The 54,779-nt window shown below is 55.8% G+C and carries 61 protein-coding genes, 4 tRNA genes and 1 rRNA gene (1 of these 66 running past the window's edge); 56 read left to right on the plus strand and 10 right to left on the minus strand.

The annotated features are described in order from the left end of the window. Positions 1 to 105 precede the first annotated feature (105 nt). The 50 genes from rrf (at position 106) to bfr (ending at position 35,690) form a co-directional block, all read left to right on the plus strand. Positions 106 to 221, plus strand: a 5S ribosomal RNA gene (gene rrf, locus BLR20_RS19010). A 147-nt stretch (positions 222 to 368) separates the two neighbouring features. After that, positions 369 to 1,328 (plus strand): bifunctional biotin--[acetyl-CoA-carboxylase] ligase/biotin operon repressor BirA, encoded by a 960-nt coding sequence (gene birA / locus BLR20_RS19015; RefSeq protein WP_167375482.1) that lies wholly within the window; start codon positions 369 to 371, stop codon positions 1,326 to 1,328. Continuing rightward, on the plus strand, positions 1,318 to 2,067 hold the full coding sequence (locus BLR20_RS19020; protein ID WP_010438179.1) for a pantothenate kinase: 750 nt from the start codon (positions 1,318 to 1,320) through the stop codon (positions 2,065 to 2,067). Before birA ends, BLR20_RS19020 begins: the two co-directional genes overlap by 11 nt. A gap of 7 nt (positions 2,068 to 2,074) precedes the next feature. Further along, positions 2,075 to 2,503 (plus strand): hypothetical protein, encoded by a 429-nt coding sequence (locus BLR20_RS19025; RefSeq protein ID WP_010438181.1) that lies wholly within the window; start codon positions 2,075 to 2,077, stop codon positions 2,501 to 2,503. A gap of 142 nt (positions 2,504 to 2,645) precedes the next feature. Continuing rightward, positions 2,646 to 2,730: transfer RNA gene (locus BLR20_RS19030), tRNA-Tyr, on the plus strand. A 24-nt stretch (positions 2,731 to 2,754) separates the two neighbouring features. Next, positions 2,755 to 2,828, plus strand: a tRNA-Gly gene (locus tag BLR20_RS19035). Between the two features lie 26 nt (positions 2,829 to 2,854). Further along, a tRNA-Thr gene (locus BLR20_RS19040) sits at positions 2,855 to 2,930 on the plus strand. A gap of 165 nt (positions 2,931 to 3,095) precedes the next feature. Continuing rightward, positions 3,096 to 3,171 (plus strand) — tRNA-Trp (locus BLR20_RS19045). A gap of 46 nt (positions 3,172 to 3,217) precedes the next feature. Then, positions 3,218 to 3,586, plus strand: a complete 369-nt coding sequence (gene secE / locus BLR20_RS19050) for a preprotein translocase subunit SecE (protein WP_002555502.1) — start codon at positions 3,218 to 3,220, stop codon at positions 3,584 to 3,586. 9 nt (positions 3,587 to 3,595) lie between these two features. Continuing rightward, positions 3,596 to 4,129, plus strand: a complete 534-nt coding sequence (gene nusG / locus BLR20_RS19055) for a transcription termination/antitermination protein NusG (protein WP_003317113.1) — start codon at positions 3,596 to 3,598, stop codon at positions 4,127 to 4,129. 118 nt (positions 4,130 to 4,247) lie between these two features. Further along, positions 4,248 to 4,679 (plus strand): 50S ribosomal protein L11, encoded by a 432-nt coding sequence (gene rplK / locus BLR20_RS19060; protein ID WP_002555500.1) that lies wholly within the window; start codon positions 4,248 to 4,250, stop codon positions 4,677 to 4,679. Beyond that, the gene (gene rplA / locus BLR20_RS19065) at positions 4,679 to 5,374 is read left to right on the plus strand and encodes a 50S ribosomal protein L1 (protein WP_010438184.1); all 696 of its coding nucleotides are present in this window, start codon (positions 4,679 to 4,681) and stop codon (positions 5,372 to 5,374) included. The genes rplK and rplA overlap by 1 nt, the downstream gene beginning before the upstream one ends. Positions 5,375 to 5,576: 202 nt before the next feature. Next, the gene (gene rplJ / locus BLR20_RS19070) at positions 5,577 to 6,077 is read left to right on the plus strand and encodes a 50S ribosomal protein L10 (protein WP_002555498.1); all 501 of its coding nucleotides are present in this window, start codon (positions 5,577 to 5,579) and stop codon (positions 6,075 to 6,077) included. A gap of 79 nt (positions 6,078 to 6,156) precedes the next feature. Beyond that, positions 6,157 to 6,522 carry a 50S ribosomal protein L7/L12 gene (gene rplL / locus BLR20_RS19075; protein WP_002555497.1) on the plus strand — a complete coding sequence of 122 codons (366 nt, stop codon included), beginning with the start codon at positions 6,157 to 6,159 and terminating at the stop codon, positions 6,520 to 6,522. Positions 6,523 to 6,743: 221 nt separating this feature from the next. Beyond that, a complete protein-coding gene (rpoB, locus tag BLR20_RS19080; RefSeq protein WP_003317110.1) occupies positions 6,744 to 10,817 on the plus strand; it encodes a DNA-directed RNA polymerase subunit beta in 4,074 nt (1,357 codons plus the stop codon). Positions 10,818 to 10,881: 64 nt separating this feature from the next. After that, a complete protein-coding gene (rpoC, locus tag BLR20_RS19085) occupies positions 10,882 to 15,081 on the plus strand; it encodes a DNA-directed RNA polymerase subunit beta' (RefSeq protein ID WP_003431814.1) in 4,200 nt (1,399 codons plus the stop codon). A 199-nt stretch (positions 15,082 to 15,280) separates the two neighbouring features. Further along, entirely contained in the window at positions 15,281 to 15,652 is a 372-nt protein-coding gene (rpsL, locus tag BLR20_RS19090; protein ID WP_002555494.1) for a 30S ribosomal protein S12, read from the plus strand. A 122-nt stretch (positions 15,653 to 15,774) separates the two neighbouring features. After that, on the plus strand, positions 15,775 to 16,245 hold the full coding sequence (gene rpsG / locus BLR20_RS19095; RefSeq protein WP_002555493.1) for a 30S ribosomal protein S7: 471 nt from the start codon (positions 15,775 to 15,777) through the stop codon (positions 16,243 to 16,245). 30 nt (positions 16,246 to 16,275) lie between these two features. Then, positions 16,276 to 18,381 (plus strand): elongation factor G, encoded by a 2,106-nt coding sequence (gene fusA, locus BLR20_RS19100; RefSeq protein WP_003317109.1) that lies wholly within the window; start codon positions 16,276 to 16,278, stop codon positions 18,379 to 18,381. 31 nt (positions 18,382 to 18,412) lie between these two features. After that, entirely contained in the window at positions 18,413 to 19,606 is a 1,194-nt protein-coding gene (gene tuf / locus BLR20_RS19105; protein WP_010438189.1) for an elongation factor Tu, read from the plus strand. A 141-nt stretch (positions 19,607 to 19,747) separates the two neighbouring features. Next, the gene (gene rpsJ / locus BLR20_RS19110) at positions 19,748 to 20,059 is read left to right on the plus strand and encodes a 30S ribosomal protein S10 (protein ID WP_002555491.1); all 312 of its coding nucleotides are present in this window, start codon (positions 19,748 to 19,750) and stop codon (positions 20,057 to 20,059) included. A gap of 81 nt (positions 20,060 to 20,140) precedes the next feature. Further along, on the plus strand, positions 20,141 to 20,776 hold the full coding sequence (gene rplC / locus BLR20_RS19115) for a 50S ribosomal protein L3 (protein ID WP_005887084.1): 636 nt from the start codon (positions 20,141 to 20,143) through the stop codon (positions 20,774 to 20,776). Positions 20,777 to 20,788: 12 nt separating this feature from the next. Next, positions 20,789 to 21,391: a 50S ribosomal protein L4 gene (gene rplD / locus BLR20_RS19120; RefSeq protein WP_002555489.1), complete on the plus strand. Its 603-nt coding sequence runs from the start codon at positions 20,789 to 20,791 to the stop codon at positions 21,389 to 21,391. Then, positions 21,388 to 21,687, plus strand: a complete 300-nt coding sequence (rplW, locus tag BLR20_RS19125) for a 50S ribosomal protein L23 (RefSeq protein ID WP_002555488.1) — start codon at positions 21,388 to 21,390, stop codon at positions 21,685 to 21,687. The genes rplD and rplW overlap by 4 nt, the downstream gene beginning before the upstream one ends. Before the next feature lie 14 nt (positions 21,688 to 21,701). After that, positions 21,702 to 22,526 (plus strand): 50S ribosomal protein L2, encoded by an 825-nt coding sequence (gene rplB / locus BLR20_RS19130; RefSeq protein ID WP_003317104.1) that lies wholly within the window; start codon positions 21,702 to 21,704, stop codon positions 22,524 to 22,526. Between the two features lie 16 nt (positions 22,527 to 22,542). After that, a complete protein-coding gene (gene rpsS, locus BLR20_RS19135; protein WP_002555486.1) occupies positions 22,543 to 22,818 on the plus strand; it encodes a 30S ribosomal protein S19 in 276 nt (91 codons plus the stop codon). A 13-nt stretch (positions 22,819 to 22,831) separates the two neighbouring features. Then, on the plus strand, positions 22,832 to 23,164 hold the full coding sequence (rplV, locus tag BLR20_RS19140; RefSeq protein ID WP_002555485.1) for a 50S ribosomal protein L22: 333 nt from the start codon (positions 22,832 to 22,834) through the stop codon (positions 23,162 to 23,164). 13 nt (positions 23,165 to 23,177) lie between these two features. Next, positions 23,178 to 23,864, plus strand: coding sequence for a 30S ribosomal protein S3 (rpsC, locus tag BLR20_RS19145; protein ID WP_003176422.1), 687 nt, complete (start codon positions 23,178 to 23,180; stop codon positions 23,862 to 23,864). Between the two features lie 12 nt (positions 23,865 to 23,876). Then, positions 23,877 to 24,290: a 50S ribosomal protein L16 gene (gene rplP / locus BLR20_RS19150; protein ID WP_002555482.1), complete on the plus strand. Its 414-nt coding sequence runs from the start codon at positions 23,877 to 23,879 to the stop codon at positions 24,288 to 24,290. Further along, positions 24,290 to 24,481: a 50S ribosomal protein L29 gene (rpmC, locus tag BLR20_RS19155; protein ID WP_002555481.1), complete on the plus strand. Its 192-nt coding sequence runs from the start codon at positions 24,290 to 24,292 to the stop codon at positions 24,479 to 24,481. The genes rplP and rpmC overlap by 1 nt, the downstream gene beginning before the upstream one ends. A gap of 2 nt (positions 24,482 to 24,483) precedes the next feature. After that, the gene (gene rpsQ, locus BLR20_RS19160; RefSeq protein WP_002555480.1) at positions 24,484 to 24,750 is read left to right on the plus strand and encodes a 30S ribosomal protein S17; all 267 of its coding nucleotides are present in this window, start codon (positions 24,484 to 24,486) and stop codon (positions 24,748 to 24,750) included. A gap of 23 nt (positions 24,751 to 24,773) precedes the next feature. Continuing rightward, positions 24,774 to 25,142 carry a 50S ribosomal protein L14 gene (rplN, locus tag BLR20_RS19165; RefSeq protein ID WP_002555479.1) on the plus strand — a complete coding sequence of 123 codons (369 nt, stop codon included), beginning with the start codon at positions 24,774 to 24,776 and terminating at the stop codon, positions 25,140 to 25,142. Positions 25,143 to 25,153: 11 nt separating this feature from the next. Further along, a complete protein-coding gene (rplX, locus tag BLR20_RS19170) occupies positions 25,154 to 25,468 on the plus strand; it encodes a 50S ribosomal protein L24 (protein WP_003317102.1) in 315 nt (104 codons plus the stop codon). Positions 25,469 to 25,488: 20 nt separating this feature from the next. Next, positions 25,489 to 26,028, plus strand: coding sequence for a 50S ribosomal protein L5 (gene rplE / locus BLR20_RS19175; protein WP_002555477.1), 540 nt, complete (start codon positions 25,489 to 25,491; stop codon positions 26,026 to 26,028). A 13-nt stretch (positions 26,029 to 26,041) separates the two neighbouring features. Further along, positions 26,042 to 26,347, plus strand: coding sequence for a 30S ribosomal protein S14 (gene rpsN, locus BLR20_RS19180; RefSeq protein ID WP_002555476.1), 306 nt, complete (start codon positions 26,042 to 26,044; stop codon positions 26,345 to 26,347). Positions 26,348 to 26,559: 212 nt separating this feature from the next. Continuing rightward, on the plus strand, positions 26,560 to 26,952 hold the full coding sequence (gene rpsH, locus BLR20_RS19185) for a 30S ribosomal protein S8 (protein ID WP_002555475.1): 393 nt from the start codon (positions 26,560 to 26,562) through the stop codon (positions 26,950 to 26,952). A 12-nt stretch (positions 26,953 to 26,964) separates the two neighbouring features. Next, positions 26,965 to 27,498, plus strand: a complete 534-nt coding sequence (gene rplF, locus BLR20_RS19190; RefSeq protein WP_003369019.1) for a 50S ribosomal protein L6 — start codon at positions 26,965 to 26,967, stop codon at positions 27,496 to 27,498. A 10-nt stretch (positions 27,499 to 27,508) separates the two neighbouring features. Then, on the plus strand, positions 27,509 to 27,859 hold the full coding sequence (gene rplR, locus BLR20_RS19195) for a 50S ribosomal protein L18 (RefSeq protein ID WP_002555473.1): 351 nt from the start codon (positions 27,509 to 27,511) through the stop codon (positions 27,857 to 27,859). A 3-nt stretch (positions 27,860 to 27,862) separates the two neighbouring features. After that, positions 27,863 to 28,363 carry a 30S ribosomal protein S5 gene (gene rpsE / locus BLR20_RS19200; protein WP_003317099.1) on the plus strand — a complete coding sequence of 167 codons (501 nt, stop codon included), beginning with the start codon at positions 27,863 to 27,865 and terminating at the stop codon, positions 28,361 to 28,363. Between the two features lie 2 nt (positions 28,364 to 28,365). Continuing rightward, positions 28,366 to 28,542 carry a 50S ribosomal protein L30 gene (gene rpmD / locus BLR20_RS19205; RefSeq protein WP_010438202.1) on the plus strand — a complete coding sequence of 59 codons (177 nt, stop codon included), beginning with the start codon at positions 28,366 to 28,368 and terminating at the stop codon, positions 28,540 to 28,542. A 3-nt stretch (positions 28,543 to 28,545) separates the two neighbouring features. Beyond that, the gene (rplO, locus tag BLR20_RS19210; protein WP_002555470.1) at positions 28,546 to 28,980 is read left to right on the plus strand and encodes a 50S ribosomal protein L15; all 435 of its coding nucleotides are present in this window, start codon (positions 28,546 to 28,548) and stop codon (positions 28,978 to 28,980) included. Further along, a complete protein-coding gene (gene secY / locus BLR20_RS19215) occupies positions 28,981 to 30,315 on the plus strand; it encodes a preprotein translocase subunit SecY (RefSeq protein WP_002555469.1) in 1,335 nt (444 codons plus the stop codon). It abuts the gene before it with no gap. A 28-nt stretch (positions 30,316 to 30,343) separates the two neighbouring features. Further along, complete coding sequence (rpmJ, locus tag BLR20_RS19220) at positions 30,344 to 30,460, plus strand: 50S ribosomal protein L36 (protein ID WP_002555468.1); 117 nt, start codon at positions 30,344 to 30,346, stop codon at positions 30,458 to 30,460. A gap of 130 nt (positions 30,461 to 30,590) precedes the next feature. Beyond that, the gene (gene rpsM / locus BLR20_RS19225; RefSeq protein ID WP_002555467.1) at positions 30,591 to 30,947 is read left to right on the plus strand and encodes a 30S ribosomal protein S13; all 357 of its coding nucleotides are present in this window, start codon (positions 30,591 to 30,593) and stop codon (positions 30,945 to 30,947) included. Positions 30,948 to 30,977: 30 nt separating this feature from the next. After that, entirely contained in the window at positions 30,978 to 31,367 is a 390-nt protein-coding gene (gene rpsK / locus BLR20_RS19230) for a 30S ribosomal protein S11 (protein ID WP_002555466.1), read from the plus strand. An 18-nt stretch (positions 31,368 to 31,385) separates the two neighbouring features. Continuing rightward, positions 31,386 to 32,006: a 30S ribosomal protein S4 gene (rpsD, locus tag BLR20_RS19235; protein WP_002555465.1), complete on the plus strand. Its 621-nt coding sequence runs from the start codon at positions 31,386 to 31,388 to the stop codon at positions 32,004 to 32,006. A gap of 22 nt (positions 32,007 to 32,028) precedes the next feature. Continuing rightward, positions 32,029 to 33,030, plus strand: coding sequence for a DNA-directed RNA polymerase subunit alpha (locus BLR20_RS19240; RefSeq protein WP_002555464.1), 1,002 nt, complete (start codon positions 32,029 to 32,031; stop codon positions 33,028 to 33,030). Positions 33,031 to 33,071: 41 nt separating this feature from the next. Next, positions 33,072 to 33,458, plus strand: coding sequence for a 50S ribosomal protein L17 (gene rplQ / locus BLR20_RS19245; protein ID WP_002555463.1), 387 nt, complete (start codon positions 33,072 to 33,074; stop codon positions 33,456 to 33,458). Between the two features lie 167 nt (positions 33,459 to 33,625). Further along, a complete protein-coding gene (locus BLR20_RS19250; protein ID WP_074594962.1) occupies positions 33,626 to 35,071 on the plus strand; it encodes a catalase in 1,446 nt (481 codons plus the stop codon). A gap of 154 nt (positions 35,072 to 35,225) precedes the next feature. Then, positions 35,226 to 35,690 (plus strand): bacterioferritin, encoded by a 465-nt coding sequence (gene bfr / locus BLR20_RS19255; RefSeq protein ID WP_003317095.1) that lies wholly within the window; start codon positions 35,226 to 35,228, stop codon positions 35,688 to 35,690. Positions 35,691 to 35,784: 94 nt separating this feature from the next. On the opposite strand, the gene uvrA is transcribed toward bfr, so the two are convergent. Beyond that, positions 35,785 to 38,619, minus strand: coding sequence for an excinuclease ABC subunit UvrA (uvrA, locus tag BLR20_RS19260; protein ID WP_010438214.1), 2,835 nt, complete (start codon positions 38,617 to 38,619; stop codon positions 35,785 to 35,787). Between the two features lie 129 nt (positions 38,620 to 38,748). Between uvrA and BLR20_RS19265 the strand changes: the two genes are divergently transcribed. Both BLR20_RS19265 and BLR20_RS19270 read left to right on the plus strand, forming a co-directional pair. Next, complete coding sequence (locus tag BLR20_RS19265; RefSeq protein WP_003419605.1) at positions 38,749 to 40,143, plus strand: MFS transporter; 1,395 nt, start codon at positions 38,749 to 38,751, stop codon at positions 40,141 to 40,143. Positions 40,144 to 40,152: 9 nt separating this feature from the next. Next, complete coding sequence (locus BLR20_RS19270; protein WP_003426596.1) at positions 40,153 to 40,722, plus strand: single-stranded DNA-binding protein; 570 nt, start codon at positions 40,153 to 40,155, stop codon at positions 40,720 to 40,722. A 129-nt stretch (positions 40,723 to 40,851) separates the two neighbouring features. On the opposite strand, the gene BLR20_RS19275 is transcribed toward BLR20_RS19270, so the two are convergent. Genes BLR20_RS19275 through BLR20_RS19305 form a run of 7 tightly spaced genes read right to left on the minus strand, consistent with a single transcriptional unit; the run spans position 40,852 to position 47,668 of the window. Continuing rightward, complete coding sequence (locus BLR20_RS19275) at positions 40,852 to 41,964, minus strand: endo-1,4-beta-xylanase (protein ID WP_032615697.1); 1,113 nt, start codon at positions 41,962 to 41,964, stop codon at positions 40,852 to 40,854. Beyond that, complete coding sequence (locus BLR20_RS19280) at positions 41,964 to 42,707, minus strand: inositol monophosphatase family protein (protein ID WP_003317091.1); 744 nt, start codon at positions 42,705 to 42,707, stop codon at positions 41,964 to 41,966. The genes BLR20_RS19275 and BLR20_RS19280 overlap by 1 nt, the downstream gene beginning before the upstream one ends. Continuing rightward, positions 42,704 to 43,465, minus strand: coding sequence for a glycerophosphoryl diester phosphodiesterase (locus BLR20_RS19285; RefSeq protein ID WP_010438227.1), 762 nt, complete (start codon positions 43,463 to 43,465; stop codon positions 42,704 to 42,706). The genes BLR20_RS19280 and BLR20_RS19285 overlap by 4 nt, the downstream gene beginning before the upstream one ends. Before the next feature lie 6 nt (positions 43,466 to 43,471). Next, a complete protein-coding gene (locus BLR20_RS19290) occupies positions 43,472 to 44,575 on the minus strand; it encodes an ABC transporter ATP-binding protein (protein ID WP_074594964.1) in 1,104 nt (367 codons plus the stop codon). Next, positions 44,572 to 45,465, minus strand: coding sequence for an ABC transporter permease subunit (locus BLR20_RS19295; RefSeq protein ID WP_074594967.1), 894 nt, complete (start codon positions 45,463 to 45,465; stop codon positions 44,572 to 44,574). Before BLR20_RS19295 ends, BLR20_RS19290 begins: the two co-directional genes overlap by 4 nt. After that, the gene (locus tag BLR20_RS19300; protein ID WP_010438236.1) at positions 45,462 to 46,355 is read right to left on the minus strand and encodes a carbohydrate ABC transporter permease; all 894 of its coding nucleotides are present in this window, start codon (positions 46,353 to 46,355) and stop codon (positions 45,462 to 45,464) included. The genes BLR20_RS19295 and BLR20_RS19300 overlap by 4 nt, the downstream gene beginning before the upstream one ends. Next, complete coding sequence (locus BLR20_RS19305) at positions 46,352 to 47,668, minus strand: extracellular solute-binding protein (protein WP_032615689.1); 1,317 nt, start codon at positions 47,666 to 47,668, stop codon at positions 46,352 to 46,354. The genes BLR20_RS19300 and BLR20_RS19305 overlap by 4 nt, the downstream gene beginning before the upstream one ends. Before the next feature lie 165 nt (positions 47,669 to 47,833). Here BLR20_RS19305 and BLR20_RS19310 point away from each other — a divergent pair, with 165 nt between their 5' ends. Next, positions 47,834 to 48,964 (plus strand): ROK family transcriptional regulator, encoded by a 1,131-nt coding sequence (locus BLR20_RS19310; RefSeq protein ID WP_010438243.1) that lies wholly within the window; start codon positions 47,834 to 47,836, stop codon positions 48,962 to 48,964. A gap of 73 nt (positions 48,965 to 49,037) precedes the next feature. Here BLR20_RS19310 and BLR20_RS19315 read toward each other — a convergent pair whose 3' ends face one another. Beyond that, positions 49,038 to 49,925 (minus strand): serine hydrolase domain-containing protein, encoded by an 888-nt coding sequence (locus BLR20_RS19315; protein WP_074594970.1) that lies wholly within the window; start codon positions 49,923 to 49,925, stop codon positions 49,038 to 49,040. A gap of 317 nt (positions 49,926 to 50,242) precedes the next feature. Between BLR20_RS19315 and BLR20_RS19320 the strand changes: the two genes are divergently transcribed. The 3 genes from BLR20_RS19320 to BLR20_RS19330 all read left to right on the plus strand — a co-directional run bounded on the left by BLR20_RS19320 (position 50,243) and on the right by BLR20_RS19330 (position 54,686). Next, positions 50,243 to 51,064: a phosphate/phosphite/phosphonate ABC transporter substrate-binding protein gene (locus tag BLR20_RS19320; protein WP_167375483.1), complete on the plus strand. Its 822-nt coding sequence runs from the start codon at positions 50,243 to 50,245 to the stop codon at positions 51,062 to 51,064. 31 nt (positions 51,065 to 51,095) lie between these two features. Beyond that, positions 51,096 to 54,014, plus strand: coding sequence for a putative bifunctional diguanylate cyclase/phosphodiesterase (locus BLR20_RS19325; protein ID WP_074594974.1), 2,919 nt, complete (start codon positions 51,096 to 51,098; stop codon positions 54,012 to 54,014). Positions 54,015 to 54,119: 105 nt separating this feature from the next. Beyond that, on the plus strand, positions 54,120 to 54,686 hold the full coding sequence (locus BLR20_RS19330; RefSeq protein ID WP_074594977.1) for a nucleotidyltransferase family protein: 567 nt from the start codon (positions 54,120 to 54,122) through the stop codon (positions 54,684 to 54,686). A 13-nt stretch (positions 54,687 to 54,699) separates the two neighbouring features. Here the strand turns inward: BLR20_RS19330 and BLR20_RS19335 are convergent, their stop codons facing one another. Further along, positions 54,700 to 54,779, minus strand: the final stretch of a protein-coding gene (locus BLR20_RS19335) for a hypothetical protein (RefSeq protein ID WP_074594979.1). 763 nt of this gene lie beyond the right edge of the window; 80 of the gene's 843 nt are visible here — the last part of the coding sequence; its start codon lies beyond the right edge, outside the window; the stop codon is at positions 54,700 to 54,702.

The raw sequence follows: 54,779 nt of genomic DNA on the forward strand, positions 1-54,779 counted from the left end.
AGATGACACGAACCGAAAGTTTGCGTCACGAACGACACCTGAACCGACTATCACATACCCGATTTGCTGAAGCGCGCCGCACGGCACGATTCGGTACCCGAATTTCTTGACGACCATAGAACATTGGAACCACCTGATCCCATCCCGAACTCAGTAGTGAAACGATGTATCGCCGATGGTAGTGTGGGGTTTCCCCATGTGAGAGTAGGTCATCGTCAAGATTGAATTCCAGAAACCCTCTTCGCTTACGCGTCGAGGGTTTTTGTTTGTCTGGTGCCTGCAAAAACCAGCGTGAAAACACGTTTTCGTTTCTATGCATCATGCTTCTGCGTGGCTATGATGCGTGCCTTATTGCCAGGCGATTCCAAATGCTGACCTTGTTAAAGCTTCTTGCCGATGGTGCGTTTCATTCTGGCCAGGTATTGGGTGACGCCCTCGGCATAAGTCGCAGTGCTGTCTGGAAGCAGCTTCAGCAGCTTGAGGCGGACCTGGGCATAGATGTCCACAAGGTGCGTGGTCGTGGCTATAGACTCGCAACGCCCATTTCTCTTCTAAGTCCTGCCGGTATCGAGCAGTCAGGCTTTCCTGCCAACTGGTCTGTACGTACTTACGACTCCATAGACTCAACCAACGCTGAGGCCGCACGTTTGATCACTCAAGGCGTTCCCATGCCTGTGCTGGTAGTGGCTGAGCAGCAGACCTCCGGAAGAGGGCGGCGTGGTCGAAAGTGGGTAAGTCCATTTGCTGAAAACCTGTATTACAGCCTGGTCCTGCGTATTGATGGCGGGATGCGTCAGTTGGAGGGCCTCAGCTTGTTGGTAGGGCTCGCGGTGATGAATGTCCTGCGTGATATGGGCGTCCAAGGCGCAGGCCTTAAATGGCCGAATGATGTGCTCGTTGGCAGGCAGAAGATTGCCGGGATTTTGCTCGAGCTGATTGGCGATCCGGCAGACGTATGCCATGTGATCATCGGAATAGGAGTGAACGCAAACATGCGCTCCTCCAGTGAGGTAGATCAGCTATGGACGTCGGTGAGGCTTGAAACGGGTGGCCTTGTCGACCGCAATCAGATCGCTGCTCGTATAAGCACACAGCTCGAGGCTTTCATGGCGGTTCATCGCAAGGAAGGTTTTGCAGCATTTCAAAAGGAATGGGAGCGCGGGCATTTGTGGCAGGGCGCTGCAGTCAAGTTGCTCTCTGGGGTAGAGGTCGTGGAGGGAGTAGTGTTAGGGGTCGACTCACTTGGAGCGCTGCGGTTGGAAGTTAATGGTGCGGAAAAAAGCTTCAGTGGTGGTGAGCTGAGCCTGAGGTTGCGAGATGATTCTTGAGCTCGATTGTGGCAACAGCTTCATCAAGTGGCGTATTACCGCTAAAAGCGATGCAGCAGTGGTCAGCGTTGGTGTAGTTGACTCTGACGCAGCCTTGTTGGAGCACCTGCGTAATCTCCCGGACGCAACGTTCAGCGACTGTCGTCTGGTAAGTGTCCGCAGCGCCGAAGAAACGGCGCGTCTGGTTTCCGTACTGGCTGACGCGTTTTCCGTTGCTCCCGTCTGCGCAGTGCCAGCCCGTGAGCTTGGAGGGGTGGTAAACGGCTACGACGATTTCGAGCGTCTGGGCCTGGATCGCTGGCTGGCTTTTGTCGGTGCGTACCACCTTGTCAAAGGCGCATGCCTGGTAATTGATCTAGGCACTGCAGTGACATCTGATTTCGTCGATGCCGGCGGCGAGCATCTCGGTGGTTTCATCTGTCCAGGGATGCCCTTGATGCGCAATCAACTGCGTACCCATACCCGTCGCATCAGATATGACGACACAGAGGCGGAAAGGGCTTTGGTTCGTCTCGTTCCTGGGCGTGCAACCTCAGAGGCGGTAGAGCGCGGCTGCTCGCTGATGCTTCGGGGGTTCGCAGTGACTCAGGTCGAGATAGCTCGTGGGTATTGGGGTGACGACTTTGCTATTTTTGTAACTGGCGGGGATGCTGCTCTGGTTGCAGATGTGCTGCCAGGGGCCCGTATCGTTCCTGATCTGGTCTTTGTGGGGCTGGCTCTCGCCTGCCCCTTGCGTTGAGGTCTCTATGCGTTGGTTATTTCTTCTGCTGTTGATGCTCAATGCCTTTTATTACATCTGGCATCAGCAGGAGGCTCCGCTCAGGGCCAAAGAGGTCATGCCCTTGTCGCTTCATCGTGCTTCTCAGCAGGATATTCGTCTGCTCAGCGAATCGGATGCCGGCCGGGTGTCCCACGATGCTGACACCAAGTGCCTGTATGTCGGTGGCTTTGCCAGGCAAGAGGATGCGCGCCTGGTCGAGCAGCGGTTGAACAGCTTGGATATCCAGTCTCAATATCAAACCGTGCAAACGGGTGGGGCGGCTGCCTACTGGCTGAAAATTGCCCCGGAAAGTAGACGCCTTGTCGAAGCGGGCCTGATCAGTCAGCTGAGTCAGGATTTCCCGCAGTTAAAAAATCAAATAATGTCGTGCGAAGGCATTGCAACTGCTGATTAGTTTACATAGAATGGCGCCCGCTTCGCAGTGAGGTGAAAGTCTCACGAACGAAGTGGTAGTAGTCAACGCATGTAACCTCAGGTTTTTACTGAGAAAAAGGTTGACAGAAGGGTAGCATGAGTTGAGAATGCTGCCTCGCTTAGGAGGGGTTCCCGAGCGGCCAAAGGGATCAGACTGTAAATCTGACGTCTACGACTTCGAAGGTTCGAATCCTTCCCCCTCCACCAGATTTAGCGCGAGCTGCAAGTTGTGCGGGTATAGTTTAGTGGTAGAACCTCAGCCTTCCAAGCTGATGATGCGGGTTCGATTCCCGCTACCCGCTCCAGGCTTGTGGTTCATGCATTGTGTTTTGCTCTTGTAGCTCAGTTGGTAGAGCACACCCTTGGTAAGGGTGAGGTCAGCGGTTCAAATCCGCTCAAGAGCTCCATTGATAAAGGCAGATATGAAAATATCTGCCTTTGTTTTAGGCGGTTATGCGCTGTGTGCGCCGTCTAAATCTTGTTCGAGGTATGTGGCCTGTTGGGTGCTCTTCGAATAAGGTGTTGAAAAACTCTCGTCGGGTCCGCATAATGGTCGGCCTGATTTTGCTTTTAGGTCAGTAGCTCAATTGGCAGAGCGACGGTCTCCAAAACCGTAGGTTGGGGGTTCGATTCCCTCCTGACCTGCCAGATTCCCTAGATGTAATCTGGCTTTCTTTTCACAGGATCTCCGTAGATGAATCCCAAGGCTGAAGCATCAGACTCTCGCTTTGATATGCTGAAGTGGCTCCTGGTAGTCGTTTTGGTTGTCGTGGGTGTTGTCGGCAATCAGTATTATTCTGCTGAGCCGATCCTGTATCGCGTTCTCGCTCTCCTTGTGATTGCCGCAGCTGCTGCGTTTGTAGCGCTGCAGACAGGCAAAGGCAAGGCCTTCTTCGTTTTGGCGAAAGAAGCCCGTGCCGAGATCCGTAAAGTCGTATGGCCTACTCGCCAAGAAACCACTCAAACCACGTTGATCGTTGTGGCTGTTGTGCTGGTTATGGCGTTGCTGTTGTGGGGGCTTGATTCCCTGCTCGGCTGGCTTGTTTCCTTGATAGTTGGCTAAGGGTGTCCCGTGGCTAAGCGTTGGTACGTAGTGCATGCTTACTCGGGTTACGAGAAGCATGTCATGCGCTCGTTGGTCGAGCGTGTGAAGCTGGCAGGCATGGAAGATGGCTTCGGCGAAATTCTGGTTCCCACTGAAGAAGTGGTTGAAATGCGTAATGGCCAGAAGCGCAAAAGCGAACGTAAGTTCTTTCCAGGTTATGTGCTTGTTCAGATGGACATGAATGAGGGTACTTGGCACTTGGTCAAGGACACCCCGCGTGTCATGGGCTTCATCGGCGGTACAGCTGACAAGCCTGCTCCCATCACTGATAAAGAGGCAGAAGCGATTCTGCGTCGCGTCGCTGACGGTAGCGATAAGCCGAAGCCGAAAACGCTGTTCGAGCCAGGTGAAGTTGTTCGCGTCACTGACGGCCCGTTCGCCGATTTCAACGGCACGGTCGAAGAAGTTAACTACGAAAAGAGCCGGATTCAAGTGGCGGTGCTCATTTTCGGACGCTCTACTCCGGTGGAGCTGGAGTTCAGTCAGGTCGAAAAGGCATAACTGAGCTGGAATCCCATACCCCGCAGCCCAAGGCTGTGGGGTTTTTTCGTCACTGGGATATACGCGTAAGTAACCGGGGAGCCTTTATTGGCGCTTGAACCCGTAATTGGAGTGCCTCATGGCCAAGAAGATAACCGCATACATCAAGCTGCAAGTGAAAGCTGCTCAGGCCAACCCAAGCCCGCCAGTTGGTCCTGCTCTGGGTCAGCACGGTGTGAACATCATGGAATTCTGCAAAGCGTTCAACGCCCGTACTCAGGGTATTGAGCCAGGCTTGCCGACTCCAGTGATCATCACTGTATACAGCGACCGTAGCTTCACTTTCGAAACAAAAAGTACCCCTGCATCGGTTCTGCTGAAGAAAGCTGCAGGCTTGACCAGCGGCTCGGCTCGCCCGAACACCGTTAAAGTTGGCACCGTGACTCGTGCTCAGCTGGAAGATATCGCTAAAGCAAAAAATGCGGATCTGACTGCAGCTGACATGGAAGCGGCCGTGCGTACCATCGCCGGTTCCGCTCGTAGCATGGGCCTTAACGTGGAGGGTGTGTAATGGCTAAGCTGACCAAGCGTCAAAAGGCAATCGCCAGCAAGATCGAAGCTGGTAAATCCTACAACTTCGTAGACGCTGCAGCCCTGCTGACCGAGCTGTCGACCGTCAAGTTCAGCGAGTCTGTAGACGTTGCTGTAAACCTGGGTGTTGATCCTCGTAAATCCGACCAGGTTGTACGTAGCGCTACTGTACTGCCGCACGGTACCGGTAAGACTGTACGCGTTGCAGTGTTCACCCAGGGTCCTGCTGCTGAAGCTGCTCTGGCTGCCGGCGCTGATCGCGTTGGTATGGATGATCTGGCCGCTGAAATGAAAGCTGGCGATCTGAACTATGACGTCGTTATCGCTTCCCCTGACGCAATGCGCGTTGTGGGTCAGTTGGGTCAGGTTCTCGGTCCTCGCGGTCTGATGCCTAACCCGAAAGTCGGCACCGTTACTCCTGACGTCGCTACCGCCGTCAAGAACGCCAAGGCTGGTCAGGTTCGTTATCGCACCGACAAAAACGGCATCATCCACACTTCTGTTGGCAAGGTCGGTTTCGACGCTGTCAAGCTGAAGGAAAACGTTGAAGCCCTGATCGCTGATCTGAAGCGTATCAAGCCTGCTTCTTCGAAAGGTATTTACGTCAAGCGCATCACCCTGAGCACCACTATGGGCCCAGGCCTGGTCATCGACCAGGGTTCGTTGGAAGCGTAAGACAAAATGGTACGGTGATCGATTGCCGTACCGTTTGAAAGATTGGGGTCCCTGCCTGGCGGGGGCTATCCAAGACCGTAGGCGACGCAAGTCTTAAACCACAAGCCTACGCAGATGGTGCTCCCGGTTCCTTACCGAATCAGACACCAAAACGACATCTGGCTCCGGTCGGATGAAACGGTAACAAGCAGGAGTTAAACCCGTGGCAATTAAACTCGAAGACAAGAAGGCCATCGTCGCTGAAGTCAACGAGGCTGCCAAAGCTGGTCTGTCCGCTGTCGTGGCTGATGCCCGTGGTGTGACGGTTGGCGCTATGACCGGACTCCGTAAAGAGGCTCGTGAAGCTGGCGTTTACGTACGTGTTGTACGTAACACTCTGCTTAAGCGCGCTGTTGCTGACACTGAATTCAGTGTCCTCAACGACGTGTTCACTGGCCCGACCTTGATCGCGTTCTCCAACGAACATCCTGGCGCTGCTGCCCGTCTGTTCAAGGAATTCGCTAAAGGTCAGGACAAGTTCGAGATCAAGGCAGCTGCGTTCGAGGGCAAGTTCCTCGCAGCTAATCAGATCGATGTACTGGCAAGCCTGCCGACCCGTAACGAAGCAATTTCTCAGCTGATGAGCGTGATTCAAGGCGCTACCAGCAAGTTGGCTCGTACTCTGGCGGCTGTTCGCGACCAAAAAGAAGCAGCTGCAGCCTAAGGCTGAGTCAGATCTTTTCGCGTATTTTTGTTTATTTTGATGGTCGCGTAGGCCGTCCCCCAATTCAGGAAATTGAGTCATGTCCATCTCTCAAGACGATATCCTTAACGCCGTAGCTGAAATGTCCGTTCTGCAGGTTGTAGAGCTGATCAAGGCGTTCGAAGAGAAGTTTGGCGTTACCGCTGCTGCCGGCTCTGCTGGTCCAGCTGTTGCTGCTGCTGTTGTTGAAGAACAAACTGAATTCAACGTCATGCTGCTGGAAGCTGGCGAGAAGAAAGTTAACGTGATCAAGGCAGTACGTGAACTGACCGGTCTGGGCCTGAAAGAAGCCAAGGCAGTCGTTGACGGCGCCCCAGCAATGGTTCTGGAAGCTGTTGCCAAAGACGCAGCTGACAAAGCCAAAGCTACTCTGGAAGAAGCAGGCGCTAAAGTCGAGCTGAAATAAGCATCGATTTTGAGTGTCCAGCCCACGCGTTTAGCGAAAGGCTGATGGCTGGTGGCTTTTGCCACCGGCCTTTTTCCGTTATAGACGATTGGCGCTGTCAACGTCTGTAATGTGTGGTATCCACCGATGGCGGTGGCGCAAACCAAGGGGTTTGCAAGATTTTCTGGCTGCTTCCGTCGGGAGGGAGCCAAACAAGCAGGTGACCAAGCTGGGGAACGCTGATGGCTTACTCATATACTGAGAAAAAACGTATCCGCAAGGACTTTAGCAAGTTGCCGGACGTAATGGATGTGCCGTATCTCTTGGCCATCCAGCTGGATTCGTATCGCGAATTCCTGCAGGCGGGAGCGACCAAAGATCAGTTCCGCGACGTCGGTCTGCATGCAGCCTTCAAATCCGTTTTCCCGATCATCAGCTACTCCGGCAATGCTGCGCTGGAGTATGTAGGTTATCGCTTGGGCGAACCGGCATTTGATGTCAAGGAATGCGTGCTGCGCGGTGTGACTTACGCAGTACCTCTGCGAGTTAAGGTCCGTCTGATCATTTTCGACAAAGAATCGTCGAACAAAGCGATCAAGGACATCAAAGAGCAAGAAGTCTACATGGGTGAAATCCCCCTGATGACTGAGAACGGTACCTTTGTAATCAATGGCACCGAGCGCGTTATCGTGTCTCAGCTTCACCGTTCGCCTGGCGTATTCTTCGACCACGACCGTGGCAAGACGCACAGCTCCGGCAAGCTGCTGTACTCCGCTCGTATCATTCCTTACCGCGGTTCGTGGCTGGACTTCGAGTTCGATCCGAAAGACTGCGTATTCGTCCGTATCGACCGTCGTCGCAAGCTGCCTGCGTCCGTACTTCTGCGCGCTCTGGGTTACACCACCGAGCAAGTGCTTGATGCTTTCTACACCACCAACGTATTCCATGTGCGCGGTGAAAACCTGAGCCTGGAGCTGGTGCCTCAGCGCCTGCGTGGTGAAATTGCCGTTCTGGATATCCTGGACGACAAGGGCAAGGTCATTGTCGAGCAGGGTCGTCGTATCACTGCCCGTCACATCAACCAGCTGGAAAAGGCCGGGATCAAAGAGCTGGAAGTGCCTCTGGACTACGTCCTGGGTCGCACGACAGCCAAGGTCATCGTGCATCCGGCAACCGGTGAGATCATTGCCGAGTGCAACACCGAGCTGAACACTGAAATCCTGGCCAAGATCGCCAAGGCTCAGGTTGTTCGCATCGAAACGTTGTACACCAACGACATCGATTGCGGTCCGTTCGTCTCCGACACACTGAAGATCGACTCCACCAGCAACCAACTGGAAGCGCTGGTCGAGATCTATCGCATGATGCGTCCTGGCGAGCCGCCAACCAAGGATGCCGCTGAAACGCTGTTCAACAACCTGTTCTTCAGCCCTGAGCGTTACGACCTGTCTGCTGTAGGTCGGATGAAGTTCAACCGTCGTATCGGTCGTACCGAAATCGAAGGCTCGGGCGTGCTGTGCAAGGAAGACATCGTAGCGGTCCTCAAGACCCTCGTTGATATCCGTAACGGCAAAGGCATTGTCGATGACATCGACCACCTCGGTAACCGTCGCGTTCGTTGCGTTGGCGAGATGGCCGAGAACCAGTTCCGTGTAGGTCTGGTCCGTGTCGAGCGCGCTGTCAAAGAACGTCTGTCCATGGCAGAAAGCGAAGGCCTGATGCCTCAGGACCTGATCAACGCCAAACCTGTTGCGGCGGCGGTCAAGGAGTTCTTCGGTTCCAGCCAGCTTTCCCAGTTCATGGACCAGAACAACCCGCTGTCCGAGATCACTCACAAGCGTCGTGTTTCCGCACTCGGCCCTGGCGGTCTGACGCGTGAGCGCGCCGGCTTTGAAGTTCGAGACGTTCACCCGACTCACTACGGCCGTGTGTGCCCGATCGAGACACCTGAAGGTCCGAACATCGGTCTGATCAACTCCCTGGCGGCCTATGCCCGCACCAATCAGTACGGCTTCCTCGAAAGCCCGTACCGTGTGGTCAAGGAAGGTCTGGTCACCGAAGAAATCGTTTTCCTTTCGGCGATCGAAGAAGCGGACCACGTCATTGCCCAGGCTTCGGCCGCAATGAACGACAAGCAAGAGCTGATCGACGAGCTGGTCGCTGTGCGTCACTTGAACGAATTCACCGTCAAGGCGCCAGCCGATGTCACCCTGATGGACGTTTCGCCCAAGCAGGTTGTCTCGGTAGCCGCATCGCTGATTCCGTTCCTCGAGCACGATGACGCCAACCGTGCGTTGATGGGTTCGAACATGCAGCGTCAGGCTGTTCCTACTCTGCGTGCCGACAAGCCGCTGGTAGGTACTGGCATGGAGCGCAACGTTGCTCGCGACTCCGGCGTTTGCGTCGTGGCTCGTCGTGGTGGTGTGATCGACTCGGTTGACGCCAGCCGTATCGTTGTTCGCGTTGCCGATGATGAAGTTGAAACAGGTGAGGCGGGTGTAGATATCTACAACCTGACCAAATACACCCGTTCGAACCAGAACACCTGCATCAACCAGCGTCCGCTGGTCAGCAAGGGTGACCGTGTTCAGCGCAGCGACATCATGGCTGACGGCCCGTCCACCGATATGGGTGAACTGGCGCTCGGTCAGAACATGCGCATCGCGTTCATGGCCTGGAACGGTTTCAACTTCGAAGACTCCATCTGTCTTTCTGAGCGTGTCGTTCAGGAAGACCGCTTCACCACGATCCACATTCAGGAACTGACCTGTGTGGCGCGTGACACCAAGCTTGGGCCTGAGGAAATCACAGCGGACATCCCTAACGTGGGTGAGGCTGCTCTGAACAAGCTGGACGAAGCGGGTATCGTTTATGTAGGTGCCGAAGTCGGCGCTGGCGACATCCTGGTCGGTAAGGTCACTCCGAAAGGCGAGACCCAGCTGACTCCGGAAGAAAAACTGTTGCGTGCGATCTTCGGTGAGAAGGCCAGCGACGTTAAAGACACTTCCCTGCGCGTACCAACCGGTACCAAAGGTACTGTCATTGACGTTCAGGTCTTCACCCGTGATGGCGTCGAGCGTGATGCGCGTGCCCTGTCCATCGAGAAGTCGCAACTCGACGAGATCCGCAAGGATCTGAACGAAGAGTTCCGTATTGTCGAAGGCGCTACTTTCGAACGTCTGCGCTCTGCGCTGGTCGGTCGTGTAGCCGAAGGCGGCGCTGGCCTCAAGAAGGGCCAGGAAATCACCAACGAAGTGCTCGATGGTCTTGAGCATGGTCAGTGGTTCAAGCTGCGTATGGCTGAAGATGCTCTCAACGAGCAGCTCGAAAAGGCTCAGGCTTACATCGTTGATCGTCGCCGTCTTCTGGATGACAAGTTCGAAGACAAGAAACGCAAACTGCAGCAGGGCGATGACCTGGCTCCAGGCGTTCTGAAAATCGTCAAGGTCTACCTGGCAATCCGTCGCCGCATCCAGCCGGGCGACAAGATGGCCGGTCGTCACGGTAACAAGGGTGTGGTCTCTGTGATCATGCCGGTTGAAGACATGCCGCACGATGCCAATGGCACGCCGGTCGATATCGTCCTCAACCCGCTGGGCGTACCTTCGCGTATGAACGTTGGTCAGATTCTCGAAACCCACCTGGGCCTCGCGGCCAAAGGTCTGGGCGAGAAGATCAACCGCATGCTCGAAGAGCAGCGTAAAGTTGCTGAGCTGCGCAAGTTCCTTAACGAGATCTATAACGAAATCGGCGGTCGTCAGGAGTCTCTGGAAGACCTCACCGACAACGAAATTCTGGACCTCGCGAAGAACCTGCGTAACGGCGTACCGATGGCTACCCCGGTTTTCGACGGTGCCAAGGAAAGCGAAATCAAGGCAATGCTCAAGCTGGCAGATATGCCGGAAAGCGGCCAGATGCAGCTGTTCGACGGTCGTACTGGCAACAAGTTTGAACGTGCTGTAACTGTTGGCTACATGTACATGCTGAAGCTGAACCACTTGGTGGACGACAAGATGCACGCGCGTTCCACTGGTTCGTACAGCCTGGTTACCCAGCAGCCGCTGGGTGGTAAGGCACAGTTCGGTGGTCAGCGTTTCGGGGAGATGGAAGTGTGGGCGCTGGAAGCATACGGCGCGGCGTACACTCTGCAGGAAATGCTCACAGTGAAGTCGGACGATGTGAACGGTCGTACCAAGATGTACAAAAACATCGTGGACGGCGATCACCGTATGGAGCCGGGCATGCCCGAGTCTTTCAACGTGTTGATCAAAGAAATCCGTTCGCTCGGTATCGATATCGATCTGGAAACCGAATAACACGTGACGCGAATCGGGGGCAGGGCGGTATTGCCTGCTCCCTGCTCCGCCAGGAGGAAAAGCCTTGAAAGACCTACTGAATTTGCTGAAAAACCAGGGTCAAGTCGAAGAGTTCGACGCAATCCGTATCGGACTTGCATCGCCTGAGATGATCCGCTCTTGGTCGTTCGGTGAAGTTAAAAAGCCGGAAACCATCAACTACCGTACGTTCAAGCCTGAGCGTGACGGTCTGTTCTGCGCCAAGATCTTTGGCCCGGTAAAAGATTACGAGTGCCTGTGCGGTAAGTACAAGCGCCTGAAGCACCGTGGTGTCATCTGCGAAAAGTGCGGCGTTGAAGTAGCACTGGCCAAGGTTCGTCGCGAGCGCATGGCTCACATCGAGCTGGCCTCGCCGGTTGCTCACATCTGGTTCCTGAAATCGCTGCCGTCCCGTATCGGTTTGCTGATGGACATGACCCTGCGTGATATCGAACGTGTTCTCTACTTCGAGAGCTATGTCGTTATCGATCCAGGCATGACCACCCTTGAAAAAGGTCAGTTGCTGAACGACGAGCAGTACTTCGAAGCCCTCGAAGAGTTCGGTGACGACTTCGATGCCCGCATGGGTGCCGAGGCTGTCCGCGAGCTGCTGCACGCTATTGATCTGGAGCACGAAATTGGCCGTCTGCGCGAAGAAATTCCGCAGACCAATTCCGAGACCAAAATCAAGAAGCTGTCCAAGCGTCTGAAATTGATGGAAGCCTTCCAGGGTTCCGGCAACCTTCCTGAGTGGATGGTGCTGACCGTTCTGCCGGTTCTGCCGCCAGATCTGCGTCCTCTGGTTCCGCTTGACGGTGGCCGTTTCGCGACGTCTGACCTCAACGATCTGTATCGTCGAGTGATCAACCGTAACAACCGTCTGAAGCGCCTGCTGGATCTGTCTGCTCCCGACATCATCGTGCGCAACGAAAAGCGCATGCTGCAGGAAGCGGTCGATGCACTGCTCGACAACGGCCGTCGTGGTCGTGCGATCACAGGTTCGAACAAGCGTCCTCTGAAATCCCTGGCTGACATGATCAAGGGTAAGCAGGGTCGTTTCCGTCAGAACTTGCTCGGTAAGCGTGTTGACTACTCGGGTCGTTCGGTAATTACCGTAGGTCCGACCCTGCGTCTGCACCAGTGCGGTCTGCCGAAGAAGATGGCTCTCGAGCTGTTCAAGCCGTTCATTTTCGGCAAGCTGGAAATGCGTGGACTGGCTACGACCATCAAAGCTGCCAAGAAGATGGTCGAGCGCGAGCTGCCAGAGGTCTGGGACGTTCTCGCTGAAGTGATTCGCGAACACCCGGTGCTTCTGAACCGTGCGCCGACGCTTCACCGTCTGGGCATCCAGGCGTTTGAACCCGTACTGATCGAAGGTAAGGCTATTCAGCTGCACCCGCTGGTCTGTGCTGCGTACAACGCCGACTTCGACGGTGACCAGATGGCCGTTCACGTGCCTCTGACGCTGGAAGCTCAGCTCGAAGCGCGCGCGCTGATGATGTCGACCAACAACATTCTGTCGCCAGCCAACGGTGAGCCGATCATCGTTCCTTCGCAGGACGTTGTACTGGGTCTGTACTACATGACTCGCGAAGCGATCAACGCCAAGGGCGAAGGTCGTGTATTTGCGGATCTGCAGGAAGTCGACCGCGTATTCCGCGCTGGCGAAGCGGCTCTGCACGCCAAGGTCAAGGTTCGTATCCACGAAACGGTCAACGATCGTGATGGTGGCAGCGTCAAGAACACCCGTATCGTCGACACCACTGTCGGCCGTGCGTTGCTGTTCCAGGTCGTTCCGGCCGGCCTGTCATACGACGTCGTCAACCAGCCGATGAAGAAGAAGGCGATCTCTAAGCTGATCAACCAGTGCTATCGCGTGGTTGGCCTGAAAGAGACCGTTATCTTCGCTGACCAGTTGATGTACACCGGTTTTGCCTACTCGACCATTTCGGGTGTTTCCATCGGCGTTAACGACTTCGTTATCCCAGATGAAAAAGCTCGCATCATCGACGCGGCCACCGAAGAAGTTAAAGAGATCGAAAGTCAGTACGCCTCCGGCCTGGTAACCCAGGGCGAGAAGTACAACAAGGTAATCGACCTTTGGTCCAAGGCGAACGACGAAGTCTCGAAAGCGATGATGTCGAACCTGTCCAAAGAACGCGTTATCGACCGTCACGGCGTCGAAGTTGATCAGGAATCCTTCAACTCGATGTACATGATGGCTGACTCCGGGGCGCGTGGTTCTGCTGCCCAGATTCGTCAGCTGGCCGGTATGCGTGGTCTGATGGCCAAGCCTGACGGCTCCATCATTGAAACGCCGATCACTGCGAACTTCCGTGAAGGTTTGAGCGTACTTCAGTACTTCATCTCTACTCACGGTGCTCGTAAGGGTCTTGCGGATACCGCGTTGAAAACCGCTAACTCCGGTTATCTGACACGCCGTCTGGTAGACGTCGCTCAGGATCTAGTGGTTACCGAGGTTGATTGCGGTACCGAGCATGGTCTGCTGATGACTCCGCACATTGAAGGCGGTGACGTTGTAGAGCCTCTGGGTGAGCGCGTACTGGGTCGAGTCATTGCCCGCGACGTGTTCAAGCCGGGCACAGAAGATGTCATCGTGCCTGCTGGCACGCTGGTAGACGAGAAGTGGGTCGAGTTCATCGAGCTGAACAGCATCGACGAAGTAATCGTTCGTTCGCCAATCAGCTGCGAAACCCGCTACGGCATCTGCGCCAAGTGCTACGGTCGCGACCTGGCACGCGGTCACCAGGTCAACATCGGTGAAGCTGTCGGCGTAATCGCTGCACAGTCGATCGGTGAGCCAGGTACCCAGCTGACAATGCGTACGTTCCACATCGGTGGTGCTGCAAGCCGGACCTCGGCAGCCGACAGCGTTCAGGTGAAGAATGGCGGTACCGTCCGTCTGCACAACCTGAAGCACGTCGAGCGTGTCGACGGTCACCTGGTTGCGGTATCCCGCTCCGGTGAGCTGGCAATCGCAGATGACTTCGGTCGCGAGCGTGAGCGTTACAAGCTGCCATACGGTGCAGTGATTTCGGTGAAGGAAGGCGACAAGGTCGACGCTGGCTCTATCGTGGCCAAGTGGGATCCGCACACTCACCCGATCGTCACCGAGATGAAAGGTACTGTTACCTACGTAGGCATGGAAGAAGGCATCACGATCAAGCGTCAGACAGACGAATTGACCGGTATGACCAACATTGAAGTGCTCGACGCCAAAGACCGCCCGGCTGCCGGCAAGGACATCCGTCCTGCTGTGAAGATGGTCGGTCTGGATGGCAAGGATCTGCTGCTGCCAGGTACTGACGTACCGGCCCAGTACTTCCTGCCGGCCAACGCCCTTGTTGGTGTTGCTGACGGTGCGCAGATCGCGATCGGTGATGTTATCGCTCGTATTCCGCAGGAAACTTCGAAGACGCGTGACATCACCGGTGGTCTGCCGCGTGTTGCCGACCTGTTCGAAGCGCGTCGTCCGAAAGAGGCGTCGATCCTTGCAGAAGTCAGCGGTACCATCGCATTCGGTAAAGAGACCAAGGGCAAGCGCCGTCTGGTCATCACCCCGAACGACGGTAGCGATCCGTACGAGGAACTGATTCCGAAGTGGCGTCACCTGAACGTCTTCGAAGGCGAGCAAGTGAACCGCGGCGAAGTTATCTCCGACGGCCCGAGCGATCCACACGACATCCTGCGTCTGCTGGGTGTGAGTGCGCTGGCCAAGTACATCGTCAACGAGATTCAGGATGTATACCGTCTGCAAGGCGTGAAGATCAACGACAAGCACATCGAGACGATTCTGCGTCAGATGCTGCGTAAGGTTGAGATTGCCGAGTCTGGCGATTCCAGTTTCATCAAGGGCGACCAGATGGAATTGACTCACGTACTGGTAGAAAACGAGCGTTTGAGCACGGAAGACAAGTTTGTTTCCAAGTTCACTCGCGTGTTGCTGGGTATCACCAAGGCATCGCTGTCCACCGAGTCGTTCATCTCCGCGGCCTCCTTCCAGGAGACAACACGCGTACTGACCGAAGCGGCTGTGACCGGCAAGCGCGATTACCTGCGCGGCCTGAAGGAAAACGTAGTCGTGGGTCGTCTGATCCCGGCCGGTACCGGTCTGGCTTATCACAGCGAGCGCAAGCGTCGTCGTGAAATGGACAAACCGACCCGTGTCAGCGCGAGCGAAGTAGAAGCAGCTCTGACGGAAGCGTTGAACTCCAGCGGTAATTAAGACCAGAGCCTCGGCATTTTTCACCTGGCAGGCAGCACGTCTTCGTGTTGTTTGCCCGGTGAGGACGTCGGGGCTTTGTCTTGACTGGGGGCGGGATCCTCTTTAGACTCTTGTACCCCTAAATTTGGCGGGGCCTGTGCCCTGTCATTTGCTTTTCTTGTAAGACAATAGCGTCGCAAGACAACAGTGGAGCTAGTAGATGGCAACTATCAACCAGCTGGTACGTCAGCCGCGTAAGCGTATCGTCGAGAAATCCGACGTGCCTGCGCTGCAGAACTGCCCGCAACGTCGCGGTGTGTGCACTCGTGTGTACACCACCACGCCGAAAAAACCTAACTCGGCATTGCGTAAAGTCTGCCGTGTGCGCCTGACCAACGGTTTCGAGGTTTCCTCGTACATCGGTGGTGAAGGTCACAACCTGCAAGAGCACAGCGTGGTACTGATTCGTGGCGGTCGTGTAAAAGACTTGCCAGGTGTTCGTTATCACACCGTTCGTGGTTCTTTGGATACTTCCGGCGTTAAAGGTCGTAACCAGGGTCGCTCGAAATACGGTACCAAGAAGCCTAAGTAGTTTTCGGCTTCTGTTTGAAATTGCAGATTTCTATTTTTCTGAGTCGATAAGAGTAAGGTCGGGCGCATCCCTTGCAGGATGGTGGTCCCGAGCTAACCTGAAGACCGTTTGAGGGCTTATCCATGCCAAGAAGACGCGTAGCAGCCAAGCGCGAAGTGCTTGACGATCCAAAATACGGCAGCCAGATTTTGGCCAAGTTCATGAACCACGTAATGGAAAGCGGCAAGAAAGCCGTTGCCGAGCGTATCGTTTATGGCGCGCTGGAAAAGGTTAAAGAACGTAAGAACAGCGACCCCCTGGAAATCTTCGAGAAAGCTCTCGACGCCATCGCTCCGCTGGTCGAAGTAAAGTCGCGCCGTGTAGGCGGTGCTACTTACCAGGTTCCTGTCGAAGTTCGTCCGTCCCGTCGTAATGCTCTGGCAATGCGTTGGCTGGTAGACTTCGCGCGCAAGCGCGGTGAGAAGTCAATGGCGCTGCGTTTGGCTGGCGAACTGCTGGACGCCGCCGAAGGTAAAGGTGCTGCGGTCAAGAAGCGTGAAGACGTGCACCGTATGGCTGAGGCCAACAAGGCTTTCTCGCACTACCGCTTCTAATTTCAGCGTCACTAATTTTGCGAGGGCTTTATGGCTCGTACTACTCCGATTGGCCGCTACCGTAACATTGGTATCGTCGCTCACGTGGATGCTGGTAAAACCACCACCACCGAGCGCGTCCTTTTTTACACCGGCAAAAGCCACAAAATGGGCGAGGTGCATGACGGCGCCGCGACCACGGACTGGATGGTTCAGGAGCAGGAGCGTGGTATTACCATTACTTCTGCTGCTATTACTGCCTTCTGGCAGGGTTCCGAGAAGCAACACAAAGACCAATACCGTTTCAACGTTATTGACACCCCGGGCCACGTTGACTTCACCATTGAAGTTGAGCGTTCCCTGCGTGTTCTCGACGGCGCGGTCGTTGTGTTCTGTGGTACTTCCGGCGTAGAGCCGCAGTCCGAAACCGTATGGCGTCAAGCCAACAAGTACGGTGTTCCACGTATCGTTTACGTGAACAAGATGGACCGTGCTGGTGCGAACTTTCTGCGCGTAATCGCTCAGATCAAGCAGCGTCTGGGTCACACCCCTGTGCCTATCCAGTTGGCCATTGGTGCCGAAGACAACTTCCAGGGTCAGATCGATCTGATGTCCATGGAAGCTGTTTACTGGAACGATGCCGACAAGGGTATGGTTCCACGTCGTGAGCCTATCCCTGCTGAACTGCAGGAACTGGCTGACGAGTGGCGCAGCAACATGGTCGAGGCTGCGGCCGAAGCCAGCGAAGAGCTGATGAACAAGTACCTTGAGGGTGAAGAGCTCACCAACGAGGAAATCAAGGCTGCTCTGCGTCAGCGTACTATCGCTGGTGAGATCGTTCTTGCTGTTTGCGGTTCTTCCTTCAAGAACAAGGGCGTTCCCCTGGTTCTCGACGCCGTGATCGACTACCTGCCGGCTCCAATCGATATTCCAGCTATCAAGGGTTCCGATCCTGATAACGAAGAAATCCTGATGGAGCGTCATGCAGACGACAACGAGCCGTTCTCGGCTCTGGCGTTCAAGATCGCTACCGACCCATTCGTGGGTACCTTGACTTTCGTCCGCGTTTACTCGGGCGTGTTGGCATCCGGCGACGGCGTGATCAACTCGGTCAAGGGCAAGAAAGAGCGTGTGGGTCGTATGGTGCAGATGCACGCAAACGCCCGCGAAGAGATCAAGGAAGTGCGCGCTGGTGACATCGCGGCCTTGATCGGCATGAAGGACGTCACCACTGGTGAGACCTTGTGCAACGCTGACAAGCCAATCATCCTGGTTCGTATGGACTTCCCGGAGCCGGTTATCTCGGTTGCCGTTGAGCCTAAAACTAAGGATGACCAGGAAAAAATGGGTATCGCACTGGGCAAGCTTGCTCAGGAAGACCCTTCTTTCCGCGTCAAGACTGATGAAGAGACTGGTCAAACGATCATCTCTGGCATGGGCGAGCTGCACCTGGACATCCTGGTTGACCGGATGCGCCGTGAGTTCAACGTCGAAGCCAACATCGGCAAGCCTCAGGTTTCCTATCGTGAGCGCATCACGAAGAACTGTGAAATCGAAGGCAAGTTCGTTCGTCAATCCGGCGGTCGTGGCCAGTTCGGTCATTGCTGGATCCGTTTTGCGCCTGCTGACGAAGGTCAGGAAGGTCTGCAATTCGTAAACGAAGTGGTAGGTGGTGTTGTTCCCAAGGAATACATCCCGGCTATCCAGAAGGGCATCGAAGAGCAGATGAAGAACGGCGTTGTTGCCGGTTATCCGCTGATCGGCCTGAAGGCTACCGTGTTTGATGGTTCCTACCATGACGTCGACTCGAACGAGATGGCGTTTAAGGTGGCTGCTTCCATGGCGACCAAGCAACTGGCCCAGAAGGGCGGTGGTGAGCTGCTTGAGCCGATCATGGCGGTAGAGGTTGTTACGCCTGAAGACTATATGGGTGACGTGATGGGCGACCTTAACCGTCGTCGCGGCATGATCCTGGGTATGGAAGACACGGTGTCCGGCAAAGTAATTCGTGCCGAGGTTCCGTTGGGTGAGATGTTCGGTTATGCGACCGACGTTCGCTCCATGTCCCAAGGTCGCGCAAGCTACTCTATGGAATTCAAAAAATACAATACAGCTCCGTCGCACATCGTCGAAACTGTAACCAAAAAACAAGGCTGATTCAGCGCCTTTAGGCTAGGAGTTATTTGTCGTGGCTAAAGAAAAATTTGATCGTTCCCTTCCGCACGTCAACGTTGGCACCATTGGTCACGTTGACCACGGTAAAACCACACTGACCGCTGCTCTGACTCGCGTCTGCTCCGAAGTTTTCGGTTCTGCTCGTGTCGAATTCGACAAGATCGATAGCGCTCCGGAAGAGAAAGCTCGCGGTATTACCATTAACACTGCTCACGTCGAGTACAACTCGCTGATCCGTCACTACGCTCACGTTGACTGCCCAGGTCACGCTGACTATGTGAAGAACATGATCACCGGTGCTGCCCAGATGGATGGCGCTATCCTGGTTTGTTCGGCCGCTGATGGTCCGATGCCACAAACCCGTGAGCACATCCTGCTGTCCCGTCAGGTTGGCGTTCCGTACATCGTGGTCTTCCTGAACAAGGCTGACCTGGTAGACGACGCTGAGCTGCTGGAACTGGTTGAGATGGAAGTGCGCGATCTGCTGAGCACTTACGACTTCCCGGGTGACGACACTCCAATCATCATCGGCTCTGCCCGTATGGCGTTGGAAGGCAAAGACGACAACGAGATGGGCACCACTGCCGTCAAGAAGTTGGTCGAAACTCTGGACAGCTACATCCCTCAGCCAGAGCGTGCTGTTGACAAGCCGTTCCTGATGCCAATCGAAGACGTATTCTCGATCTCCGGTCGCGGTACTGTTGTGACTGGTCGTGTTGAGCGCGGTATCGTCAAAGTCCAGGATCCACTGGAAATCGTTGGTCTGCGTGACACTACCGTCACTACCTGCACCGGCGTTGAAATGTTCCGCAAGCTGCTCGACGAAGGTCGTGCTGGCGAGAACTGCGGCGTTCTGCTGCGCGGCACCAAGCGTGACGACGTCGAGCGTGGCCAGGTTCTGGTCAAGCCAGGCACCGTTAAGCCGCACACTCAGTTCGAAGCAGAAATCTACGTTCTGAGCAAGGAAGAAGGCGGTCGTCACACTCCGTTCTTCAAAGGCTACCGTCCACAGTTCTACTTCCGTACTACCGACGTAACTGGTAGCTGCGAACTGCCGGAAGGCGTAGAAATGGTTATGCCAGGTGATAACGTCAAAGTTTCCGTTACCCTGATCAAGCCAATCGCAATGGAAGATGGTCTGCGTTTCGCAATCCGTGAAGGCGGTCGTACCGTCGGCGCTGGCGTCGTAGCCAAAATCATCGCTTAAGCGTTGATTCCCAAAAAGAGCCCCCGCACTGCGGGGGCTTTTTTATTGGGTTGACACCTTGTTAGGTCGTCTATAGAATTGCGCCTCCTTTTAACGGGCGTATTGCGCTCGGTGGGAACAGCAATCTGGAGTCTGAATCCAATGCAAAACCAGCAAATCCGTATCAGGTTGAAGGCTTTTGACCATCGCCTGATCGACCAATCAACCCAGGAAATCGTGGAAACCGCGAAACGTACTGGTGCACAGGTGCGTGGTCCGATTCCACTGCCGACTCGTAAAGAGCGGTTCACCGTTCTGGTTTCTCCGCACGTCAACAAAGACGCGCGCGACCAGTATGAGATCCGTACTCACAAGCGTGTTCTGGACATTGTCCAGCCAACGGAAAAAACCGTTGATGCGCTTATGAAGCTCGATCTTGCGGCCGGTGTGGAAGTTCAGATCAGCCTCGGCTAAGACTTGGGTCTTAGTCGTGTAACGCTCTGAAATGGGCGGCCATAGCGGGTGAAAGCCCCGTACACTCATGAGGTTTACAACATGACTATTGGTGTAGTCGGTCGTAAATGCGGTATGACCCGTATTTTCACCGAAGAAGGTGTCTCCATTCCGGTCACGGTCATTGAGATCGAGCCGAATCGCGTCACTCAGTTCAAAACCGAAGAAACCGATGGCTATCGTGCAGTGCAAGTCACTGTCGGCGAGCGTCGCGCTTCGCGTGTTACAGCCGCTCAGGCTGGCCACTTCGCTAAAGCGAATGTTGCCGCCGGTCGTACCGTCATGGAATTCCGTCTTGAAGAAGGCGATTACCAGACTGGCGATCAGATCAACGCTGAAATCTTCGCCGCTGGTCAACTGGTTGATGTAACCGGTCAGTCCAAGGGTAAAGGCTTCCAGGGTACGATCAAGCGTTGGAATTTCCGTGGTCAAGACAATACCCACGGTAACTCCGTCTCCCACCGCGTCCCAGGCTCTATCGGCCAGTGCCAGACTCCTGGTCGTGTATTCAAGGGCAAAAAAATGTCCGGTCATATGGGCGCTGAGCGCGTGACCGTGCAGTCCCTGGAAGTAGTGCGCGTGGACGCTGAACGCAATCTGTTGTTGGTCAAGGGTGCTGTTCCTGGCGCTACTGGCGGCAACCTGGTTGTACGTCCGGCAGCCAAGGCTCGCGGTTAAGGGGAAGCTGACATGCAATTAAATGTAAATGACGCTCAGGCAATCGAAGTTTCCGAACTGACATTTGGCGGCGAATTCAACGAGACGCTGGTTCACCAGGCAGTCGTGGCCTACATGGCTGGCGGTCGTCAGGGTAGCAAGCAGCAAAAGACCCGTTCCGACGTTCGTGGTGGCGGTAAGCGCCCTTGGCGTCAGAAAGGTACTGGCCGTGCTCGTGCCGGTACTATCCGTAGCCCAATCTGGCGTGGCGGCGGTACCACTTTCGCAGCTCGTCCTCAGGATCACACTCAGAAGCTCAACAAGAAGATGTATCGCGCTGCTCTGCGCTCCATCCTTGCTGAACTGGTTCGTACTGATCGTCTGGTCGTGGTTCAGGACTTCGCTGTTGAAGCACCGAAAACCAAAGATTTGCTGAACAAGCTGACTGGCATGGGTCTGACTGACGTCTTGATCGTGTCTGACGCTGTTGACCAGAATCTGTACCTGGCTGCTCGTAACCTGCCGCACGTTGATGTACGTGACGTACAAGGTTCCGATCCAGTTAGTCTGATCGCATACGACAAAGTGTTGATCACTGTGTCGGCCGTGAAGAAATTCGAGGAGCTGCTGGGATGAACCAGGAACGCGTATTTAAAGTTCTGCTTGGCCCGCACGTTTCCGAGAAGGCTACGGTTCTTGCAGACAAAAAAGGTCAGTTCGTTTTCAAGGTTGCTACTGACGCAACCAAGCTGGAAATCAAGAAGGCCGTCGAAAGCCTGTTCAGCGTGAAAGTAGAGCGTGTTACTACCCTGAATGTTCTGGGTAAGAGCAAGCGCACTGCTCGCGGTCTGGGCAAGCGTAATGACTGGAAGAAGGCAGTTATCTCCCTTCAGCCAGGCCAAGATCTCGATTTCAGCAGCAGTGCTGAGTAAGGAAGGGGTGCATCATGGCAATCGTTAAATGCAAACCGACTTCCCCTGGCCGCCGTTTTGTGGTCAAGGTGGTCAACCAGGAGCTGCATAAAGGCGCTCCTCACGCACCGCTGCTCGAGAAAAAATCGAAGTCTGGTGGTCGTAACAACAATGGTCGTATTACTACCCGTCATATCGGTGGTGGCCATAAACAGCATTATCGTCTGGTCGACTTCCGTCGCAACGACAAGGATGGCATCGCTGCCACCGTCGAGCGTATCGAATACGATCCAAACCGTACTGCTCACATTGCTCTGCTGCTTTACGCAGACGGCGAGCGCCGCTACATCATCGCCCCTAAAGGCGTGAGTGCTGGCGACCAGCTGATTGCAGGTGCTCTGGCACCAATCAAGCCGGGCAACGCTCTTCAACTGCGCAACATTCCAGTTGGTAGCACCGTACACGGCATCGAACTGAAGCCAGGTAAAGGCGCACAGATCGCTCGTTCCGCTGGTGCCTCGGCACAGCTGATCGCTCGTGAAGGTGTGTACGTGACCCTGCGTCTTCGCTCCGGTGAAATGCGTAAAGTACTGTCTGAATGCCGTGCAACGCTGGGCGAAGTCTCGAACTCCGAGCATAGCCTTCGTTCGCTGGGTAAAGCTGGTGCCAAACGCTGGCGTGGCGTTCGCCCAACCGTTCGTGGTGTTGCCATGAACCCGGTTGACCACCCACATGGTGGTGGTGAAGGTCGTACCTCTGGTGGTCGTCATCCGGTATCGCCGTGGGGCTTCCCGACTAAGGGCGCGAAGACTCGTGGTAATAAGCGTACCGACAAAATGATCGTCCGTCGTCGCAAGTAAATAGAGGGATACGACAGTGCCACGTTCTCTGAAAAAAGGTCCTTTTATTGATCTTCACCTACTGAAGAAGATCGAAGTGGCGGCGGAAAAGAACGATCGCAAACCAGTTAAGACCTGGTCGCGTCGTTCGATGATCCTGCCACAAATGGTCGGTTTGACCATTGCAGTGCATAACGGTCGCCAGCATGTTCCAGTTCTCGTGAACGAAGACATGGTCGGCCATAAACTAGGCGAGTTTGCCGGTACCCGCACATATCGTGGGCACGTGGCAGACAAGAAAGCCAAGCGTTAAGGGGTAAGGAACGATGGAAGTAGCCGCTAAGTTGTCGGGCGCTCGAATCTCCGCCCAGAAAGCCCGCTTGGTCGCCGACCAGATCCGCGGGAAGAAGGTGGGCGAAGCGCTCAACCTGTTGGCTTTCAGCAGTAAGAAAGCCGCCGAGATCCTGAAGAAAGTGCTGGAGTCGGCTGTAGCCAACGCCGAGCATAACGAAGGCGCAGACGTTGATGACCTCAAGGTCTCCACCGTTTTCGTCAACGAAGGGCGTTCGCTGAAGCGCATCATGCCACGTGCTAAAGGCCGTGCTGATCGCATCGTCAAGCGGTCTTGCCATATCACTGTCAAGGTTGCTGACAAGTAACGGAGTCGAAGAGATGGGTCAGAAAGTACATCCCATTGGCATTCGCCTGGGAATCGTCAAGGAGCACACCTCCGTCTGGTACGCAGACGGTCGGACTTATGCGGACTATTTGTTCGCTGATCTGAAAGTGCGTGAGTACCTCCAAGACAAATTAAAAAGCGCGTCCGTCAGCCGTATCGATATCCATCGTCCGGCTCAGACAGCACGTATCACCATCCACACCGCTCGTCCAGGTATCGTTATCGGGAAGAAGGGTGAAGATGTTGAGAAACTGCGTCAGGACCTGACCAAGCAAATGGGTGTGCCTGTGCACATCAATATCGAAGAGATCCGTAAGCCGGAGCTCGACGGTATGCTGGTTGCGCAGAGCGTAGCTCAGCAGCTGGAGCGTCGCGTAATGTTCCGTCGCGCTATGAAGCGCGCTGTTCAGAACGCCATGCGCATTGGTGCCAAAGGCATCAAAATCCAAGTGAGCGGTCGTCTCGGCGGTGCTGAAATCGCACGTACTGAATGGTATCGCGAAGGTCGTGTGCCACTGCACACCCTGCGTGCCGACATCGACTATGCCAACTACGAAGCTCACACCACTTACGGTGTGATCGGTGTAAAGGTTTGGATCTTCAAAGGCGAAGTAATTGGTGGTCGCCAAGAAGAACTGAAACCACAAGCACCAGCGCCTCGTAAAAAAGCTGCTAAGTAAGGGGTACGCCAAATGTTGCAACCAAAGCGTACGAAGTTCCGCAAGCAGATGACCGGCCACAACCGTGGTCTGGCACTGCGCGGTAGCAAAGTCAGCTTCGGCGAGTTCGCGCTGAAGTCTGTTGCTCGTGGTCGTCTCACCGCTCGTCAGATCGAGTCAGCGCGTCGTGCTCTGACCCGTCACGTAAAACGTGGCGGCAAGATCTGGATCCGTGTGTTCCCGGACAAGCCTGTAACCAAAAAGCCACTCGAAGTTCGGATGGGTAAAGGTAAGGGTAACGTGGAGTACTGGGTTGCCCAGATTCAGCCAGGCAAAGTCCTGTATGAAATCGAGGGTGTTACTGAAGAGCTGGCGCGTGAGGCTTTCGCCCTGGCTGCTGCAAAGCTGCCGCTCGCCACCTCCTTTGTTAAGCGGACGGTGATGTGATGAAAGCGAATGAACTTCGTGAAAAATCAGCACAGCAGCTGAACGAGCAACTGCTCGGCCTGCTGCGCGACCAGTTCAATCTGCGTATGCAGAAAGCAACTGGCCAGTTGGGGCAGTCTCATCTGCTCTCGCAAGTTAAGCGTGACATCGCTCGCGTGAAAACTGTGCTCAACCAGCAGGCAGGTAAGTAATCATGGCTGAAGCCGAAAAAACTGTCCGTACGCTGACTGGCCGTGTTGTCAGCGACAAGATGGACAAGACCATCACCGTTCTGATCGAGCGTCGCGTAAAGCACCCGATCTACGGTAAATACGTTAAGCGTTCGACTAAGCTGCACGCGCACGACGAAACCAATCAATGCCATATCGGCGACAAGGTCACTATTCGTGAAACTCGTCCCGTAGCTAAGACCAAGTCTTGGGCGTTGGTTGATATCCTCGAACGCGCTGTGGAAGTCTAAGGGCTAGGGGTCGGAGAAATTATATGATTCAGACTCAATCCATGCTCGATGTGGCCGATAACAGCGGCGCACGCCGCGTTATGTGCATCAAGGTGCTGGGTGGCTCCCATCGTCGTTACGCTGGTATCGGTGACATCATCAAAGTAACCGTCAAGGAAGCAATTCCTCGCGGCAAGGTGAAGAAAGGCCAGGTGATGACTGCTGTTGTAGTCCGCACTCGCCATGGTGTTCGTCGTGCAGACGGCTCCATCATCCGCTTCGATGGCAACGCTGCTGTTCTTTTGAACAACAAGCAAGAGCCGATCGGTACCCGTATCTTTGGGCCAGTGACCCGTGAACTTCGTACTGAGAAGTTCATGAAGATCGTCTCGCTCGCCCCAGAAGTGCTCTAAGGAGATCCGACATGCAAAAGATTCGTCGTGACGACGAGATCATCGTGATCGCCGGCAAAGACAAAGGTAAGCGCGGTAAGGTGCTCAAGGTTCTCGCTGACGACCGTTTGGTCGTTGGTGGGATCAACCTGGTGAAGCGTCATACCAAGCCAAACCCGATGTCGGGCGTACAGGGCGGTATCGTCGAGAAAGAAGCGCCAATGCACGCTTCTAACGTCGCCATTTTCAACGGCGCAACCAACAAGGCTGACCGCGTTGGTTTCAAAGTTGAAGACGGCAAGAAAATTCGTGTCTTCAAGTCGACCCAAAAAGCGGTTGATGCTTGAACACTGCTAGGTAGAAGACCATGGCACGACTAAAAGAGATTTACCGGAAGGAAATCGCTCCGAAACTTAAGGAAGAACTTAAGCTTTCGAACGTGATGGAAGTTCCGCGCGTTACCAAAATCACCCTGAACATGGGTCTGGGCGAAGCGATCGGCGACAAAAAAGTCATCGAGCACGCTGTTGCTGACCTGGAAAAGATCACCGGTCAAAAAGTCGTTGTGACTTACGCTCGGAAATCCATCGCTGGCTTTAAAGTCCGCGAAGGTTGGCCGATCGGTGTCAAAGTGACTCTGCGCCGCGATCGTATGTACGAATTCCTGGATCGTCTGCTGTCGATCTCCCTGCCTCGGGTTCGCGACTTCCGCGGCCTGAATGCCAAGTCCTTCGATGGTCGTGGTAACTACAGCATGGGCGTAAAAGAGCAGATCATTTTCCCGGAAATCGACTACGACAAGATCGATGCTCTCCGCGGTCTGGACATTACCCTGACCACCACTGCCAAGAACGATGATGAAGGTCGCGCGCTGCTGCGTGCTTTCAAATTCCCGTTCCGCAACTGATTGGAGTAGGAAAATGGCCAAGAAGAGCATGAAAAACCGTGAGCTGAAGCGTCAGCTCACCGTTGCCAAGTACGCCAAGAAGCGTGCAGAGCTGAAAGCAATCATCGTTGATCTGAACGCAAGTCCAGAAGCGCGTTGGGAAGCTACCGTAGCCCTGCAGAAGCAACCACGTGACGCAAGCGCTGCGCGCATGCGTAATCGTTGCCGCATCACTGGTCGTCCACACGGCGTTTACCGCAAGTTCGGCCTCGGCCGTAACAAACTGCGTGAAGCGGCCATGCGTGGCGACGTACCAGGTCTGGTCAAAGCCAGCTGGTAACGCACCTCTCGTTTCGTGCCGGCCGGTTGCGCAAGTCACTGGTCGGTATGAAGCCTGAATTTGAATCAAGCCCCTTTTGGGGCTTGATTCATTTCTGGGGTAGGACTAGAATTGCCGGCTCGCCTGAGCCCGTGTTTTTACTTGCCCGGAAGTTCTCGGCGATCAAGCTGTAGCCGCAAGGCTAATTATTTTGTTTTAGGAGCGTCTAGCCCATGAGTATGCAGGACCCGTTAGCGGACATGCTAACTCGTATCCGTAATGCCCAGATGGCTGAAAAGCCCGTCGTAAGCATGCCATCTTCCACGTTGAAGGTTGCTGTAGCAAAAGTCCTGAAGGACGAAGGCTACATTGCGGGTTATCAGATCAGCAGCGAAGTTAAATCCTCGCTGTCCATCGAGCTTAAGTACTTCGAAGGCCGTCCGGTCATTGAAGAGGTTAAGCGCGTCAGCCGCCCAGGCTTGCGTCAGTACAAGTCCTCCGATGATCTGCCGAAAGTTCGTGGCGGTCTTGGTGTGTCTATCGTCTCCACCAGTAAAGGTGTGATGACGGATCGTGCTGCGCGCGCTGCCGGTGTCGGTGGCGAAGTGCTTTGCACTGTGTTCTAAGGGGGGATAAGCATGTCACGCGTAGCTAAGAACCCCGTTAAGTTGCCATCCGGCGTCGAAGTCAAACTCGTCGGCCAGCAGCTTTCGGTGAAGGGTGCCAAGGGCACTCTAGAACTGAACATCCATTCGTCCGTTGAGATTGTTGAAGAAGCTGGTGAGCTGCGTTTCGCTGCTCGCAATGGCGATCAACAAACCCGCGCAATGGCAGGCACCACTCGTGCACTGGTTAACAACATGGTCCAGGGCGTAAGCCAAGGCTTTGAGCGTAAGCTCCAGCTGGTCGGTGTTGGTTACAAGGCGCAAGCAAAAGGCACGGTCCTGAACCTTGCACTTGGCTTCTCGCACCCGGTGGACTATGAATTGCCGAATGGCATCACCGCTGAGACCCCCAGCCAGACCGATATCCTGATTCGCGGTATCGATAAGCAGTTGGTTGGTCAAGTGGCCGCTGAGATCCGCGACTTCCGCCGTCCTGAGCCTTACAAAGGCAAAGGTGTGCGTTACGCGGACGAAGTCGTCCGCCGTAAAGAAGCCAAGAAGAAGTAGGGCATAGCAAATGACCGTCAAAAAAGTTACCCGACTGCGTCGCGCTCGCAAAGCACGCCTGAAAATGCACGAGCTAGAAGTCGTGCGTCTCTGCGTGCACCGCTCTTCGCAGCACATTTATGCCCAGGTCATCTCGGCCGACGGCAGCAAAGTCCTGGCAAGCGCCTCGACTTTGGACAAAGAACTGCGTGATGGCGCCACTGGCAACATCGACGCGGCCACTAAGGTTGGCAAGCTGGTCGCCGAGCGCGCGAAAGCCGCGGGTGTATCGCAAGTCGCTTTCGACCGTTCTGGCTTCAAGTACCACGGCCGTGTCAAAGCGCTGGCTGATGCTGCTCGTGAAGGCGGGCTGGAGTTCTAAGTTATGTCAAATCACGACCAAAAACGCGACGAAGGCTACATCGAGAAGCTGGTTCAAGTTAACCGCGTGGCCAAAACCGTAAAAGGCGGCCGTATCTTCACTTTCACTGCGTTGACCGTAGTGGGTGATGGTAAAGGGCGCGTTGGCTTCGGCCGTGGCAAGTCACGTGAAGTGCCTGCTGCAATCCAGAAAGCGATGGAAGCTGCTCGTCGCAACATGATTCAGGTTGATCTGAACGGCACTACCCTGCAGTACGCGATGAAGTCTGCTCATGGCGCCTCCAAGGTGTACATGCAGCCTGCTTCCGAAGGTACCGGTATCATCGCTGGCGGCGCAATGCGCGCAGTGTTGGAAGTTGCTGGTGTCCAGAACGTATTGGCCAAGTGCTACGGTTCGACTAACCCAGTAAACGTGGTTCACGCTACGTTCAAGGGTTTGAAGGGCATGCAGTCTCCTGAGTCGATCGCTGCCAAGCGTGGCAAGCGTGTTGAGGAGATCATCTGATCATGGCTACCGTTAAAGTAACGTTGATCAAAAGCATGACCGGCCGCATCCCTAACCACAGACTGTGTGTTAAGGGTTTGGGTCTGCGTCGCATCGGTCACACTGTAGAAGTCCTGGATACTCCCGAAAATCGCGGGATGATCAACAAGGCTTACTACATGCTGCGAGTCGAGGGTTAATCGATGAAACTCAATGATCTGAGTCCAGCGCCGGGTTCCCGTCGCGAAAAGCATCGTCCGGGCCGTGGTATCGGTAGTGGTTTGGGCAAGACCGGTGGCCGTGGCCACAAAGGTCAAAGCTCCCGCTCCGGTGGCACTATTGCTCCGGGCTTTGAGGGCGGCCAACAGCCGCTGCATCGTCGCTTGCCGAAATTCGGTTTCGTTTCCCTGAAGGCCATGGATCGCGCAGAAGTGCGTTTGTCCGAGCTGGCTAAAGTGGAAGGCGACATCGTAACTGTGCAGTCCCTGAAAGATGCCAACGTGATTAACCAGAACGTTCAGCGTGTGAAAATCATGCTGTCGGGCGAAGTTACTCGCGCTGTCACTATCAAGGGTATCGCCGCCACCAAAGGTGCGCGTGCGGCTATCGAAGCAGCTGGCGGCAAGTTCGAGGAATAAATGGCTAAGCAAGGTGCTCTCTCAGCGCTCGGCAAAGGCGGTATGTCTGAACTCTGGGCTCGTCTGCGTTTTCTGTTCCTGGCGATTATCGTCTACCGAATAGGCGCACACATCCCGGTTCCAGGTATCAACCCGGACCGACTCGCAGAACTGTTTCGACAGAATGAGGGGACCATTCTTAGCTTGTTCAACATGTTTTCCGGCGGCGCGCTGGAACGGATGAGCATCTTTGCACTGGGGATCATGCCGTACATTTCGGCATCGATCATCATGCAGCTGATGACCGCCGTCAGCCCGCAGCTGGAGCAGTTGAAGAAGGAAGGTGAAGCTGGCCGTCGCAAGATAAGCCAGTACACCCGCTATGGCACCGTTGTCCTGGCTCTGGTCCAAGCTATCGGCATGTCCGTTGGTCTGGCGAGTCAGGGCGTCGCGTTTTCTGGGGACCTGGGTTTCCACTTTGTGGCCGTAACTACCTTCGTGGCAGGTGCGATGTTCATGATGTGGCTGGGCGAGCAGATCACCGAGCGCGGTGTCGGCAACGGTATCTCGATGTTGATTTTCGCAGGTATCGTCGCCGGTCTTCCGAGAGCAATAGGGCAGTCTTTCGAGTCTGCACGTCAGGGTGATATCAATATCTTCGCTCTGGTTGCAATCGGTTTGCTGGCGGTAGCGATCATCGGTTTTGTGGTGTTCATTGAGCGTGGTCAGCGTCGTATCGCTGTTCACTACGCCAAGCGTCAGCAGGGCCGCAAGGTCTTCGCTGCGCAGACCAGCCACTTGCCGCTGAAAGTGAATATGGCTGGTGTTATACCGGCCATTTTCGCGAGCAGCATTTTGCTGTTCCCGGCTTCGTTGGGGTCCTGGTTCGGTCAGTCTGAAGGTCTGGGCTGGTTGCAGGACATCTCGCAGTCGATCGCTCCTGGTCAGCCGTTGAATATTCTGCTGTTTAGTGCAGGGATTATTTTCTTCTGCTTCTTCTATACGGCGTTGATGTTCAATCCGAAAGACGTAGCGGAAAACCTGAAGAAGTCCGGTGCCTTTATTCCGGGTATTCGTCCAGGCGAGCAGTCGGCGCGCTATATTGATGGCGTTTTGACTCGCTTGACCATGTTCGGTGCTCTATATATGACGGCCGTGTGTCTGCTTCCCCAGTTCCTGGTGGTCGCGGCAAACGTACCGTTCTACCTTGGCGGGACCTCGTTGCTGATCGTGGTCGTGGTTGTGATGGACTTTATGTCGCAAGTGCAATCTCACCTCGTTTCGCACCAGTATGAATCCCTGATGAAGAAAGCCAACCTGAAGGGCTACGGTGGCAGCGGCGGTATGCTGCGCTGAAGCACCCCTAAGGTTCGAGGAGTTGGTGATGAAAGTTCGTGCATCGGTGAAAAAGCTGTGCCGTAACTGCAAGATTATCCGCCGCGAAGGTGTGGTTCGAGTAATTTGCAGCGCGGAACCACGTCATAAGCAGCGCCAAGGCTGATTGTGATTTGTGCTTAAGCCCAGCAGCTAGTGCGCTGCTGGGTTGATTATTTGTTACTACAGCGATATTATCTCGCGCCCTATTTCTTGGCTTCCGGGGCGTAGGTAGCTGTCAATTGGAGTCCCACTGAATGGCCCGTATTGCAGGCGTTAACATTCCAGATAACAAGCATACTGTTATCTCGTTGACCTACATCTATGGTGTTGGTCGCACCACCGCACAGAAAATTTGTGCAACCACCGGCGTAAATCCGGCGGTGAAAATCAAAGATCTGAGCGACGAGCAGATTGAACAGCTGCGTGGCGAAGTGGCGAAGTTCACCACTGAAGGTGACCTGCGTCGCGAAATCAACATGAAAATCAAGCGCTTGATGGACCTGGGCTGCTACCGCGGTCTGCGTCATCGTCGTGGTCTTCCAGTGCGCGGTCAGCGTACCAAGACCAACGCGCGTACTCGCAAAGGTCCGCGTAAGCCGATCCGCAAGTAATCGCACCAGCGCAACGACAGGAATTTAGTCATGGCAAAACCTGCTGCTCGTCCTCGTAAAAAAGTTAAAAAGACAGTGGTTGATGGCATCGCCCACATCCACGCGTCGTTTAACAACACAATCGTCACCATTACCGATCGTCAAGGTAACGCTCTTTCGTGGGCTACCTCCGGCGGTTCGGGTTTCCGTGGTTCGCGCAAGTCCACCCCGTTCGCTGCTCAAGTAGCTGCTGAACGTGCTGGTCAAGCTGCGCTGGAGTACGGTCTGAAGAACCTCGACGTCAATGTCAAGGGTCCAGGCCCAGGTCGTGAATCCGCTGTCCGTGCATTGAACGGCTGTGGCTATAAGATCGCCAGCATCACCGACGTGACGCCAATCCCGCATAACGGGTGCCGTCCGCCGAAGAAGCGCCGCGTGTAATCCAGGAGACTGTAAGAAATGGCTCGTTACATTGGTCCAAAATGCAAACTTGCTCGTCGTGAAGGCACCGATCTCTTTCTGAAGAGCGGCGTTCGCGCTATCGAATCCAAGTGCAACATCGAAGCAGCTCCAGGTATCCACGGCCAACGTCGTGGTCGCCAGTCCGATTACGGTACTCAGCTGCGTGAAAAGCAAAAAGTCCGTCGTATCTACGGCGTTCTCGAGCGTCAGTTCAGCGGCTACTACAAAGAAGCCGCCGGCAAGAAAGGTGCAACAGGCGAGAACCTGCTGCAACTGCTCGAATGCCGTCTGGACAACGTTGTATACCGCATGGGCTTCGGCTCGACGCGTGCAGAATCCCGTCAATTGGTTTCGCACAAGTCGGTCAGCGTAAACGGCAAAACCGTTAACGTTCCTTCTTATCAGGTTCGTGCTGGCGACGTTGTTGCTATCCGCGAAAAAGCTAAGAATCAGCTGCGTATTGTCCAGGCTCTCGATCTGTGTGCCCAACGTGGCCGCGTAGAATGGGTAGAAGTAGACACTGAGAAGAAATCGGGCGTTTTCAAGAACGTTCCAGCTCGCAGTGATCTATCCGCCGACATCAACGAAAGCCTGATTGTCGAGCTCTACTCCAAGTAAGGGCTAGAAAATAGGTGCATCCATGCAGATTTCGGTAAATGAGTTCCTGACACCCCGCCACATTGATGTGCAGGTTGTCAGTCCAACCCGCGCCAAAATCACTCTCGAGCCTCTCGAGCGTGGTTTCGGCCATACCCTGGGCAACGCGCTTCGCCGCATTTTGTTGTCCTCCATGCCCGGCTGTGCAGTAGTCGAGGCCGAGATTGACGGTGTACTCCATGAGTACAGCGCCATCGAAGGTGTACAGGAAGACGTCATTGAAATCCTGTTGAACCTTAAAGGTCTGGCTATCAAGCTGCACGGTCGAGACGAAGTTACGCTGACCTTGTCGAAGAAGGGTTCGGGGGTGGTTACCGCTGCCGATATTCAGCTGGATCATGATGTCGAGATCGTTAACCCCGATCACGTAATCGCTAACCTGGCGTCTAACGGCGTCTTGAACATGAAGCTCACCGTAGCTCGTGGTCGTGGTTATGAGCCGGCAGACTCGCGTCAAAGCGATGAAGACGAAAGCCGCAGCATTGGTCGCTTGCAGCTTGACTCTTCGTTCAGCCCGGTTCGCCGTATCGCATACGTGGTGGAAAACGCCCGTGTCGAACAGCGTACTAACCTGGACAAGCTGGTTATTGATCTGGAAACCAACGGTACTCTGGACCCTGAAGAGGCTATCCGTCGCGCTGCAACCATCCTGCAACAGCAGTTGGCTGCGTTCGTGGACCTCAAAGGCGACAGCGAACCAGTGGTAATCGAACAGGAAGACGAGATCGATCCGATCCTGCTTCGTCCGGTTGACGATTTGGAACTGACCGTGCGTTCGGCCAACTGCCTTAAGGCGGAGAACATCTACTACATCGGCGATCTGATTCAGCGCACCGAAGTAGAGCTGTTGAAGACTCCGAACCTGGGCAAGAAATCCTTGACCGAGATCAAGGACGTTCTGGCTTCTCGTGGTCTCTCCCTCGGCATGCGCCTCGACAACTGGCCGCCGGCAAGTCTTAAGAAGGACGACAAGGCTACGGCCTGATCGTCGTAATCACCGAACGCGAGTTTGGTAAGGAATGAACCATGCGTCATCGTAAAAGTGGACGTCACCTGAGCCGTACCAGCTCTCACCGCAAAGCCATGTTCCAAAACATGGCGGTGTCGCTGTTCGAGCACGAGCTGATCAAAACTACCCTGCCGAAAGCCAAGGAACTGCGCCGCGTTGCCGAGCCGCTGATCACCCTGGCCAAGGAAGACAGCGTTGCCAACCGTCGTCTGGCTTTCGACCGTACTCGTTCGAAAGAAATCGTCGGCAAGCTGTTCAACGATCTGGGCAAGCGCTATGCAACCCGTCAGGGCGGCTACCTGCGCATCCTCAAGTGCGGTTTCCGCGCTGGCGACAACGCGCCAATGGCGTACGTCGAGTTGGTTGATCGTCCTGTCGGTGGCTCTGTAGAAGCCGCTGAATAAGACATCAGTTTGAACAGAAAACCGGGCCTAGTGCCCGGTTTTTTGTTTTCCGGAATTAAGAATTGCTATCGATAGTCATGATTTAATGAATTCGACGTTGCAATAGCTTTCAACAATACTTCCTCTCAAGCCGATCAACCGGCCATACACAGCAGAGGAAGATGTAGATGAGCCAGAAGACCCTTACGACCGCCAGCGGTGCTCCAGTCGCAGACAATCAGAACTCCCGTTCGGCAGGCCCGCGTGGTCCTCTACTACTCGATGATTTCCATCTGATCGAAAAGCTGGCCCACTTCAACCGTGAAAACATCCCGGAGCGTCGCGTGCACGCCAAAGGATCGGGTGCTCATGGTACGTTCACCGTGACCCGCGATATCAGCCAATACACCAGCGCCAAGCTGTTCGATACGGTCGGTAAGCAGACGCCGATTTTCCTGCGCTTCTCCACCGTAGGCGGTGAGCGTGGTTCGGCTGACACCGAGCGTGACCCACGCGGCTTTGCGATCAAGTTTTACACCGAAGAAGGTAACTGGGACATCGTGGGCAACAACACCCCCGTGTTCTTTATCCGTGACCCTCTGAAATTCCCTGACTTCATTCATACCCAGAAGCGCCTGCCGCAGACCAATCTGAAAAGCCCTCAGATGATGTGGGATTTCTGGTCGCACTCGCCTGAAGCGCTGCACCAGGTCACCATTCTGTTCTCCGATCGTGGCATTCCGGACGGCTACCGCCACATGCACGGCTTCGGTAGCCACACCTACAGCCTCATCAGCGCTGCAGGCGAGCGTCATTGGGTGAAGTGGCATTACAAGACCCGCCAGGGTATCAAGAACCTCGCGCCTGCAGAGGCTGCGCGGATTGCCGGTACTGATCCCGATTACGCTCAGCGCGATCTGTTCACTGCCATCGAGAAGGGCGACTTCCCCAAGTGGCAGGTGTGCATTCAGCTGATGAGCGAGGCTCAGGCTGCGAATCATCATGAAAACCCGTTCGACGTGACCAAGACCTGGTCGCAGAAAGAATATCCGCTGATCGAGGTGGGCGAGCTGGAGTTGAACCGTAACCCTCTCAACTACTTTGCCGAAGTTGAGCAGGCTGCATTTGGCCCGAGCAACATGGTGCCAGGCGTTGGTCTTTCGCCAGACCGTATGCTGCAAGGGCGTGTATTTGCCTATGCTGATGCGCATCGCTACCGCGTGGGTACCAATCACCAGCAGTTGCCTATCAATGCGCCCAAGAGTCCGGTGCACAGCTATCAGCGTGACGGGTCGATGGCCTTCGGCACCAATGGCGGTGCGGCGCCAAACTATGAGCCCAACAGCTATTCGGATGCGCCGAAAGAGGATTCGCGCTACGCAGAGCCTGCGTTGTCTCTGAGCGGTGCCGCAGATCGTCATGATCATCGGGTAGACGGTGATTACTACAGTCAGGCAGGCAAGTTGTTCAACCTGATGAGCGCCGATCAGAAATCGCTGTTGATCAGCAACATTGCCGGAGCAATGGCAGGCGTTTCCAGTGATGTCGTGCAACGTCAGTTGCAGCATTTCTACAAAGCTGACCCTGCTTATGGCGAGGGCATCGCCAGCGCATTGGGCTTAAAACTGGGCTGAGTCGAAGTGAGAAACAGAACCGCCCTCATTTGGGCGGTTTTTCGCTTCTTAACGGCGTAGTTTCGCCACTTTTCGTCGGTTTATTGCGTTTTTCTAAGTGACCTTGCGCGGCGCTTGGTTCAAACTACCGGCTTTGAAGCAGGAGTCTGGTGCGATGCAAGGCCACCCGGAAGTAATCGATTATCTCAACACGTTGCTCACGGGCGAACTGGCAGCTCGTGACCAGTATTTCGTTCACTCACGCATGTACGAAGACTGGGGCTTTTCGAAGCTCTACGAGCGTATCAATCATGAGATGGAAGAAGAGGCGCAACACGCTGATGCGTTGATGCGTCGTATCCTCATGCTCGAAGGCACGCCGCGCATGCGCCCGGACGACCTCGACGTCGGCACCACAGTGCCTGAGATGCTCGCCAGCGATCTGCGCCTCGAATACAAGGTACGTGCTGCCCTGTGCAAGGGTATCGAGCTCTGTGAGCTGCACAGCGACTACGTGACCCGCGAAATCCTGCGTGTACAGTTGGCTGATACGGAAGAAGACCATACCTACTGGCTTGAACAGCAGATGGGTCTGATCAAGTCCATCGGCCTGCAGAACTACCTGCAATCGCAGTTCTGATTCAGCCGCTCATAAAAAAGCTCCTGCACTTGCGTGACAGGAGCTTTTTTGTATCCGGGTTCGACTGACGGCGAACCCGTTTTCTTCACCCGAGTCAGGCTTTGTCTCTGATCAACAGAGGCTTCAGGTAATGACCGGTGTAGGACTGTTCCATCTCGGCGACCTGCTCAGGCGTGCCGGTCGCAATGATCTGCCCACCTCTCGAACCGCCTTCCGGACCCAGATCCACCAGCCAGTCGGCCGTCTTGATCACATCCAGGTTGTGCTCGATCACCACCACGGTATTGCCGTGGTCGCGGAGGCGATGCAGTACATCCAGCAACTGTTGAATATCCGCAAAGTGCAGGCCTGTGGTCGGTTCGTCGAGGATGTACAGCGTCTTGCCGGTGTCGCGCTTTGACAGTTCTCGCGACAGCTTGACCCGCTGCGCCTCTCCGCCTGACAAGGTCGTCGCCGATTGCCCCAGCTTGATATAGGAAAGCCCAACATCCATCAGGGTTTGCAGCTTGCGCGCCAGTGCCGGAACGGCGTCGAAGAATTCACGCGCTTCCTCGATGGTCATCTCCAGCACTTCGTGGACGTTCTTGCCCTTGTACTTGACCTCAAGCGTTTCGCGGTTGTAACGCTTGCTCTTGCACACATCGCAGGGCACGTAGATGTCCGGCAAAAAGTGCATCTCGACCTTGATCAGCCCGTCACCCTGGCACGCCTCGCAGCGGCCGCCCTTGACGTTGAACGAGAACCGCCCCGGACCGTAGCCCCGCGAGCGTGATTCCGGAACCCCGGCGAACAGTTCGCGAATCGGCGTGAACAGCCCGGTGTAGGTCGCTGGATTGGAGCGCGGCGTACGACCGATAGGGCTCTGGTCGATGTCCACCACCTTGTCCAGGTGCTGCAGGCCGTTGATGCTGTCGTGGGTAGCCGCTTCCAGCGTCGTGGCACCGTTCAGTGCCGTGGCGCTCAGCGGGAACAGCGTGTTGTTGATCAGCGTCGACTTGCCTGATCCGGACACACCCGTCACACAGGTCAGCAGACCGATGGGGATTTCGAGATTGACGTTTTGCAGGTTATTGCCACGCGCACCCTTGAGAGTCAGCGAGAGCTTTTTGTTACGCGGGGTGCGCTTGGCAGGAACGGCAATCTTCACGCGGCCCGACAGGTATTTGCCGGTCAGCGAGTCGGGATGCGACATCACCTCGTCCGGCGTACCTTCGGCAACGATATGACCACCATGCACGCCGGCCCCGGGGCCAATGTCGACCACGTAGTCAGCCAGACGAATCGCGTCTTCATCGTGCTCGACCACAATCACCGTATTGCCGATGTCGCGCAGGTGCTTGAGCGTACCCAGCAAGCGATCGTTGTCGCGTTGGTGCAGACCGATTGACGGCTCATCGAGGATGTACATCACCCCGACCAGGCCCGCACCAATCTGGCTGGCCAGACGAATACGCTGTGCTTCACCGCCGGACAGGGTGTCCGCGCTACGATCCAGGGTCAGGTAGTCCAGACCCACGTTGACCAGAAACTGCAGACGCTCACGAATTTCCTTGAGAATCTTGTCGGCGATCTCGCCGCGTCGTCCGGTCAGCTTGAGCGTTTCGAAGTAATGCGTCGCGTCGCCAATCGGCAGATTGGTGACTGCAGGCAGAGTCTTTTCACCCACCCACACATGACGCGCTTCACGACGCAGACGAGTGCCTCGGCAGTCAGGGCAGGGCTGCGTACCCAGGAACTTGGCCAACTCTTCGCGGACCGTGGCCGACTCGGTTTCCCGATAGCGACGCTCCAGATTCGGCACGATGCCTTCGAACGGGTGCGCACGCTTGACGATATCGCCGCGGTCATTCAGGTAGCGGAAGTCGACGCTCTGCGAGCCACTGCCATTGAGCAGAATCTTCTGCATGTCGGCCGGGATCTGCTTGAACGGCATTTCCAGGCTGAAGCCATAGTGCTTGGAGAGCGAACCGAGCATCTGGAAGTAATAGACGTTACGCCTGTCCCAGCCTCGTATCGCGCCTTCGGCAAGCGTCAGTTCGGCATTCACCAGCCGCTTGATATCGAAGAACTGCTTCACGCCCAGGCCGTCACAGGTCGGGCAGGCGCCAGCCGGGTTGTTGAAGGAGAACAGCTTCGGTTCCAGCTCGCTGATCGCATGGCCACAGATAGGGCAGGCGAAGCGGGCGGAGAAAATCACTTCCTCGCCTGGCTCGTCGTCCATTGGCGCAACCAGAGCGATACCGTCGGCCAGCTTCAGGGCGGTCTCAAAGGACTCGGCCAGACGCTGCTGCAGGTCGGCGCGGACCTTGAAACGGTCCACGACCACATCGATCGAGTGCTTCTTCTGCTTGTCCAGCTTCGGCAGCTCATCCAGCTCGCACAGCTTGCCGTTGACCCGCGCCCGGACAAAGCCCTGCGCGCGCAGCTCTTCAAAAACCGAAAGATGCTCACCCTTGCGCTCGCGGATAACCGGCGCAAGCAGCATCAGTTTGCTGCCTTCCGGCTGGGTCAGCACCAGATCGACCATCTGGCTGACAGTCTGGGCTTCCAGCGGGATATCGTGGTCCGGGCAGCGAGGCTGGCCGACACGCGCATACAAAAGACGCAGGTAGTCGTAAATTTCGGTGATCGTACCCACGGTCGAGCGCGGGTTATGTGAAGTCGACTTCTGCTCGATGGAAATCGCCGGCGACAGACCTTCGATGGTGTCGACGTCCGGTTTTTCCATCATCGACAGAAACTGGCGGGCATAGGCCGACAGCGATTCGACATAGCGGCGTTGCCCTTCGGCGTACAGCGTATCGAAAGCCAGCGAAGACTTGCCTGAGCCGGAGAGCCCGGTAATAACGATCAGTTTGTCGCGGGGAAGTGTCAGGTCAATATTTTTCAGGTTGTGGGTTCGTGCCCCACGTATCAGGATCTTGTCCACTGCGGCCTCGCTTGGCGGGCATAAACGACGGAGTATAAGGCTCCGAGCCATTACGCGGCAAAGCGTCGCGTATGTGCTGTACAACGATGGGACTGGTAGAATCGCCGCCGGTTCACACGAGGTTATTCCATGCACGATACCCACAGCGAGCGTATGAGTAGCGGCGAGACCCGCGCAGCAGGCGGTCTGGCCCTGGTGTTCGCGTTCCGCATGCTTGGCATGTTCATGGTTTTGCCGGTTCTGGCAACCTACGGCATGGACCTGGCAGGCGCGAGCCCTGCACTGATCGGTCTGGCGATTGGCGCCTACGGTCTGACCCAGGCTGTATTGCAGATACCGTTCGGGATCATTTCCGACCGTATCGGCCGGCGACCGGTCATTTATTTCGGCCTGATCATTTTTGCGATCGGCAGCGTGGTGGCAGCGAATGCGGATTCGATCTGGGGAATCATTGCCGGACGTATCCTGCAGGGGGCTGGCGCTATTTCCGCGGCGGTCATGGCGCTGCTCTCCGACCTGACCCGCGAACAGCACCGCACCAAGGCCATGGCCATGATCGGCATGACCATCGGTCTGTCGTTCGCCATCGCCATGGTCGTCGGTCCGGTGATCACTGGCATGTTCGGTCTTTCCGGGCTGTTTCTGGCCACCGGCGGCATGGCCTTGATAGGCGTCCTAATCGTCGCCTACGTAGTGCCCAAGGCCAGCGGGGCATTAATGCACCGCGAATCCGGCGTCGCCAAGCAGGCGCTGGGGGCGACGTTGCGTCATCCGGACCTGCTGCGCCTGGATTTGGGTATCTTCGTGTTGCATGCGATGCTCATGTCCAGCTTCGTGGCTTTGCCGCTGGCGCTGGTCGAAAAAGCCGGTTTGCCCAAGGAACAACACTGGTGGGTCTACCTGACCGCCTTGCTGGTTTCCTTCTTCGCGATGATCCCGTTCATCATCTATGGCGAGAAGAAACGTCAAATGAAGCGCGTTCTGCTGGGCGCCGTCACAGTTTTGATGCTGGCTGAGCTATTCTTCTGGGCATACGGGGACACGTTGCGGGCACTGGTCATCGGGACAGTGGTATTCTTCACCGCGTTCAACCTGCTGGAAGCCTCCTTGCCGTCGCTGATCAGCAAGGTTTCACCGGCCGGCGGAAAAGGCACGGCAATGGGAGTTTATTCCACCAGCCAGTTTCTTGGATCGGCCGCAGGTGGGATACTGGGCGGCTGGTTGTTCCAGCACGGTGGGCTCGATGTGGTGTTTCTGGGTGGTGCAGCCATGGCCGCCGTCTGGCTCGCCTTCGCAGTGACCATGCGAGAACCGCCTTACGTGACCAGCCTACGTCTGCCGTTGTCGCCGCAGGCGCAGCGTGAAGCAGGCCTGGCAGAGCGTTTGATGTCCGTAACAGGCGTGACAGATGCAGTGGTGGTTGCGGAAGAGGCAGCCATCTACATAAAACTCGACACAAAATTATTGGATCGTGCCTCTCTCGAAAAGCTGGTCAATCCAGCGTCAGAAGCGTGCGAAGCCTAGGAGAACGTTATGGCCCGTGGGGTTAACAAAGTCATATTGGTCGGTACATGCGGCCAGGATCCCGAAGTTCGCTACTTGCCTAACGGTAACGCCGTGACCAACCTGAGTCTGGCAACCAGCGAACAGTGGACTGACAAGCAGTCCGGTCAGAAAGTCGAAAAGACTGAATGGCACCGTGTATCGATGTTCGGCAAGGTCGCAGAAATCGCCGGCGAATACCTGCGCAAGGGTTCGCAGGTCTACATCGAAGGCAAGCTGCAGACCCGCGAGTGGGAAAAAGACGGCATCAAGCGCTACACCACTGAAATAGTCGTCGACATGCAGGGCACCATGCAACTGCTGGGCGGCCGTCCACAGGGCGACGCTCAACAAGGTCAGGGCGGTGGTGGCAACTACAACCAGTCCGCACCTCGTCCACAGCAGTCGCGTCCACAGCAGTCGGCGCCGCAGCAGTCTGCACCTCAGCAGAACTACAATCAGCAGCCGCCACAACAGCGCGACTCGCGCCCAGCGCCGCAACAACAAGCGCCGCAGCCAGCTGCTGATTTCGACAGCTTTGATGATGATATTCCGTTCTAGGATATAGCTGGAACCTGCTGTTCAGGTCCAGAACCGGAGCCCCCGTTTATCGGGGGCTTCGTCGTTTTCAGGTGTCAGAAAGCGCTGGACCACGCTGGCTGTACTGCTGCCGTGAAAGCCGCTGTGCACCTAAAACCGCGCATCCTTCTGCGTTTGCGCGTTTTCGAAACAATGCGCGATCACCCAGCTCGCCGGCTTTACCTCACCTCGCGGCCCGAAAACTAATGCACGTTGCGCCAGCGGCCCACGGGTAGACGTAGCCCCGGCGATGTGCGGGCTGTCCCATACACCCCAGGTGATAACCGTCGACACCGAGCGCGTAGCAAGGATCAGCTCCAGATAGCGCTTATAGGTTTGCGCGACTGTTCCATCGCGTTCTGTAATGGACCCCGTCAAGTGGCTGTCGTCGACGTCCAGCTCAGTGATGTGGATCGACAACCCCATATCCCGCACGGCCAGAATAAAGCGGGAAAGGCCCGGACCAAATGTGTCGCCTGCACGCAGATGTGACTGAATGCCAAGGCCGTGTATCGGAATGCCCCGCTGTTTGAGCCCACGCAGCAGGGCGAGCAAGGCAGTGCGTCGGCTTTCGCCGTAACGGGTATCCTTTTCCAGGCCGTAATCGTTATAGCAGAGCAGGGCATCCGGGTCGGCCTTGTGCGCAGCCTCGAAGGCTATGTCCAGATAGCGAGGCCCGAGCATCTGATACCAGAATGAATTGCGCAGCCCGTCAGGCTGACCATCCTCCAACTGAATGGCTTCGTTGACGACGTCCCATGCGCTGATAAGGCCGCGATAATGGCTGGCGACGGTATTGATGTGCGCCGTCAGCACCGCTTCGGCGTTCGTCGTGGTGACGGTGTGGTGAACCCAGTCGGGTAAAGAGCGATGCCAGCAGAAAGTGTGCCCGCGCATACGCTGGTCATGCGCTTTGGCAAACGCCGCGATTGCGTCGGCAGGCGCGAAGTTATAACGCTCTGGTTCGGGGTGGAGGGTCTGCCACTTCAAGGCATTTTCCGGGACCAGGATGCTGGCCTGACGGGCGACCAGTTGCCGATAGGCCGCATTGTCATTCAGCTTTGCCGGCTCAACCGCAAAGCCGAACCTGATGCCTTTCTCGGCTGCACGCTGGCGCAACGCGGTAAAGGTTTCTGCCGCCAGCAGCCTGCTGCTGACGAAGGGCAGGCACGCCAGCAGGCGGACAAACGCAGTCAGAAAACTGCGTCGACTAGCCCGGCGCATTACGCACCAAAAATCCCCATCAACTCCTCACGGCCTACCATCACCGTCATCGAGCCTTGCTTCTGCTCGCCTTCAATCGTGCACAACAACCCGGCCTCCCGGCAGATCACTGCGCCCGCTGCGATGTCCCACAGGCTGGTGAATTTCTCCATGTAGCCGTCTGTCTGCCCCAAAGCGGCGAACGCCAGGCCGATGGTGGCGCAGCGATAACCAGCAAGGCCCCAGCCCTGTCGGCGCAGGCTCAGGTGCAGTTTGCCCATCTCTTCAGCGTCCCAGCGGGTATTTTCACCGACGCCAGCGATGCGCAGGTGCTCGGGTGGTTGTGGGCGGACGAAGGGGACGCCGTTGCGCAGTAAGCCATCGCCCGTGCGGGCTGCCAGGGTGTAGCCCAGTGCCGGGTAGGCGACGACGCCGATTTCGGGCTCGCCTGCCGACATGTACGCCACCGCGATTCCCCAGAGTGGGGTGCCGCGCAGGTAGTTGCCGGTGCCGTCAATGGGGTCGATGACCCAGCCATCGGTGATGAATTCGCCGCCCATCTCTTCGCCGAGGATTGTATCGTCGGGGAAGTGTTTGCTCAGTTCTGCACGCAGCAGTTGTTCCACTTCAAAGTCGGCGCGGGAGACGAGGTCTTGCGCGCTTTTGGTGGTGATGTCGAGGGTGTGGCGGTCGTTAAAATACGCCATGGCCAGGCCAGTGGCCTTCTCTACGGCTTGCATGGCGACGCTGAGTCGGTTGTTCATTGCAGACAGCCTCCGTTCGGCAGGTTCAACAGGTCCGGGTAATCACTGAGAATCGACTGTGCGCCATGTTCCAGCAGGTAGCGCGCACGTTTCGGGCTGTTGATGGTAGCCACGGCGAATTCGACGCCGCTGCTTTTCAGGCGGACAAGGTGATGGTCATCGAGCATATCGTCAAGTACGTGAAGTATTCGGCAGTCATATTCGGCCAACAGCGCAACCGGGTCGGCAGGCGCAACTACGCAGGCGATAGCCAGCGGTACGTCGTTCCACAAGCGGCGGGCGGCAGTGAGCGAGCGCACCGAAAAGCTGGAGACGAACAACCGATCATTGTCGGCGGGCCACAGATTTTTGAGGATCGGCATCACCACTTCAGCCGTCTCGATATCGTCGCCAATGGTCGGCTTGAGTTCGACCTGCAAACCCAGGTTCAGGCGCAGCGCACAGGCCACGATCTCTTCAAAAGTCGGGACCTGCAGGCCGGCGAATTCAGGCGCGAACCAACTGCCCGCGTCCAGCATGCGGATAGCTTTCAGCTCATGCAGCACGACGGCGCCGCGACCGTTGGTAGTGCGGTCCAGCAAGTCGTCATGAATCACGATCGGCTGGCCATCACGGGTCAGCTTCACGTCGATTTCGACCCACTCGGCGCCGCATGCGGCAGCTTTTTCCAGGGCCAGCAGAGTGTTTTCCGGCACGTAAGCTTTGGCACCGCGATGGGCAATCAGGGACGAGCGGACGAGGGGAGCAGGTTTGAGCATGGCGGGTCACTTGGTGGTGTGGGAGAAAGTCACGAGCTGGCGTTGGCCGGTCTCGATATCGAACAGCAAGGGCGTGGAATGGATCGCGAGTCGAACCTGGGTGGGTATCTGATGTTGCCGTCCGGCCAGGCTGACGACGCAGCGCGTTCCAGCCAGTTGGCAATACAGCAGCGTGTGGCTGCCCAGATTCTCCGAAGACTCCACTGTGGCAGTGATGCCTTCCTGGTCGAGCATGAAGGTCTCGGGGCGCAGGCCCATCAGCCATTTGCCGGTCCGGTTGCTGGCAATGCCGAGCTTGATAGGCAAGCGTTGACCATCGGCGAGCAGCAAAATCCTGTCATCGAGGCAGTGCACCGGCAGCAGGTTCATGGGCGGCGTGCCGATGAAGCTGGCGACGAAGGTGCTGGCGGGGTGATCGTAGATCTCGGCGGGCGTGCCGATCTGTTCGACACGACCTTTGTCGAGAATCACCACATGCTCGGCGAGGGTCATGGCTTCGGTCTGATCGTGGGTGACGTACAGGATCGTCGCGCCGGTCTGCCGGTGCAGGCTGCGAATCAGCAGACGCATTTCATGACGCAGCGCGCTGTCCAGATTGCACAGCGGCTCATCGAACAGCAGCACCGGCGGTTTGCGGATCAACGCCCGACCGATGGCGACGCGCTGGCGCTGGCCGCCGGAAAGCTCTCCGGGCTTGCGTTGCAGCAGGTCCTCCAGGCCCAGTGACGCGGCGCACTCGCGGATGCGTTGCTCACGCTCCTTACGTGCAACCCGCGCCAGTTTGAGCGCGTAGCCGATATTGTCTGCCACGCTCATGTGCGGGTAGAGCGCGTAGTTCTGAAACACCATGGCGCAGCCGCGTTCCTTGGGCGGCAGGCGCGTAACGTCGCGGCCGCCCATTAGAATCTGCCCTTGGCTTGCCTCTTCCAGCCCGGCCACCATGCGCAGCAACGTGGACTTGCCACACCCGGACGGGCCGAGGATGACGTTGAGCTCGCCCGCCTTGAAAACCAGATCGAGCCCGTGAAGGATGGGCTCTGTGCCGTAGGTTTTGTGCAGGCCCTTGAGGACAATATCCGGGGCGCAGGTAATAGGGGTGAGCGCGTTCATTTACCGACTCCGATCAGGCCTTTGACAAACCATCGCTGCATGAGCGCAATGACGAGGATGGGCGGCAGCATGCTGACCACAGCAGCGGCCATCAGCAGGTTCCATTCGGGGACCTGGGTTGCGTCGGTCGGCAGGAAGCTGGCCACGCCCAGCACCAGCGTGCGCATGTCCTCGCGATTGGTAGCGACCAGTGGCCACAGGTAGTCCTTCCAGGCGCCGATGAATACCAGCGTGCCGAGCGCTGCAAAGTTGGTCTTCGACAGGGGCAGCAGGATGTCGATGAAGAACCGCCAGGGCCCGGCACCGTCCATGCGCGCGGCTTCGACCAGTTCAGCAGGCAGCGTCTGGTAGAACTGCCGGAACAGGAAGGTGCCGGTGGCCGAGGCAATCAGCGGCAGGGCGAGGCCGGGGTAGCTGTCCAGCAAGTTGATGGTCGGCAGCGGCAGCCACTGAATGTCCAGCCAGTGCAACAGGCTGCGCACGGGGCCGAGCAGATCACTGGCCACCGCATAGGTGGGGATGATCCTTACTTCCAGCGGCAGCAATAGCGCGCCCAGCACGGCGAAGAAAATCACCGAACTGTAGCGGCTGCGAAAGTACACCACGGCAAAGGCCGTCAGCGCCGAGAGTGTCAGCTTGCCGATCACCACCAGCGTGGCGACCAGCAGGCTGTTGCCCAGCAGGCGCAGCAGATCGAGACGCCGGGTGACCTGCTGCAGATTTTCCAGCAGTTGGTCGCCGGGTATCACCGCCAGACCGTGGGCGAACAGTTGCGGATTGCTGACGGTCGCCGAGCAGACCGCCATGTACAGCGGGCCCAGCGCGAACACCAACCCCAGGATCAGCAGCAGGTAAGCGCCTGCGTTGAACAGCCGGTTATGCTCGATCACGCTTTCACCCCGCGACGCTGGAAGCGCGACAGGAGCTTGAATTGAGCGACGCTCAGTGCCACTACCGCCAGCAGCATGAGCACTGACAGGGTCGATGAGCCTGCCAGATCCAGGCCCATGAAACCGTCGGTGTAAATCTTGTAGGCCAGCACATTGGTGGTATCGCCAGGTCCGCCTTGGGTGAGCGTGTCGACCAGGCCAAAACTGTTCGACAGGCTTTCCAGCAAATCGATGACAAACACGAACAGCAGATAAGGCGCGATCAGGGGCAGTTGTATGTCGAGCATGCGCCGCAACGGACCTGCTCCATCCAGTGCCGCAGCGGCGAGGTAGTCGTCGGGCACCGATTTCAGGCTGGCGACCAGCATCACGAAGTTGAACGGCACCAGACACCAGGCATACGCCACGATCAGCAACAGCATGCTCTGTATCGGGCTGGAGTAGGGCGCCCAAGTGCCGGGTGCGATTGCGTTGAGCCAGGCGAAAATGCCCATTACCGGATTGGCCAGCACATGAAAAACGATACCGATGGTGGCGCCCGATACCGCGTAGGGCCAGATCAGCAGGTTGCGAAACATGGAGTTGCCGCGCAGTTTCAGTTCCAGGCACAGCGCAAGCACCAGCGCGATGAGGATCGAAAGCACGACGCTCGATAAGCTGAACACCAGCGTCGAGCCCAGTGAAGCCAGCACGCCGGGGTCTTTCAGCACACGCCAGTAGTTGCTCAGGCCAACGAAGATTTCATTACCGCCGAAGGGCGGCACCAGATGAAACGACCACCAGATGGCCTGGACCGCAGGCCAATAAAAGAACAGCCCGAGCGCCAGCAGTTGCGGCAGGGCAAACAGCAGCGCCAGACGTGGCTGGGGGAAATGCGCACGCGGTTTCATGGCGTTGCCTCGTTTGACTCGATGCTGGCCTGAGCCTGGTGCATCTGGTGAAACAGCCCCAGCAGCTCGTTGGCCCGCAACGTCGTCTGGCGCAGGGCCAGATCGATGCTCTGGCGACCCGCGAGCGCATTCTCCATTTCCTGCGACCAGATCAGACGCATCAGCGTGATAAAACCGCAGCGCAAGGGCGCGGAGGGCTGCCCGTCGATATCGTTCAGCGCTGTCAGTCCGAGCGTGATTGCCGATGGCTCGCTGGCTGTGGATTGCAAACGTGCAGCGGCAGCCTGAGTGACGGGCAGGTAGCCCGTCCGTGCGCTGAACATCAACTGGTTGTCCGGCTGCAGCACGAACGCCAGGAATTCCGAGACCAGCCGGTAATCCCTGACAGAATGCCCGCGCATCACCCATAGCGATGAACCTCCGGGGGCGTTGGCGCGTCGCTGGCTGCCCGCGTAGATCGGCAGTGCCGTGACCTGGATATCGGATCTGAGCGTGCTGTGCACAACATTCCACGCCCCGGTGGAGTCGATCAGCATGGCGCAGTCGTCGGTGGCAAATGCCAGTGCCTGCTGTCCGCTGCGAGTGGCATCCTCATGGACCACCAGGCCTTCACGGGTCCATTGCGCGAGGTCTTTCATGAGGCGCAGATGGGGGCCTTCGTCGAATTGATATCGGTCACTGCCTGCGGAGCGAATCGCGATGTCAGTACCTTGCGCTGCACTGGTCTGCTCCAGCCAGATCCAGGGCGCAAACGCGCTGACGACCGGGCATTTCTGACCGTTTTTCTTCAGGGCCCGCAAGGCCTCCGCAAAGGCTTGCCAGGTGGCGGGCGGCTCACTGATTCCTGCAGCAGCCAGCGCATTCCGGTGCGTGTAGAGCACGGCTGTGGATGCCGCAAAAGGTTGCGCCGCGAGCGTGCCGTGATCGTCGGCGTAGTAGCGCCGCAAGGCTGGGAGAAAGGTGTCGTCGGGATAGGCCCTGTGGTGATCGGCCATGATCGCCTCTACAGGTCGGGTGGCACCGCCCAAGAGCATGTCAGGTGTGGCGACGTCGTAAATCTCCACCAGTGCCGGGCCTATGCCCGCCCGGTAAGCGGCTACGGTTTTCTGCAGCGTTTGCTCATAGCTGCCTTGGGAAACACAGTGCAGACGATCACTTTCTTCACGTTGTGAATTGAAGCTTCTGCACAGATCAGCGATGGCACTCCCGGCCGCGCCACCGTGGCTGTACCAGAACTCGGCCGGAGCAGCGAAGGCATGTGCAGCGAGCGGCAGCAGGGCCAGCGCGGAAAACATCTTACGGATGGAAGGCATGAGGACACTCACAAGAACTCAATGCCATTTAATACAGGTTGTGTGTAGTATTTGTGACCTGCGCGACTTTTATTAAATTTTCATGATTGAAGTGTGCAATGGATGGTGGGCGATACACTGCTTCGCACGCCGACTGTTTCAATCCTCCTATGATTTGAAGATTCCATGCCTCTCGACCTCGACACGCCACTTCATTCGCACCAGCCGTTGAGCCTCAATGAACGCAAGTTGCTGGACATCCTTCGTCGTCGAGGCGCGATCACCCGTGCCACGGTTTCGACCGAGATGGACCTGGCTCAGCAGTCGGTGCACCGGCTGATCGAAGAGCTGATCAGTCGTGGCCTGCTGCGCAGTGGCGAGCGCGTCAAGAACGGCCGCGGCCAGCCTAGCCCGCGCATCGAACTGGTCAACGAAGCGGTGTATGCCATCGGTGTATCGATCAACACCGACTCGGCAGTGGTCTGCGTAGCCGATCTGGGCTGCAATGTGCTGGAACAGGTCACCCTGCGCACGCCGCCGTTAAGTCGCAACAGCACGCTGGATTCGCTGGAAAAGACCATCGAACGCATGCTTCAGCGCAACGGCATCGAAGCGCAACGGGTCATCGGTATAGGCTTCGCGATTGCCGGCTTTTTTCTTGAGAACCGCCAGATCAATGCACCGGAACCGCTGCGCGACTGGTCATTGATGGACCTGCAACCGGTATTGGAAGAACGCTTCGGCATGCCGGTCTGGCTGGAAAACAACGCCACCACCGCAGCCATCGGCGAAAGCCTGGTAGGTGTGGGCGCCTGGGCCAGCAATTTCATCTACCTGTCGTTCAACTTCGGCTTCGGCGCGGGCGTCGTCATCAACGGCAAGCCGTATTTCGGCAGCCACGGCAACGCGGGCGAGATCACCCTCTACAACGACGAAGAGTCGATAAACCGCCCGGCCTTGCGCTACTTGCTGGAAGACCTGCATCAGAGTGGCGTGCAGGTCGACTCGATCGAAGACTTGCGCTTGCGCTTCGACCCCGACTGGCCCGGTGTGGATACCTGGGTGACACGCGTCAAGCCCACACTGGATCGCCTGATCAACGCACTGGCAGGCCTGTTCGATCCGCAGGCCGTGGTGTTTGGCGGGCAATTACCGCCCGAGTTGGGAAAACGCCTGATCGCCGCGACGACCTTCTGGGGTACCCATCGCTACAACTCCCCACCGCCTCGGCCGCAGTTATTGCTGAGCGAGACGCACGGGGATGCGGCAGCCTTGGGGGCGGCGCTGGTGCCGTTGAAGGAGCGGTTTTTTGTTTGATCTGTCGCCAGTATCGATTCGAAGCGGGCATTCAACGAATGATGACATCTACGCCAAAAGCATTTTGACGCCTTCAGCCATTCTGTCGCAGAACGTGCATCAGTTGTTCTACGGCAATGGCTTCAACGGCACCTTCGCTAACGTTCGGCTCAAAAACAGCACAGCAAGCCGATACATCGCCGTCGCCGATGCGATAGACAGCAATGACGCTGCCTGGTCCACAGCCCGTGTGCCCGGATAGAGAGTACCCACCGTCAATCGAACCTTGCATCAAGCCGAGGCCGTAGCCCGGCTTTATCCATGGGCGTCCTGGAATCGGGCCGCCTAGTGCTCGTGCTGTCTGCATTTCCTGAATCAAGTCTGTGGAGAGGATGTCTGCGCAGAAGAGTCGATCCAGAAATAGCGCTGCTTGCGAAATCGGGCCGATCAACAAGCCGTGGTAAACCCAGGCGGGGTCATAATTCGAGGTATTTCCCGGATGGGTCGTTTGTAAGTCTGCTCGCGTTTTAGCAAAGCGAGCGTTCGAGATGCCCAGAGGGGCAAGAGCACGTTGACTCACTGCATCGTCAAGCGTCAGATCAGTCAGTCGTTCAATTAGCCTGCCGATGAACAAGTAGCCGACGTTCGAGTAACGCCAGCCGTTTCCGGGGCTGTATCGAAGTCGAGTACCGTCAAGACGCCGCATCATTTCATCTGCTGCCCAGGCTGGCTCACCGTTAGCAACGGCGGTGTGATACTCCGTAAGCTCTCCGTAATCAGCCAGGCCGGCTTCATGCCGCAGCAGCTGGCGTAACGTGAAAGGCTGATCGGAAACGGGGTCGTCCAACCTGATCAGTCCATCCCGTACCAATGATAGGGCTGTCGCAGCAAGGACCGTTTTCGTAAAGCTCCACCAAGGTGCCATCAGTTCTAATCGGTCTGGCGTCTGGGGCCGACCATTTGACACGAGTGAAATGAGCATTGGCTTCCCTGGAATGTTGAGCGGATCGATAGCTGGACAAGATATCTCAATTATTCTTCTTCGCCGGGGTGAAAAGTCAGCCGTTTGTGCGGTGCTGAACGACTGCTTTTGGCAGAACGCAGCCTGTGGTGTGGGCAGGCAGGTGTGTGGGCTGTCCGATTAATATTTATTTATGAAATCTGTGCTTAAGGTTCAAGAGCCTCGGCCGATTATCTATTAGATTGCCGAGCTTAAGTTGGCTCCAATCACTTTTGATTAAGACGTCAGTCTACATGTGGAGTTGACAAGTGAAGTTACGCCTAAGCTGCAAGGCTATAATGGTTGCCCTGTCTTTTGGCTTGTCTAATATGGCGGCTTCTGAAGAACTTAAGGTGTACAATTTTTCGCCTGTCAATCAATACAATCTTAATCTTTCAGCCGGTTTCTGGAATCCAATCATAAAGTATGTGTCCGAAAAAAGCGGAGTGAATCTAACGCTGAAGTTAGGGCGAACCTCCTCGGATACAACGAGTTATGTGCTCGCGCAAGAAGTTGATTTCGCTTTCACCAACCATCTTTTTAGTCCGGAACGCGACAAGATGGGCTGGAAGGTGTTTGGTCGCCGTGACGCGCCCGCCCTCGAGGGGCAAATCGTGGTCCCTGCCGACTCGCCCATTCATAGCCTTTCGGAACTGGAGGGCAAGGAAGTCGTTTATCCGGGGCCCGAAGCGTTCATTGCTTATAAAGTCACGAACTCGGAACTGGTCAAGAAAGGGATCAATACGTCTACAGTGTTTGCCGGAAACATGGATGGCGCTTTCAGCCAACTCCTGAGCGGTAAGGCTCAAGCGATGGGGGCCAACTCACAGCTTGTCAGCGGCTACACGGAGAGAGAAGGGAAGCCGTTCCGCGTATTGTGGAGTTCGGCCTCGTTCAATGATTTAGCCCTCATGGCATCCCCTCGGGTTTCTAAAAAAGAACGTGATGCGGTAGCCGACGCATTTTTCAATATGCCACATGATGCCTACGGTCGCCGGATTCTTCAGGAGGCGACCGAGCTGGTCCATGCACCGACACCGATTACTTTCATTCCCGCGACGGAAGCGGATTATGCGTCCTATCGAGCTTTTTATAATAGTTTGCCAGCAAACCTTAAGTAAATAATTCCAACCTTGGCTGGAGAGGCTGTTAATGAATTTCTTTAAAAGCCTGCTACCCAAATCACTGACATCGCGAATACTGGCGATGTTATGCATTCTGATACTGACTTTTTTGACGACGGGCCTGGGTCTGTTTTATAAAAACCAGCTGCTTCAGCATATTGAAGAGATACAAGACACCGCTAATATGCTGATCGAGGTAGCCGCGCAAGCGGTCGAGGAGAGTGTCGTCATCGGGGATTACGACACCATCAAAAGAACCCTCGAAAAAACCCTGGCTCGCTCGCCGTTCAAGTCGGCCATGTTTATTGACCTGTCGGGTGGAGTGATTCGCCTTGAGGCCGCCAGTGCGCCTCTTGGACGAGCCCCTGCGTGGATAGAGTCTGAAGTCGCCGCACGATTATTCGATGTCAATCGTCCGATCACTGTCGGCGGGAAAGATTATGGTGTGATGCGTCTGTCTTTTAATGCCGAGAGAATTGCTTCCGAACTCTATAGCCTGGTGATCCAGGCTACCCTGTTTGCAGTATTTTTTTTGCTGATAAGCTTGATGTTGATGGGGTTCATGATCAAGCGCTCGCTTGCCCACCTGGGCAAGCTTCACTCTTATGAAGCAGAAATCGCTTCAGGCGCAGTGGCAGCAGAAGCGATGTTGGTCGCTGATGCTCCCATGGAAATACAGGAGGCTATAAAAGCGGTAAACCGTACTGCCGCGAGTATGCGCAATCACTTTGGCCTGCGTATCGAGTCGTTGATGAATACCTTGGTGCAGCATAAAAATGCCTTGGATGAGGTGTCAATCGTTTGCGAAGTTTCGGCCTCCGGACGTATCACTTACGTTAACGAGCGATTCGTAACAAGCTCTCAGCATTCGCGAGCCGAGCTTTTAGAGTTGACGATCGATGAAGTCTGGACCGGCATGTCTTCAGCCAATGAACCCTGGCAATGGGCGCCGGAAAATGAGGTGTGGAACGGCGAGGTCAGGCTTTCAGGTCGTACCGGTAAGGTGGCATGGCATCGACGCACTGTCATACCTATTCTCGATGACCTGGGCTGCGTTGAAAAATATATCTGTATCGATATCGATATTACAGATCGAAAAGAGTTTGAGGTGGCGATTCTGGATAACGCCAGAAGGCAAAACCTTATCGCCCTGTTTGGCCAGCAGGCATTGACAGAAGAAAACGTCAGTGCTCTGGGTGAACTGGCAGCACTGACGGCGGCGCAAGGACTAAACCTGAGCAAGGCGGCGTTATTAGTCGTTGATCAAGTGAGCCATGAGATCATCCTCAAGGCGGAGTTTGGCTTGACCCACGTTGAAGTCCGCAGTGGTTATCATGATGGGTTTTTTAAGGGTACTGCTTCTTCCGCCGGTTTTGTCATTAACTCTGATGCGCCTGATAATAGCTACACGCTGCTTCCTGATGAAACAGTGGGCGCTTACAGCATTAGAAGTGGTCTAGAGGTTGATATATCGTGCAGGGAAGTTTTCAAAGGCGTTCTTGGAGTGTATGCCAGCACTGATTACCCCTTTACACGTGAAGATGTCAGCTACCTTCAAACACTTGCCAACCTCTTGGCAGCCGCGCTTGAAAGGTATGACGCAAAGAAAAAGCTCACCTATCTGGCCGAAAATGATTCGCTCACCCATCTGCCTAATCGCTGGTTTCTCAGCAATTACCTGCGCGAGATAATCAGTCGGAAAACCTCATCGCCAGATGCGGTAAGCGTCATATTCATAGATTTGGACAGATTCAAAGCCGTGAATGACACCATGGGGCATTCAGTGGGCGATCAATTGCTTATTCAGGCAGGTCGACGCTTGAAAGACTGCATTGATGAAAATAGCGTAGTTGCGCGGCTGGGAGGCGATGAATTTTCGATCGTTGTCACACACCCTGTTTATTCCGAGAGCCTCATCAAATCGCTTGCAGCCCATGTTGTTGATGCGTTGGGAAAACCGTTCAACCTTGGCGGCCAAGATGTGTTTGTTTCGGCGAGTGTAGGTATTGCTAATTATCCGTTTGACGGGCGTGACACGGGCGTTATCTTAAAAAATGCGGATACCGCCATGTACCATGCGAAAAAAAGTGGCCGTAATAATTTCAAGTTTTACAACGCCACGATGAACGAAAGTTTAACTAAGCGCTTGCAAACTGAAACGCTATTGCGGGGGGCGCTTGAGCGCAATGAGTTTATTCTGCATTTTCAGCCAAAGGTCAGCCTTGTCGACGGCAGGATAAGTGGTTTGGAGGCGTTATTGCGGTGGAATCATCCAGAGCAAGGTATGGTTTCTCCGGCTGATTTTATCCCTATTCTTGAGGACACTGGCCTGATCATTCCTGTCGGCGTGTGGGTTATCCGAACAGTCTGTGAAACCCTGAAAAGCTGGGAAGAGAATAATATAAGGCTAGTACCGATCGCCATCAATTTGTCCGTCAGGCAGCTTCAGGTAAAAGGCTTGGCCGAGACCGTCAAGCATATCGTTGAAGCATACGGTATCAACCCTGCTCTTTTAGAGTTCGAACTGACCGAGTCGATGCTGATGATCGATCCCGAGTCGGCAGTAGAAATACTTCGAGATATAAAGTCGTATGGCATCAGTCTTTCGGTCGATGATTTCGGAACGGGCTATTCCAGTTTGGCCTACTTGAAGCGATTTCCCCTGGATGCCCTCAAAATCGACAGGGCGTTCATAAAGGACATCACAAGCAATCATGAGGACGCCGCTATCACCAGGGCGGTAATCGTATTGGCGCACGAATTAGGCCTTAAAGTCATTGCAGAAGGCGTCGAAACAGTTGACCAGTTAGAGCTGCTTGTGACGTATGGCTGCGATCAAATGCAGGGTTATCTGTTTAGTAAGCCTGTCATCAGTGATGAGTGTGCGGCTATGGTTAAAGCGTCACGTAGCCTGAATGTAAGGTTTTCTGAAAGTGGTGTTGCGTAACGTAGTATTGATCGCGTCTGCGAGAGCAGTCATGGCAGGCCGCTGTACGTGGCGGCTGCCTTTGGCTCAGCGTGGGTAAAAACGATCGATTCCAAAAGGATGAAAATGACGTTGACTGTCAAGCGGTTGATCAAGATAGCAATGGCCAATCCATTAAACGCTGAAATCATCTCACGCTTACCTTCACTCGGCTTGGATCAATGCATGCTCACTGCTGGCTGCCTGTTCCAAGCAGTCTGGAATCATCAGTCTCACCTGCCATCAGCCTGGGGCGTGAAGGATTACGACGTTTTTTACTTCGACAATGATCTGTCTTGGGAGGCAGAGAATGAGGTCATCGATTCTGTTCTGCGTCTCTTCCAGGACGTCGACGTTAACATTGAGATCAAAAATCAGGCTCGCGTTCATCTGTGGTACAGCCAGCGGTTTGGCGGGGATTATCCCCAGCTTCAGTCGGCTAAAGACGGGATTGATCGCTACCTGATTGCCGGTACCTGCATTGGTTTGGATGTTGAAACTGGCGAAATCTATGCTCCCAATGGCTTGGCCGACACCGAGCAAGGGCTACTTCGTATCAATCCAAAGAATCCCAAGCCGGATCTGTTCGATCAGAAGGCGAAAAGTTATCAGGCTCGCTGGCCCTGGCTCAAGATCGTAGATCCCCAAAGCTGAGTCGGAACGCGAGTCAACGCGTTCTCGGGGACGCCAATAGCGAAAAAAAACGCCAAAAGGCGACACATACCGCCAAGGCGAGCAGGAAACCCA

The sequence above is a fragment of the Pseudomonas congelans genome (assembly GCF_900103225.1).
Classification (GTDB): Bacteria; Pseudomonadota; Gammaproteobacteria; order Pseudomonadales; family Pseudomonadaceae; genus Aquipseudomonas; species Aquipseudomonas congelans.

Excerpts from the sequence above, each read along its gene's own strand:
- rplX (WP_003317102.1), top strand. The coding sequence starts at position 25,154 with ATGCAAAAGATTCGTCGTGACGACGAGATCATCGTGATCGCCGGCAAA.
- BLR20_RS19250 (WP_074594962.1), top strand. The coding sequence starts at position 33,626 with ATGAGCCAGAAGACCCTTACGACCGCCAGCGGTGCTCCAGTCGCAGAC.
- BLR20_RS19310 (WP_010438243.1), top strand. The coding sequence starts at position 47,834 with ATGCCTCTCGACCTCGACACGCCACTTCATTCGCACCAGCCGTTGAGC.
- BLR20_RS19290 (WP_074594964.1), bottom strand. The coding sequence starts at position 44,575 with ATGAACGCGCTCACCCCTATTACCTGCGCCCCGGATATTGTCCTCAAG.
- fusA (WP_003317109.1), top strand. The coding sequence starts at position 16,276 with ATGGCTCGTACTACTCCGATTGGCCGCTACCGTAACATTGGTATCGTC.
- rplK (WP_002555500.1), top strand. The coding sequence starts at position 4,248 with ATGGCCAAGAAGATAACCGCATACATCAAGCTGCAAGTGAAAGCTGCT.
- secY (WP_002555469.1), top strand. The coding sequence starts at position 28,981 with ATGGCTAAGCAAGGTGCTCTCTCAGCGCTCGGCAAAGGCGGTATGTCT.
- rpmD (WP_010438202.1), top strand. The coding sequence starts at position 28,366 with ATGGCTACCGTTAAAGTAACGTTGATCAAAAGCATGACCGGCCGCATC.
- rpmC (WP_002555481.1), top strand. The coding sequence starts at position 24,290 with ATGAAAGCGAATGAACTTCGTGAAAAATCAGCACAGCAGCTGAACGAG.
- BLR20_RS19315 (WP_074594970.1), bottom strand. The coding sequence starts at position 49,925 with ATGCTCATTTCACTCGTGTCAAATGGTCGGCCCCAGACGCCAGACCGA.
- rpmJ (WP_002555468.1), top strand. The coding sequence starts at position 30,344 with ATGAAAGTTCGTGCATCGGTGAAAAAGCTGTGCCGTAACTGCAAGATT.
- bfr (WP_003317095.1), top strand. The coding sequence starts at position 35,226 with ATGCAAGGCCACCCGGAAGTAATCGATTATCTCAACACGTTGCTCACG.
- BLR20_RS19330 (WP_074594977.1), top strand. The coding sequence starts at position 54,120 with ATGACGTTGACTGTCAAGCGGTTGATCAAGATAGCAATGGCCAATCCA.
- rplF (WP_003369019.1), top strand. The coding sequence starts at position 26,965 with ATGTCACGCGTAGCTAAGAACCCCGTTAAGTTGCCATCCGGCGTCGAA.
- BLR20_RS19240 (WP_002555464.1), top strand. The coding sequence starts at position 32,029 with ATGCAGATTTCGGTAAATGAGTTCCTGACACCCCGCCACATTGATGTG.
- BLR20_RS19275 (WP_032615697.1), bottom strand. The coding sequence starts at position 41,964 with ATGCGCCGGGCTAGTCGACGCAGTTTTCTGACTGCGTTTGTCCGCCTG.
- rplP (WP_002555482.1), top strand. The coding sequence starts at position 23,877 with ATGTTGCAACCAAAGCGTACGAAGTTCCGCAAGCAGATGACCGGCCAC.
- BLR20_RS19285 (WP_010438227.1), bottom strand. The coding sequence starts at position 43,465 with ATGCTCAAACCTGCTCCCCTCGTCCGCTCGTCCCTGATTGCCCATCGC.
- rpsG (WP_002555493.1), top strand. The coding sequence starts at position 15,775 with ATGCCAAGAAGACGCGTAGCAGCCAAGCGCGAAGTGCTTGACGATCCA.
- rpsL (WP_002555494.1), top strand. The coding sequence starts at position 15,281 with ATGGCAACTATCAACCAGCTGGTACGTCAGCCGCGTAAGCGTATCGTC.
- secE (WP_002555502.1), top strand. The coding sequence starts at position 3,218 with ATGAATCCCAAGGCTGAAGCATCAGACTCTCGCTTTGATATGCTGAAG.
- rpsJ (WP_002555491.1), top strand. The coding sequence starts at position 19,748 with ATGCAAAACCAGCAAATCCGTATCAGGTTGAAGGCTTTTGACCATCGC.
- rplL (WP_002555497.1), top strand. The coding sequence starts at position 6,157 with ATGTCCATCTCTCAAGACGATATCCTTAACGCCGTAGCTGAAATGTCC.
- BLR20_RS19325 (WP_074594974.1), top strand. The coding sequence starts at position 51,096 with ATGAATTTCTTTAAAAGCCTGCTACCCAAATCACTGACATCGCGAATA.
- rpsN (WP_002555476.1), top strand. The coding sequence starts at position 26,042 with ATGGCCAAGAAGAGCATGAAAAACCGTGAGCTGAAGCGTCAGCTCACC.
- BLR20_RS19270 (WP_003426596.1), top strand. The coding sequence starts at position 40,153 with ATGGCCCGTGGGGTTAACAAAGTCATATTGGTCGGTACATGCGGCCAG.
- rplB (WP_003317104.1), top strand. The coding sequence starts at position 21,702 with ATGGCAATCGTTAAATGCAAACCGACTTCCCCTGGCCGCCGTTTTGTG.
- rplN (WP_002555479.1), top strand. The coding sequence starts at position 24,774 with ATGATTCAGACTCAATCCATGCTCGATGTGGCCGATAACAGCGGCGCA.
- BLR20_RS19280 (WP_003317091.1), bottom strand. The coding sequence starts at position 42,707 with ATGAACAACCGACTCAGCGTCGCCATGCAAGCCGTAGAGAAGGCCACT.
- rplR (WP_002555473.1), top strand. The coding sequence starts at position 27,509 with ATGACCGTCAAAAAAGTTACCCGACTGCGTCGCGCTCGCAAAGCACGC.
- rpsK (WP_002555466.1), top strand. The coding sequence starts at position 30,978 with ATGGCAAAACCTGCTGCTCGTCCTCGTAAAAAAGTTAAAAAGACAGTG.
- BLR20_RS19305 (WP_032615689.1), bottom strand. The coding sequence starts at position 47,668 with ATGCCTTCCATCCGTAAGATGTTTTCCGCGCTGGCCCTGCTGCCGCTC.
- BLR20_RS19020 (WP_010438179.1), top strand. The coding sequence starts at position 1,318 with ATGATTCTTGAGCTCGATTGTGGCAACAGCTTCATCAAGTGGCGTATT.
- rplO (WP_002555470.1), top strand. The coding sequence starts at position 28,546 with ATGAAACTCAATGATCTGAGTCCAGCGCCGGGTTCCCGTCGCGAAAAG.
- rpsE (WP_003317099.1), top strand. The coding sequence starts at position 27,863 with ATGTCAAATCACGACCAAAAACGCGACGAAGGCTACATCGAGAAGCTG.
- BLR20_RS19320 (WP_167375483.1), top strand. The coding sequence starts at position 50,243 with ATGGTTGCCCTGTCTTTTGGCTTGTCTAATATGGCGGCTTCTGAAGAA.
- rplC (WP_005887084.1), top strand. The coding sequence starts at position 20,141 with ATGACTATTGGTGTAGTCGGTCGTAAATGCGGTATGACCCGTATTTTC.
- rpsM (WP_002555467.1), top strand. The coding sequence starts at position 30,591 with ATGGCCCGTATTGCAGGCGTTAACATTCCAGATAACAAGCATACTGTT.
- rplA (WP_010438184.1), top strand. The coding sequence starts at position 4,679 with ATGGCTAAGCTGACCAAGCGTCAAAAGGCAATCGCCAGCAAGATCGAA.
- rpsC (WP_003176422.1), top strand. The coding sequence starts at position 23,178 with ATGGGTCAGAAAGTACATCCCATTGGCATTCGCCTGGGAATCGTCAAG.
- rplW (WP_002555488.1), top strand. The coding sequence starts at position 21,388 with ATGAACCAGGAACGCGTATTTAAAGTTCTGCTTGGCCCGCACGTTTCC.
- rpsH (WP_002555475.1), top strand. The coding sequence starts at position 26,560 with ATGAGTATGCAGGACCCGTTAGCGGACATGCTAACTCGTATCCGTAAT.
- rpsQ (WP_002555480.1), top strand. The coding sequence starts at position 24,484 with ATGGCTGAAGCCGAAAAAACTGTCCGTACGCTGACTGGCCGTGTTGTC.
- rplV (WP_002555485.1), top strand. The coding sequence starts at position 22,832 with ATGGAAGTAGCCGCTAAGTTGTCGGGCGCTCGAATCTCCGCCCAGAAA.
- rplD (WP_002555489.1), top strand. The coding sequence starts at position 20,789 with ATGCAATTAAATGTAAATGACGCTCAGGCAATCGAAGTTTCCGAACTG.
- rpsD (WP_002555465.1), top strand. The coding sequence starts at position 31,386 with ATGGCTCGTTACATTGGTCCAAAATGCAAACTTGCTCGTCGTGAAGGC.
- rpoB (WP_003317110.1), top strand. The coding sequence starts at position 6,744 with ATGGCTTACTCATATACTGAGAAAAAACGTATCCGCAAGGACTTTAGC.
- rplQ (WP_002555463.1), top strand. The coding sequence starts at position 33,072 with ATGCGTCATCGTAAAAGTGGACGTCACCTGAGCCGTACCAGCTCTCAC.
- BLR20_RS19265 (WP_003419605.1), top strand. The coding sequence starts at position 38,749 with ATGCACGATACCCACAGCGAGCGTATGAGTAGCGGCGAGACCCGCGCA.
- rplE (WP_002555477.1), top strand. The coding sequence starts at position 25,489 with ATGGCACGACTAAAAGAGATTTACCGGAAGGAAATCGCTCCGAAACTT.
- birA (WP_167375482.1), top strand. The coding sequence starts at position 369 with ATGCTGACCTTGTTAAAGCTTCTTGCCGATGGTGCGTTTCATTCTGGC.
- BLR20_RS19025 (WP_010438181.1), top strand. The coding sequence starts at position 2,075 with ATGCGTTGGTTATTTCTTCTGCTGTTGATGCTCAATGCCTTTTATTAC.
- BLR20_RS19300 (WP_010438236.1), bottom strand. The coding sequence starts at position 46,355 with ATGAAACCGCGTGCGCATTTCCCCCAGCCACGTCTGGCGCTGCTGTTT.